Source organism: Xanthomonas sp. LMC-A-07 (genome assembly GCF_030208825.1).
Lineage (GTDB): Bacteria > Pseudomonadota > Gammaproteobacteria > Xanthomonadales > Xanthomonadaceae > Xanthomonas > Xanthomonas campestris.
The window spans coordinates 1-57,671 of sequence record NZ_JARVTF010000011.1; the positions used below are offsets into that span (position 1 = coordinate 1).

The 57,671-nt window shown below is 60.0% G+C and carries 47 protein-coding genes, 3 tRNA genes and 1 pseudogene (1 of these 51 running past the window's edge); 5 read left to right on the plus strand and 46 right to left on the minus strand.

The window, feature by feature from the left end:
- Positions 1 to 1,761 precede the first annotated feature (1,761 nt).
- From QRM89_RS11445 to uvrB, 15 genes are all read right to left on the minus strand, one after another.
- Positions 1,762 to 2,919 carry a type IV secretion system protein gene (locus tag QRM89_RS11445; protein WP_228427435.1) on the minus strand — a complete coding sequence of 386 codons (1,158 nt, stop codon included), beginning with the start codon at positions 2,917 to 2,919 and terminating at the stop codon, positions 1,762 to 1,764.
- 70 nt (positions 2,920 to 2,989) lie between these two features.
- On the minus strand, positions 2,990 to 3,814 hold the full coding sequence (locus QRM89_RS11450; protein WP_228427431.1) for a hypothetical protein: 825 nt from the start codon (positions 3,812 to 3,814) through the stop codon (positions 2,990 to 2,992).
- Positions 3,815 to 3,868: 54 nt separating this feature from the next.
- Positions 3,869 to 6,310, minus strand: a complete 2,442-nt coding sequence (locus tag QRM89_RS11455; protein ID WP_228427430.1) for a VirB4 family type IV secretion/conjugal transfer ATPase — start codon at positions 6,308 to 6,310, stop codon at positions 3,869 to 3,871.
- Between the two features lie 80 nt (positions 6,311 to 6,390).
- On the minus strand, positions 6,391 to 6,699 hold the full coding sequence (locus QRM89_RS11460; protein WP_115005806.1) for a VirB3 family type IV secretion system protein: 309 nt from the start codon (positions 6,697 to 6,699) through the stop codon (positions 6,391 to 6,393).
- Entirely contained in the window at positions 6,692 to 7,081 is a 390-nt protein-coding gene (locus QRM89_RS11465) for a TrbC/VirB2 family protein (protein WP_115005808.1), read from the minus strand. Before QRM89_RS11465 ends, QRM89_RS11460 begins: the two co-directional genes overlap by 8 nt.
- 70 nt (positions 7,082 to 7,151) lie before the next feature.
- Positions 7,152 to 8,066, minus strand: a complete 915-nt coding sequence (locus QRM89_RS11470; protein ID WP_193725630.1) for a lytic transglycosylase domain-containing protein — start codon at positions 8,064 to 8,066, stop codon at positions 7,152 to 7,154.
- Between the two features lie 53 nt (positions 8,067 to 8,119).
- Positions 8,120 to 9,151, minus strand: coding sequence for a P-type DNA transfer ATPase VirB11 (gene virB11, locus QRM89_RS11475; RefSeq protein ID WP_115005812.1), 1,032 nt, complete (start codon positions 9,149 to 9,151; stop codon positions 8,120 to 8,122).
- 12 nt (positions 9,152 to 9,163) lie between these two features.
- Positions 9,164 to 10,426, minus strand: a complete 1,263-nt coding sequence (locus QRM89_RS11480; protein ID WP_115005814.1) for a TrbI/VirB10 family protein — start codon at positions 10,424 to 10,426, stop codon at positions 9,164 to 9,166.
- Positions 10,423 to 11,196 carry a TrbG/VirB9 family P-type conjugative transfer protein gene (locus QRM89_RS11485; protein WP_014508190.1) on the minus strand — a complete coding sequence of 258 codons (774 nt, stop codon included), beginning with the start codon at positions 11,194 to 11,196 and terminating at the stop codon, positions 10,423 to 10,425. Before QRM89_RS11485 ends, QRM89_RS11480 begins: the two co-directional genes overlap by 4 nt.
- Positions 11,193 to 12,116, minus strand: coding sequence for a type IV secretion system protein (locus QRM89_RS11490; protein ID WP_115005816.1), 924 nt, complete (start codon positions 12,114 to 12,116; stop codon positions 11,193 to 11,195). Before QRM89_RS11490 ends, QRM89_RS11485 begins: the two co-directional genes overlap by 4 nt.
- A 65-nt stretch (positions 12,117 to 12,181) precedes the next feature.
- Positions 12,182 to 12,586 (minus strand): hypothetical protein, encoded by a 405-nt coding sequence (locus QRM89_RS11495; protein WP_115005817.1) that lies wholly within the window; start codon positions 12,584 to 12,586, stop codon positions 12,182 to 12,184.
- A gap of 366 nt (positions 12,587 to 12,952) precedes the next feature.
- Positions 12,953 to 14,620 (minus strand): type IV secretory system conjugative DNA transfer family protein, encoded by a 1,668-nt coding sequence (locus QRM89_RS11500; protein ID WP_014508194.1) that lies wholly within the window; start codon positions 14,618 to 14,620, stop codon positions 12,953 to 12,955.
- A 33-nt stretch (positions 14,621 to 14,653) separates the two neighbouring features.
- Positions 14,654 to 14,896, minus strand: coding sequence for a hypothetical protein (locus tag QRM89_RS11505; RefSeq protein ID WP_115005818.1), 243 nt, complete (start codon positions 14,894 to 14,896; stop codon positions 14,654 to 14,656).
- A 406-nt stretch (positions 14,897 to 15,302) separates the two neighbouring features.
- Positions 15,303 to 15,377, minus strand: a tRNA-Val gene (locus QRM89_RS11510).
- Between the two features lie 96 nt (positions 15,378 to 15,473).
- Positions 15,474 to 17,495 (minus strand): excinuclease ABC subunit UvrB, encoded by a 2,022-nt coding sequence (gene uvrB, locus QRM89_RS11515; protein WP_012437987.1) that lies wholly within the window; start codon positions 17,493 to 17,495, stop codon positions 15,474 to 15,476.
- A gap of 139 nt (positions 17,496 to 17,634) precedes the next feature.
- Between uvrB and QRM89_RS11520 the strand changes: the two genes are divergently transcribed.
- The gene (locus QRM89_RS11520) at positions 17,635 to 18,186 is read left to right on the plus strand and encodes a Tfp pilus assembly protein FimT/FimU (RefSeq protein ID WP_115005819.1); all 552 of its coding nucleotides are present in this window, start codon (positions 17,635 to 17,637) and stop codon (positions 18,184 to 18,186) included.
- Between the two features lie 40 nt (positions 18,187 to 18,226).
- Here QRM89_RS11520 and QRM89_RS11525 read toward each other — a convergent pair.
- The 12 genes from QRM89_RS11525 to grxD form a co-directional block, all read right to left on the minus strand.
- Positions 18,227 to 18,303, minus strand: a tRNA-Asn gene (locus QRM89_RS11525).
- Positions 18,304 to 18,364: 61 nt separating this feature from the next.
- The gene (locus QRM89_RS11530) at positions 18,365 to 18,757 is read right to left on the minus strand and encodes a type IV pilin protein (RefSeq protein ID WP_115005820.1); all 393 of its coding nucleotides are present in this window, start codon (positions 18,755 to 18,757) and stop codon (positions 18,365 to 18,367) included.
- A gap of 44 nt (positions 18,758 to 18,801) precedes the next feature.
- On the minus strand, positions 18,802 to 22,551 hold the full coding sequence (locus QRM89_RS11535) for a PilC/PilY family type IV pilus protein (RefSeq protein ID WP_115005821.1): 3,750 nt from the start codon (positions 22,549 to 22,551) through the stop codon (positions 18,802 to 18,804).
- A 10-nt stretch (positions 22,552 to 22,561) separates the two neighbouring features.
- Entirely contained in the window at positions 22,562 to 23,089 is a 528-nt protein-coding gene (locus QRM89_RS11540) for a PilX N-terminal domain-containing pilus assembly protein (protein ID WP_228439580.1), read from the minus strand.
- A gap of 2 nt (positions 23,090 to 23,091) precedes the next feature.
- Complete coding sequence (locus tag QRM89_RS11545; protein ID WP_228439581.1) at positions 23,092 to 24,252, minus strand: PilW family protein; 1,161 nt, start codon at positions 24,250 to 24,252, stop codon at positions 23,092 to 23,094.
- A gap of 4 nt (positions 24,253 to 24,256) precedes the next feature.
- Positions 24,257 to 24,736 carry a type IV pilus modification protein PilV gene (pilV, locus tag QRM89_RS11550; RefSeq protein ID WP_115005824.1) on the minus strand — a complete coding sequence of 160 codons (480 nt, stop codon included), beginning with the start codon at positions 24,734 to 24,736 and terminating at the stop codon, positions 24,257 to 24,259.
- Positions 24,733 to 25,251: a Tfp pilus assembly protein FimT/FimU gene (locus tag QRM89_RS11555; protein WP_115005826.1), complete on the minus strand. Its 519-nt coding sequence runs from the start codon at positions 25,249 to 25,251 to the stop codon at positions 24,733 to 24,735. The genes pilV and QRM89_RS11555 overlap by 4 nt, the downstream gene beginning before the upstream one ends.
- A gap of 125 nt (positions 25,252 to 25,376) precedes the next feature.
- Entirely contained in the window at positions 25,377 to 26,762 is a 1,386-nt protein-coding gene (gene ppnN / locus QRM89_RS11560) for a nucleotide 5'-monophosphate nucleosidase PpnN (RefSeq protein WP_115005828.1), read from the minus strand.
- Positions 26,763 to 26,867: 105 nt separating this feature from the next.
- Positions 26,868 to 30,113 (minus strand): TonB-dependent receptor, encoded by a 3,246-nt coding sequence (locus QRM89_RS11565; protein WP_076054700.1) that lies wholly within the window; start codon positions 30,111 to 30,113, stop codon positions 26,868 to 26,870.
- A 393-nt stretch (positions 30,114 to 30,506) separates the two neighbouring features.
- Entirely contained in the window at positions 30,507 to 31,106 is a 600-nt protein-coding gene (locus tag QRM89_RS11570) for a YhgN family NAAT transporter (RefSeq protein WP_006450537.1), read from the minus strand.
- Positions 31,103 to 31,843 (minus strand): SDR family NAD(P)-dependent oxidoreductase, encoded by a 741-nt coding sequence (locus QRM89_RS11575; protein WP_285448067.1) that lies wholly within the window; start codon positions 31,841 to 31,843, stop codon positions 31,103 to 31,105. The genes QRM89_RS11570 and QRM89_RS11575 overlap by 4 nt, the downstream gene beginning before the upstream one ends.
- Positions 31,840 to 32,160, minus strand: a complete 321-nt coding sequence (gene grxD, locus QRM89_RS11580) for a Grx4 family monothiol glutaredoxin (protein WP_011037633.1) — start codon at positions 32,158 to 32,160, stop codon at positions 31,840 to 31,842. The genes QRM89_RS11575 and grxD overlap by 4 nt, the downstream gene beginning before the upstream one ends.
- 121 nt (positions 32,161 to 32,281) lie before the next feature.
- On the opposite strand from grxD, the gene QRM89_RS11585 reads away from it, so the two are divergent.
- Positions 32,282 to 32,860: a Fe-Mn family superoxide dismutase gene (locus tag QRM89_RS11585; RefSeq protein WP_012437975.1), complete on the plus strand. Its 579-nt coding sequence runs from the start codon at positions 32,282 to 32,284 to the stop codon at positions 32,858 to 32,860.
- A gap of 233 nt (positions 32,861 to 33,093) precedes the next feature.
- On the opposite strand, the gene QRM89_RS11590 is transcribed toward QRM89_RS11585, so the two are convergent.
- Positions 33,094 to 34,236 carry a 5-(carboxyamino)imidazole ribonucleotide synthase gene (locus QRM89_RS11590; protein WP_285448068.1) on the minus strand — a complete coding sequence of 381 codons (1,143 nt, stop codon included), beginning with the start codon at positions 34,234 to 34,236 and terminating at the stop codon, positions 33,094 to 33,096.
- On the minus strand, positions 34,233 to 34,736 hold the full coding sequence (purE, locus tag QRM89_RS11595) for a 5-(carboxyamino)imidazole ribonucleotide mutase (protein WP_285448069.1): 504 nt from the start codon (positions 34,734 to 34,736) through the stop codon (positions 34,233 to 34,235). The genes QRM89_RS11590 and purE overlap by 4 nt, the downstream gene beginning before the upstream one ends.
- Positions 34,737 to 34,794: 58 nt before the next feature.
- Between purE and QRM89_RS11600 the strand changes: the two genes are divergently transcribed.
- The 3 genes and pseudogenes from QRM89_RS11600 to QRM89_RS11610 form a co-directional block, all read left to right on the plus strand.
- A complete protein-coding gene (locus tag QRM89_RS11600) occupies positions 34,795 to 35,064 on the plus strand; it encodes a Trm112 family protein (protein WP_228431802.1) in 270 nt (89 codons plus the stop codon).
- An 8-nt stretch (positions 35,065 to 35,072) separates the two neighbouring features.
- On the plus strand, positions 35,073 to 35,945 hold the full coding sequence (nadC, locus tag QRM89_RS11605; protein WP_116921702.1) for a carboxylating nicotinate-nucleotide diphosphorylase: 873 nt from the start codon (positions 35,073 to 35,075) through the stop codon (positions 35,943 to 35,945).
- A 62-nt stretch (positions 35,946 to 36,007) separates the two neighbouring features.
- Positions 36,008 to 37,060: pseudogene (locus tag QRM89_RS11610) on the plus strand (DUF2272 domain-containing protein); the annotation flags it as partial.
- 726 nt (positions 37,061 to 37,786) lie between these two features.
- On the opposite strand, the gene pnp reads toward QRM89_RS11610, so the two are convergent.
- The 17 genes from pnp to nuoF form a co-directional block, all read right to left on the minus strand.
- On the minus strand, positions 37,787 to 39,901 hold the full coding sequence (gene pnp / locus QRM89_RS11615; RefSeq protein WP_011037640.1) for a polyribonucleotide nucleotidyltransferase: 2,115 nt from the start codon (positions 39,899 to 39,901) through the stop codon (positions 37,787 to 37,789).
- A 173-nt stretch (positions 39,902 to 40,074) separates the two neighbouring features.
- Positions 40,075 to 40,335, minus strand: coding sequence for a 30S ribosomal protein S15 (gene rpsO / locus QRM89_RS11620; RefSeq protein ID WP_011037641.1), 261 nt, complete (start codon positions 40,333 to 40,335; stop codon positions 40,075 to 40,077).
- A 157-nt stretch (positions 40,336 to 40,492) separates the two neighbouring features.
- Positions 40,493 to 41,419, minus strand: a complete 927-nt coding sequence (gene truB / locus QRM89_RS11625; protein WP_285448070.1) for a tRNA pseudouridine(55) synthase TruB — start codon at positions 41,417 to 41,419, stop codon at positions 40,493 to 40,495.
- Between the two features lie 78 nt (positions 41,420 to 41,497).
- On the minus strand, positions 41,498 to 41,890 hold the full coding sequence (gene rbfA / locus QRM89_RS11630; protein ID WP_042598608.1) for a 30S ribosome-binding factor RbfA: 393 nt from the start codon (positions 41,888 to 41,890) through the stop codon (positions 41,498 to 41,500).
- 115 nt (positions 41,891 to 42,005) lie between these two features.
- Entirely contained in the window at positions 42,006 to 44,714 is a 2,709-nt protein-coding gene (gene infB / locus QRM89_RS11635; RefSeq protein WP_019237528.1) for a translation initiation factor IF-2, read from the minus strand.
- Positions 44,715 to 44,809: 95 nt separating this feature from the next.
- Positions 44,810 to 46,321, minus strand: coding sequence for a transcription termination factor NusA (gene nusA, locus QRM89_RS11640; protein WP_011037645.1), 1,512 nt, complete (start codon positions 46,319 to 46,321; stop codon positions 44,810 to 44,812).
- A gap of 4 nt (positions 46,322 to 46,325) precedes the next feature.
- On the minus strand, positions 46,326 to 46,916 hold the full coding sequence (gene rimP / locus QRM89_RS11645; protein WP_011037646.1) for a ribosome maturation factor RimP: 591 nt from the start codon (positions 46,914 to 46,916) through the stop codon (positions 46,326 to 46,328).
- A gap of 198 nt (positions 46,917 to 47,114) precedes the next feature.
- Positions 47,115 to 47,191: transfer RNA gene (locus QRM89_RS11650), tRNA-Met, on the minus strand.
- A gap of 201 nt (positions 47,192 to 47,392) precedes the next feature.
- Positions 47,393 to 48,853 (minus strand): NADH-quinone oxidoreductase subunit NuoN, encoded by a 1,461-nt coding sequence (gene nuoN / locus QRM89_RS11655; RefSeq protein ID WP_285448071.1) that lies wholly within the window; start codon positions 48,851 to 48,853, stop codon positions 47,393 to 47,395.
- Between the two features lie 36 nt (positions 48,854 to 48,889).
- Positions 48,890 to 50,392 (minus strand): NADH-quinone oxidoreductase subunit M, encoded by a 1,503-nt coding sequence (locus tag QRM89_RS11660; protein ID WP_011037648.1) that lies wholly within the window; start codon positions 50,390 to 50,392, stop codon positions 48,890 to 48,892.
- Between the two features lie 20 nt (positions 50,393 to 50,412).
- Positions 50,413 to 52,581, minus strand: a complete 2,169-nt coding sequence (gene nuoL / locus QRM89_RS11665) for an NADH-quinone oxidoreductase subunit L (protein ID WP_115000911.1) — start codon at positions 52,579 to 52,581, stop codon at positions 50,413 to 50,415.
- A gap of 7 nt (positions 52,582 to 52,588) precedes the next feature.
- Complete coding sequence (gene nuoK, locus QRM89_RS11670; protein ID WP_005914274.1) at positions 52,589 to 52,894, minus strand: NADH-quinone oxidoreductase subunit NuoK; 306 nt, start codon at positions 52,892 to 52,894, stop codon at positions 52,589 to 52,591.
- Positions 52,891 to 53,553 carry an NADH-quinone oxidoreductase subunit J gene (locus QRM89_RS11675; protein WP_016944316.1) on the minus strand — a complete coding sequence of 221 codons (663 nt, stop codon included), beginning with the start codon at positions 53,551 to 53,553 and terminating at the stop codon, positions 52,891 to 52,893. The genes nuoK and QRM89_RS11675 overlap by 4 nt, the downstream gene beginning before the upstream one ends.
- Positions 53,554 to 53,557: 4 nt before the next feature.
- Positions 53,558 to 54,046, minus strand: a complete 489-nt coding sequence (gene nuoI, locus QRM89_RS11680; RefSeq protein WP_014508211.1) for an NADH-quinone oxidoreductase subunit NuoI — start codon at positions 54,044 to 54,046, stop codon at positions 53,558 to 53,560.
- A 3-nt stretch (positions 54,047 to 54,049) separates the two neighbouring features.
- A complete protein-coding gene (nuoH, locus tag QRM89_RS11685) occupies positions 54,050 to 55,141 on the minus strand; it encodes an NADH-quinone oxidoreductase subunit NuoH (protein WP_011037652.1) in 1,092 nt (363 codons plus the stop codon).
- Positions 55,138 to 57,372 carry an NADH-quinone oxidoreductase subunit NuoG gene (gene nuoG, locus QRM89_RS11690; RefSeq protein ID WP_274347207.1) on the minus strand — a complete coding sequence of 745 codons (2,235 nt, stop codon included), beginning with the start codon at positions 57,370 to 57,372 and terminating at the stop codon, positions 55,138 to 55,140. Before nuoG ends, nuoH begins: the two co-directional genes overlap by 4 nt.
- A protein-coding gene (gene nuoF, locus QRM89_RS11695; protein WP_115573203.1) for an NADH-quinone oxidoreductase subunit NuoF crosses the window boundary here: on the minus strand, positions 57,369 to 57,671 show its end. The gene runs 1,032 nt beyond the window's last position; 303 of the gene's 1,335 nt are visible here — the last part of the coding sequence; its start codon lies beyond the right edge, outside the window; its stop codon occupies positions 57,369 to 57,371. The genes nuoG and nuoF overlap by 4 nt, the downstream gene beginning before the upstream one ends.

Consider the following 57,671-nt stretch of genomic DNA (forward strand, 5'->3'; position numbering starts at 1 on the left):
ACAACATGGCAGCCGCCGTCAGCGCCGGACCACCGGTGCCGATACCTGTCATCCATGTCGCTGGCTTGCATGGTTCGACAGACAATGCTCCTCATGAAATCCATGTCGAACAACATGTATAAGCGCTAAGAGCCATGGAGCGACTGGATCCACTTTTCAGCATTTGTTATGACTTATACCAAAATCAAAAAAAAGACAAATTACGGCGATAAATTTAGTAGCTCCTAAAGGAAGACATGCTACAAGCGGAATATATTATTTCGCACGTTTTCCCGGACGAGGTTCCGACACAGGCCTTCATTGCAAGGACTTTTGCACCTTCAACGGTAGGCGCACCCGAGTATCCGTAACCTCCAGAGCCCGACCCAATTGCAATTGCTGCGCATTGATTTTTATAAAAGAAAATAGGTTTGCATTTAATCCCACCTACTTTCATACATTCTAACTCCGCCTCTTTACGAGCTTTTTTCTTAGACTCTTGGCCTGAAGATGCTCCCATGAAACCTTTGGCTTCATCGAACGCAAAAGCTCCCCATCTGGTCTCCCATTCCCCGGTAGCAGTGGGCGTCGCATTAGTAGGGGAGCTCACTGGAGCGCAGCCCACAGCGCCTTGTCCGCCAATAGGATAAAATCCTGAAGGACAGTTGCCTTCTGCGAAAACGCTTGAGGAGTAGAAATCTAGCATTAAGAGCAATGCAAATGATATCCAGAGCTTCACTTCAGGCTCCTAAACATTCAAATCACGATGTGCACCACGTGCGCTTTGGCTCGACTCTGTACCAGACGAAGTATTAGCTCCCATTCCTCTAACCGTAGAAGCACCAGTAGCCGAGGTGGAATTCTCAGTGACTCGCTGTGCGGGTGTATAAGACCCAGGCGCCTGCCCCTGCGGTCCAGGCGATCCGCCGGCCGAGGCCGCGCCACCGATCTGCGAGTACGCCCTGAAGCTGCCCAGCGTGCCTTGGAAGAAGAATGCAGCCATCGGGGGCGTCGTCAGGATCAGGAGCGTCAACAAATTACCTCGGCTTGATTTAGCGAACTTAAGAACGTTAAATCATAGAAGGGCAAGTCTTCCGGATGTGTTTATGCGTATTAACTTTTAGAAATCTGAAATGGAACTTGCTCGCTTTGCTGCTGAACCTGGGCAGCCCCAACACCTGCGACATGGGTGTCGGCGCTGCTTACGACATCAGCCTCCCCTCAGGCTTCTCGGGAGATGAACTAGTGAAACACCAATTTATCTGTAGGATCTAAAAACCGGATCGCTACATCCCTTGAACAGCACTTTACAATACTGAGAAGCCTTATTACAACCGCCGACAGCCTGCTCTCCAGCCCCATCCTCAGTGGGTCCAGTACCAATTACTACCGGACCACCCATAGGGGGTTGAGCGAGTGCTACACATTGGTTTTTGTAGTAACCCTCGATTTTGCAACCTTTGGTTGTCAGACGCTCACAACTCTTAAGAGCGTCGTCTTTAGCCTGCGTTTTGGAGACAAAGCCGCTTGAAACGCCAATTGCGCCATCACCCACCTTAGACATAGCGACGGCACCCCAAGTTTTGCGCCACTCACCTGTTGGTGTCGGGCCTGAGTTGCTACTGCCTGAAGGGATAGGTGCACATCCGGAGACTCCTTGCCCACCAACCGGATAGCTGCCGGGCGGACAACTTCCTTCCGCATGCAAACCGCCACTCAGTATGGTTGAGATAGCAAGCAACCAGAAAGCAAAAGATCCATAATCTTTCAAGTGCATACACCTCAGTATCGAATATTAGAATTTGACTGATCTGCTTTAGCCATCAAGCCAGTCGGCTGACTCGCTCCTGTGTTACCAGATGTCATAACTCTTCCGGAATCTTGAGATGACGTAGAAGATTGCGCTGAACCTTCCCCTTGTCGAGCTGGTGCAGGGGGGGTATAAGACCCAGGCGCCTGCCCCTGCGGTCCAGGCGATCCGCCGGCCGAGGTCGCACCGCCAATCTGCGAGTACGCCATGAAGCTCCCCAAGGTGCCTTGGAAGAAGAATGCAGCCATCGGGGGCGTCGTCAGGATCAGGAGCGTCAACAATACGCCCATACCACCCGTCTGCATTGCCTGGCTGGTGATGCCGTTCGTGAAATCCGTATCCAACAACACGCCAAGCCCCTTGACCGCCCAGAGTGATCCGGCAACCTTCACAACCATCTTCATGCAGATCGACACCATGGCCGCCAGCACGCCCATCGAAAACATCGTGCCGATCCCGTAAAGCAGCCACTTCTGGAACAGTTGCTTGGTCTGGTCGAAGAGCAGGCACAGGATGAACAGCGGACCAAAACCGACGAACAGCGCAATGGCCACTTGATACAGCAACAACATGGCAGCCGCCGTCAGCGCCGGACCACCGGTGCCGATACCTGTCATCCACATCGCGGTGGCTTTTTCCTCTTGCAGTCCCTTGTCATCCACCACTTGCAGGGCGTCGATCGTGGTCAGCGCAACCTGCATCCAGGCCAGGCTTTGGTCGATCTGCTGCTCCGCCGTTTCATCTTCCTTGCCGGTGATCAACCCCGTGATTTCCTGGGGAACGTCCACCGCGAGAAACTGGTGCAGGTCTTTGCCAAACATTCCCATCGAGGATGCAACCATCACTATCAGCGCGCCACGCGCCATGCCAGTGACCAATGCCATCATCGAATCACGGCTTCTACCCGTTATGATCAAGTAGCCCTGAAACAATATCCACAGCGTCATCAAGGTCATCGCGATACCACCGACCCAGCCCATCAGGCTGCGCATCGTCTCAAGACCGAAATTGTAAATTTCGATACGGAGATATTTGATGATGGCCTGAAAGAAGAAGAAATCTCCTATCGAGCCACCGTCGGCCACACGTAGGCTTGGCAGCCAACTTGATACTGTACTAGCGATGTCCATAACCATGAGACACGTTCCTTAATTCCAACGATGCCGAAGCGAAAACTTCAGCCGAATTTCCGATAGACCTTTACTTGGTTTGCTCGTTCTTCAACGCAGCACGTAAAGCAAGATTCTTCACAACGGTACCCAGCAGTATCTCTTTTCCCTTAAGCGCCTGCGTCGCCAGCGACTTCTGCTTGTCCTCCATCAAAACGATATAGCTCTGGTACGCTTGATTGCGAGCGGTCCACGTCGACATCTGGATATCCATCGCATTGGAAAGAGCCTTCAACTCGAACATCAATGCCGAAATTTCGCCTGGCTTTTTATTGCCACTCGCGCCGATCACAATACCATCCAGCCGGCGTTGAAAGGCCGGCATTGTTTTTTCAAGAAAATCAATTGACTCATTATATTGCTTGTTCTTCAACATCTGGATATAAGCACAAGTCTTTTTCTGTTGCTCATCGATACCCTCGCTATTCATAGCCTCCTGAACTTTAGATTTGATGATCTCTTTTAGTCCGGAAACACTAAATACACTGGGGGCATCGCCACCACACCGTTCTTTCACCATGTACTCTTCATCAACCTTTTCCAGCTTTACGCCGTCGGGCAGCAACGAACGAAAGGCTTGCAAATTAATAAAGGCCATTGCCGCATCGTATTGCCGCTTCCACCGCTGCGCCTGGTCGATGAAGTACTGCGCTTCTTTCGCATATTGCGAATTATCTTTGGCAAACTGCCATGCGGACTGGACCCGCTGCGTGAAATTTTCAACTAGGTTCGCAGGATCGATGAATGTAACAGCCTGGCCGTTCAGGCATACTGTGCAGCCAGCCACCAGTACCAACGTTCGTAGCTTGGACCGGAAAGCATAGGTTTTTCTAGCGCGTTCAGTCTGTACGTTCATCTTTATTCTCCAGCTTCCCTATTCAATCGATCAAAATGCGCAACTTCCTTGAACTCAGGCAGCAATGACCTGCTGTTTTTTACTGCGCGAGCCTTTACGCTTTTCATAAAACGTGTCGAGCCATTCTTCAGGCGAGAGTTCACTGATATGGACGCCACGCTTGAGCGCTGCGTCCTGAATCACCCGATGCATGATCTCGATATTATCGGTCGATGCGGAAATCACCGATAGTGCATCATCCATGCCGCGCAGATTGAGCTGACATACGCTCGACGCATGCCCCTGTTTTACAAGGAAGCAGCGTGACCGTTCGTCCAAGGCCGTAACGACCTGGAATTCTGCATCAGTCAGCTTCAGGCCTTCGATATAGTCTTCCCTGCTCGCGTTCGGATTGGGCAGCAGGATCAGCGTGGCAGTCTGCTCGATCAGGGCCGCGGCGATGTCGCTCTTCAAAGCGTCTTCAGGGCTTTGCGTGGCGAAGATACCCATACCGTTTTGCTTACGAATGGTCTTCTGCTTGTTCTTGGCAAATTCCTTCAGGCCACCCTCGCCGTCCAGAATCTTCCAGAACTCATCCATTACGTAAATGAGGGGGCGCCCATCGATCAGCGATTCAAGCTTATGCAGCAGATAATTGATGACCGGCACGCGAACTTCAGGGTTATCGATGACGTCGGTGTAATCGAAGCCGATGATGTTCGCGCGACTCAGGTCGATCGTGTCAACCGGATTGTCGAACACCCAACCGAGTGAATTGCCCGACGTCCAGCGCCGCATACGCGCGTACAAGCCGTCGTCCCCCATGTTGGGGAGGCTCTTCTGAAAATTGCTCATGCTGCGCAAGTGCATTGGCGTATCGAGCATGTTCTCGACCGCCCGGTAGATATCCTCTTCCTCGCGCGAGGTGTACTCACGCTTGCCAGCCAGCACCTTGATCAGGTCCGCAAGGAACTGGACATTCTCTTCCGAGCGCTCGCACTGGAACGGATTGAAGCCGGTAGGCTGACCGTTTTCGAGCGCAAGATAGTTTCCACCACAGGCACGCACGAAGATTTCCGCACCTCGGTCCTTGTCGAAGAAGAAGATCGTCGGCGACGGCTCGTACTTCTGCACCTGGCTCAACAGGAAGTTGATCAGCGCAGTCTTACCGGTACCGGACTTGCCGATCACCATCGTATTGGCAATCGCTTTTTCCCCAAGAGAATTCTCTGAAGGATGGGTCGCGTGGAAATTGAAATAATACGGCTGGCCGTTGGTGGTCTGCAGCGTCGTGACGCAGTCTCCCCATGGATTATTGTGCTGCTTGCCGGTTGCGAAATTATGCAGCGGCGACAAGCCGAGGAAATTCAGCGAGCTGATGTTGGCCAGACGCGTCCTGTAGCGCCAGTTTCCAGGCAGCTGAGAATAAAAGGACGAAGCGATCGCGATATCTTCCTTGGCAGAAACGAAACTCGCATTGGAAAGTTCGGCACGTGTTGCCGCAATGTTCTGCGACAGCCGCTCCTGGCTATCGGCATAGATGGCGATCAAGAAGTGATATTCGCCAAGTACAAAATTCCCCGAAGACAGCTGGTCCATCGCTTGGTCCAGCTCGATGATCTGGCTGACGGCCTTGTCGCCGGACGAAATCATCATGCCCTTGGTACGGTCGAGCACCTTCAATGCATCCTGCCGCCCCATCGGGCTGAAGGAATGGGTGATCACGTACTCGAAATCAAGGTATTTGAGGCCATTGAGGATGCCCGGGAAGGTCGCCTCAGCGTATTCCTTGATATTGAGGATGGCCCCGAAGTGATTGCCTCCGTTCGGCGTCGTCACCAGGAAGTCGCCCGTTTTGGGCGAAAATGTGTGCCGACTAACTGGCAGATAATCCTTGATCGGCGCCGATAGCACTGGAACCGGCTCATCGATCCGGTTGATCAGATAACCAAAGAACTCGAGCGCCTCGGAAAAGACGACCCCATTCTTTGCCTCGTACATGCCAAGACGATACGGAGAATAGTCGCGAATCACGGCTTCAACATTACCCGCCATTTCCATCAGCTTGGCAATCGCCTGATTCTGCTCAGCCTGCAACTTCTCGACGTTGGTCGATTTTTCCACGAAACGCTTGCCCGCCACCACGGGGCGGTAAATCATGGTCAGGTACAGCTCGTTCTGCATGATCCGCTGGGCCGAGAGCATTTCGAAATACTCGTCAGACAGATCCTGGTTGAAGCGCTGCCGAAAGGAACTCTTGCTCTTGAGGCGACGCTTGCGGCGCACATCGTGAACCCAGAACGCCACGTTCACGAAATCAGGAGCGCGAAGAGTCTGCAGCAGACGGTTGAAGGTGTTGTGCTTGTGTTCCAGATCCCAGTCTTCACGGCCGACAAATGGCAGCCCTTCCAAATGCCATGTAATCAGGAAATCGCCGCCCGTGGTCTTGATGACCGCAGGTGCAACATGGGATGACAACGTGATGAAGTCACCAATTGGCGCATCTGGACTGAACATGCTTTATTCCATTGAAAACACGTAACCAAGGACCTTCCATGCAGCGAACCGGCAGACCAGCTGCCGGTTCGGTGCCTGCTTCAATCTTTCGGCGCGGGTGTTCGACGATAGGTGTTAGGCGAAAACACCCAGTTCCCCGAGTGATTACCCACATTCCTGACCTTCAACTGAAACTGGACCTTCAGCCCAAGCATCCGGAAAATCATCTCATCACGGCGCGCCATCTGCCGCAGGACAAAGATCTCAAGAGGAATCGCCGCCATGACCCACATCCTGGTGTACAGAGACAGCAGGAATGTCCCGCCCACGATTATGAAGAACGGCAAGTATGGGACACCCATGAACATTGCCGGGCGAGTGCAACCTCTGAAGACGACGTTCTTATGCATTCATGTACTGGCTGAGCTGCGTCACCATTGCGGTGCACTTCTCGCCTTCCTCGCCGATCAGCATCGTCGCAATCTGCCCCGCAGCACCGATGAAAACGCCGCCGATCAGGATGGGAGCAACATCGCCAATACGCTTGTGGGCAAATGCGATCTGGTAACCCGAAAAGATCACGGCGATGGTCACAACTGCAATCGACGCCATGCTGAGCAGGCCATTGATGTCTTCGAAAAAGCCACAGACTCTCTTATCCGTACCGCCGTACGAGGTGCCACCTGTCGCCAGTGCAGCACCCGAAGCAAACAGGGCAACCGACGCGACGGCATAAGCAATGGTCTTGAGCGTACGACGTGCATTTGCGATGTCTTGGTTATTCAACTTCACTGTCAATCTCCTTGATGATGGTCTAGCGACAACTACTGGCTGGCATTGCCAGCCGTTGGGGTTGCAATCGTCAAAAAACGAATGCGGTATCTACACTTGGTGCGGCAGGCAACGCTGGAGGATTTGGCTGGCCGACGGGGCGCGCGGCGCTTGCCTTTTCTCCCCAGGGGCGCAGCATCACCGGGCCCGATGGACCGGCCGCACTACCTGCTGACTCGCGCTGCATTTCGGCCATCAGTTCAGCGGCAGCATCGCCCTGGCTCGGACCGCCACGCTTGGTCAGCGCGCCGGCGACAACATTCGCAAGCGCCGCATCGGCTGTCCTGACCAACGCTCCCCGGGCGTACTCGGAGACGCTCGCAGGCGCGATCACAAGTGCCGAATCGCCGCTACGCTGGGGTACGAATTGTGCCCTTTGTGCCATTCCCTGCACCCTCTCGCCTGTGTCCTGGTCTACGATTCTACGCTCTATTTGCACGTTCTGAAGGGCCGGTGCTTGACGGGGTGCCGGTGACCGCCCCGTGCTCACAACGGGGATGGGTGCGGCGGCTTCAGCCCCCCGTTGGCCTTGAATGGACGCGTAGATTTTTTGCACATAGCCATGTCGATAACCGGTGACGAAGTTCCCCGAGTAGTAACAGCTGAACGATTTACCCCAGTCATTGCCGGACCGTGAATAGCATTCCGCCAGAATTTTCGAGCCTGCCTGGAGGTTCGAGCACTGGTGAAATGCTTTCTCGTAGGACCCGAGACCGTACTTGGCCAAGTTATAGCGATTGACCTGGGCCAGGCCCACGGAAAAGTTGTAGCCCTTGTCCTCCAGCATCTTGACCGTTGCCAGTGCCTCCCCCATTGTCTTCGGCTGACGCACGAGCCTCCCACCCACAACGCCAATCGCGTAGGGGTTGCTGGAAGACTCAACGTTCACCACGTGCTGCATGACCGACATCGGGACTGCCATGTCCGCACACGCAGCCATTTCAATTCCAGGAAGCATGATTCACCTCATCAGCTCAAAGTTACAGCCATCACCTGACATCAACTGAAGGCGCGCTCAGGATTGAAGTCGATGCCCGTGATGTAACGCCGGCCAGCATGTGCCTTGATGTGCACCACCACGTCAATCGTCATCATCAGCAAGCGCTTGATGATCGCAAACTCCAGACCTGAGCCTTCGTTGGAAGCCTTGACCATCAGCGCCAACTGGTCCCACGTCTGTTCCGGGCTGCCGGCATGGCAACTCGTGATCGAACCAGGGTGACCAGATGCGCAATTTCGGATGAAGTAAAACGCCTCATCGCCGCGCAACTCGGCCAGAATGATCCGGTCCGGCTTCATGCGCAGACACGCCTCCATACAGCTCTTGGCCGACACGTTGCTTGCACTTTGCCCACCCTTCGAATAGAGGAGATGGACGGTGTTTTGCTGCGTCAGGAACAGTTCCCTGGCGTCTTCGATCGTGACGAGGCGCTCGTTCTCGGGAATATGATGCACCAGCGACTTCATGAACGTGGTCTTGCCGCTACCGGTTGCACCCGAGACGACAATATTCTTCTTGTAAAGGACGGCGCGCCTGAAGAATTCAGCGTAATTGCGGGTATGTCGCAGCTCCAGCAGCTCGCGATCCTGCTCAGTCAGGCTATGACCGGTCTCAAGGATCTGATCAAAGAACCCATCCTCCTGATACTGGGCGAGCGTCTTCATGTGCTTGGACGGAAGGCGGATGGTGATCGACACCTTGCCCGCATCGCATGCCGGCGGAATCACAAATTGAGCGCGCTGACCTGTGGGAAACGTCAATGAAACAACGGGGTCAGCATCGGTGATTCGCTGCCCCGTGTTGCTTTCATTGACCACGGCAGTACAGAACTGCCGAGCGCGTTCGAAGGTCAGGCTCGGCACCTCAACTCGCTGCCAGCCAGACGCCGTTTCAAGATAGAGCTCTCCCGGACGGTTAATACAGATTTCCGTCACTTCCTTGGAGGTCATGTACTCATGAATTCCCAGCACCTCGTACTGATAGCGCAGGAACTCACTCGATACGTCAGCAATCTTGGACTCGGCGTCCATCACATCTATCCGTCAGCGGCGCCGCGCAAGCACGGCAGTAAAATCAACATCCTTTGCAACGTACACGTTCACCACGACACCCTGATTGATCGTGACCGTGGGCGGCCGACGCATGTTTTCATTGAGCGCTTCACCTGCCAGACGCTCCATGGTTCGTGCAGTGGAACTTTCGTAGGGCTGCTGAATCGCCAAACCATTGCCCGTAATCGTCGTTGTCTCGGGGCCGTTCTCGGCCGCCGCATACTTGAAGATATCAGCAAGCATACTGATCATCAGCGCGGACGTGATGCGACTGCCCCAGTGCGCACTGTACTGCCCGGGATGTCCTGCACCGCCCAACTGGTCGACACCAGGGCTGGACATCGCAACATCGATTCCATTCGGCGTGGTGATGCGATCCCAGATGACAGACACGCGCTTACCAGTCGGACCGCCACCATAGCTGCCGTAAATCTTGGAACCCTTCGGCAGCAGAAGACTGCGTCCGTTGATGGAATAGACGGGCTCGGTCAATAGGCAGGACGTAAATCCAGGTACATCCGTGATGATCCGCGTCTCAAGCACGCAGCGCAGGTACGTACCCCTGACCAGCAGAGCGTCTGGGTGATTGATGAAACTAGCGCTGGAAACATCATCCACGTCCGGACCCCGCCTGGACTGGCTGCTTTCAGGCTGCGGTTCGCCGCCCGACGCACGTGACATCAACTGGCGGTACATTTCATCGGAAGGTTGCGGTGGCTGATCAGCCACGCCGTCACCGCCAGTATTCTGACCACCCGAACCCATACCAGTTGACGCCATCCGGCGTTCAAGCAGCGTAGGCCCACGGTCGCGCTCTGGCGCCTCCGGCATCGGCTGATAATTGACCTGCTGGGGCGCAGAACTGGGGAGCGCAGGCAGCAAATCGATCGCATCCGGCTCGCGGGTCTGCTGCACCGGCTCCGGGTCACTCTGCAGACTAGGAATCGTCGGAGTGGCGGTACGCGCCACCTGCGTTTCCTTCTTGGGAGGCTGCTCGTCGTCGCGAGACTTCCGAAGCACCAAAAATCCCATCAAGATAAGCAAAGCCACGATGCCCGCCAAGAACACCAACGCCTTCCTGTTCAGGCGCTGGTCTTCAGCGCTTCGTAACGTCGGCGCGGCGGCATCCAGATTGGGCGCATCGCCCTGCGCACGATTGTAGTAGGGATTAGAACCCAGTGCTTCCTCGTGAGTACCGGAGGCCGGATCGACCTGCTCACGACCTTGGTCATTGTTAGAAGTATTTGGACTCATTTCTTCGCATTCCTTCGCAGCCCGACCACGTTATCACCGTGACGGATGACCAGATAAGGGTAGGTCCCATGCACGACCAACGTATTCCCTTCGACGGTAGTGTTCACCACGAAGTCTTCACCGTGCTCCTGCTCACGGCCGAACACCGCCGGAAAGCTACCAGTCTGGAACTCAGGAGACGGATTCAACTTCAAGTAGGTGAAGCGACCATCATCGTATGCACTAACTGGTATCAACCAGGCTTTTTTCTTGTTTCGCGTTGAGTAGGAGTAGTCGAAGTAATACTGACGATCCTTTGCGAGCTCGCTACTCAACAGCGGCTTGACATCCTCTTCCACCGCCTTCTGCGCGACTGCGAACTGCGTATCACCAGGATAGGTGAATGCAATTTTATACTGCACGCCTTCTCGACGCGCCTGCTCAAGCTGGCGCCAGTCGGTCGCAACAACTTTCAACTCGAAGATATAGGAATTCATCTCCGTGCGAATCATCAGATTCGTATCCACGTCGACATTCTTCGGCTTCAAATAGAAGACATTACCCCGGCGGGTCAATTCCCAGCCACTGCTGAATCCAGTGCTGTAGTCAAGAATCTTTTCGTTCGGACTTAATTCAATCTGCGTCGTAATACCCAAACCGGTCCGGACCTGATAGATCTGATCTGGTTTGTAGTCGTAATAATCGACCGCCTGCGCCTGCACGGCGACCGGCGACGCGGCAAATGCAACAAGGAGGGCCACTGCAAGCCCATATTTACGTCCACTACTCATCGGTTGCTTGCTCCCTCAGCAGTTCCAATGGAAATCGGCTCGGCCATCTCTGGCTGCACTGTTTGAGTTGCACCAGATCCGATCACAGGCATTTGCTCTGCCGCGTCGGCCGGAAGCTCAGCAGGGTCCATTGGCGCTGCCTGGTCTGCCGGCGCTCCAAGTGCTTGGGCGTCATCTGTCGGCACAGGCACACCCTTCGAATAATCGGTATCAGCCCGATAATCAGACACCTGGAAGCCCAACGGATTCAACACCCTGTCCTGCTCGGAGAACGCCACATCATTGCGATAGGTGAAACGCATGGTGATGATCCGGCTGTCCAGGTACTTGCTGATACCGGTCCGCTTGTCGAACAAATTTCGTTGAATACGAACCGACGCACCATTGAAGCCACCATCTGAGCGTGCTTCAAGTGGCGTCAAGCTGAGAATCTTGACCCGAATGGCTTTCTCCCGGCCGTACATGACGAACGGATTGGCAGGATTGCTCCTGGCATAAAGCTGTCGGTAGGAGGCAGCGACGGGATCTGAAGACATCAAAAAGACAAGGTCCCAGTCTCTCAACCCCATCAACTGCGAATCGTAAGACTCACGCGCCAGCACATATTGAGCAACATTGCTGCGGTTGACTGCCTCATTCGTGGTGATTGTTTCACCCTGAAAGGTCCCAGTCAGACGAGCGACGGTTGCAGTACCGGTATATGCGTCGGCCATCACCAAGAAAGGAATTTTTTCCTTCAAGGGAAGAATATAAAAATACCCGCCCGCCAGCACAATTGATAGCGCCACCGAGCAACCCGCGACCATCCACGCACGTCGCTCACTCTTGCGAGCCATGTCGGCCACAGTGATCTCATAACTGACGGCCTTGGCGACGGATTGCTCCACCTTGGCCCCCGCAGTTTCCTTCTTACGAAACATGGGTTATCCGTTGATTACCAAATGCTATCGTCAGGCCAGCCCCTAACAGAGGCGACGGAATAAATTTATTGATTCAATGCAGGTCCGGACGCAGAGGAGGCAGCCGGCTGTACGACAATCTTGTTGCCCGCAACCGACACGGAAACTCCTTGCGCTGCATACACCGTGCTCAGACTAGACGCAGCCTCGCTCACGTTTGTACTGGCGATCTCGGATACAGCGCCGTATAGGGTGTAGTCCGAAAGGATCTTGTAATCCAGCTCCATGCTTGAGTCCTTGGCCCACCGTTCAAGCATTGCCTTCAATGTTCCATCCATCGGCGTTGCTTGATAGACGTAGGACTTGTAGAGCGGGATCTCCATAGTTGTCTTGGCAAACCGATTGACCGGCTTCCAACGACCACCGAAATCGGGAGCAGCCTTGGTCGCGCAGGCGCTGAGCAAGATGACTGCACCCGACATCACACACATTTTTAGGAATTGCGCTTGCCTCACGCTACATCTCCATGGCGGGAGTGAAGGCTTTCGCCAAAAGGATTCACATCTGCCATTGGCTCGACATGAACCCAGAACTGCCTTCCGCAGCCCCAACAGTGATGGTTCGACACACGCAGTCGAAGCCTCCGAAAGACCGTGGCGACGGAAGATACTGGTTTCATTGAAAAAATCATCGGAAACGTTCCATGTTGCAACCCCTACCGCGCCGATCCCGGCATCGTCCAGACCGTACGCTACGCGGACCCTGCAAATCTGCACTGACAACGAAGCCACGTCAAGCATTAGTTAAAATTTCAGCAAAATGTGCTCAACACAGCATGAACTAGCATGATCGTCACATCAAAACTGAATCGGCTTCACTAAAACTTTCTCTAGCAAACGCGACGTGAAATATTTGTCTTCGTAATATTTGATCTTGTCGCATTTGACAGGGTGTGGAATTCCCTCATAGAGGAACACTTCCTGAGCCATCCCCATTGCCTTCAATTCCTGCGGCAACATCAGCGCCCGGCGCTCCTCGGAAACGCTATGGGTCGTCTCACGCCCTCTGGTGACGTTCTTCTTCTTGATGGTGGTGTACCCCAGCATCTCGGAGTAGTCATTCGCGTCCTGCTGCTCGCGCGGGGCATAGAGGATCTGCAGGGCGTGGTTGGTGATGATGGTGCGCGAGAGGTCCTTGCCGTAGGTGGCGTCCAGCTGCGCCATGCTCTGGATGATGGGCAACAGACGGATGTTGTAGCCGGCCATGTAGGCCACGGCGGTGGAGATGATGTCCACCTTGCCGATCGAGGTGAACTCGTCCATCAGCAACAGGCACTGGTACTTGAGCTCAGGGTTGGACTTGGGCAGTTCGCGGGTGTTGAGGTTGATGATCTGGCTGAAAAGCAGATTGATGATCAGGCGGCTCTCGGCCAGCTTGTTGGGCTGGATGCCGATGTAGATGGTCATCTTCTTCTTGCGCAGATCCGTCAGCAGGAAATCGTCGGCGCTGGTAGCAGCGTCCAGGACGGGATTGATCCAGGCGTTGAGCGGCTCTTTCAGGGTGCCCATGATGGAGGCGAAGGTCTCATCCGCCTGTGACAGCATGTTGGCAAACGCCGACTTGGCGTTGCTGCTGAGGAACCTGCGTTCGGACAGCGACTTCAGATATTTCTTGAGGTCGGTACCGTCGCCCGACGAAAGACGGTAGATTCCGCCCAACGTAGGCGCCCCTGCCCCGCCCGGGAAGCCCAGTGACAGCTCCTCGTCCCAGTTTTCGAACAGATAAAGAGAGAACGCCATGAACGCGTTGCGCGCCTGGCTGACCCAGAATTTCTGATCGTCGGAACCGTCCGGGTACAGCATCGCGGCGATGCTCATCAGATCCGAGACGCGGAAGGCCGGATCAGCCGACACGTAGGTGAGCGGGTTCCAGCGGTGCGTGCGGCGATCTTCGGCAAACGGATTGAAGAGAAAAACCTCGTGCCCCTGGCTGGCACGCCAGCCGCTGGTCAGATCGAAGTTTTCCTGCTTGATGTCCAGAACCACCACCGATTCCTGGTACTCGAGCAGATTGGGAATGACCACGCCCACGCCCTTACCGGAGCGCGTCGGCGCGGCGAGGATGACGAACTGCTGGCCACTGAGCCGGACCAACTTGCCATTGAACTTGCCGACTACGATGCCATTCGGGCTTGGCTTGAACAGCCCATGCTTGGAGAGGTCGGCAGCGCCCGCAAAGCGCGCGTCGCCATGCAGCGCTTTCTGCTTGGGCTTGACCAATAGCACCATGCCGATTGCCCAGACGATCCCCGGCAGGCCAAAACCGAACGCCCCAGCCAACTTGATCTTGGTCACGTAAGGCGCGACTTCCGGAAGACCCATGGCGCTGACGTAGCGATAGTAGGTGTCCCACGCGTACAGCTTGGTATCCAGCCGCAATAGCAGCAACGTCAGGTATCCCGACAGGCAATACCCGATGAGCATCGTCACCACGGTGGCGATTGCGGCAATTTTGAGCTTGGACACGCGCCCTTCTCCCTGGCTTGCTTCTGTCAGCGTTTAGCGACGAATAGTTGACTTGTGATCCAGAGCGTCGGACCTGCGCCCACCGCCTTCGCTTTCGACCAGTGAGTCGATCCAGACTTTGGCCTGATCCAGCGAGAGGTCGGGCGTCAAGCGCGTGCCCGCGTCCGTGACCACCGCATAAGCCACGACGCTGTCAGCGGCATAAACCTCTTCACGCGTGATGGCCACAACGCGATAGCCCCCTCTGGTCAGCACGGTGTGCTGGTACTCGTCCATCGCCAGTCTTCCTTTCCGTCAGCGCGGTAGGCGATGCTAAAGCAAGACGTGCGTCTGAGAAAGCGATTTCAGCGCTGCCCATGTCCGGCCCGGCTCGCCATGACACAGCGGGTGCGAGGCGTTCACGGCCGCAATACCAGCAAGTAAGCTTTTTCCCGCATTTTTAGCCGCCTGAGGCAGGCCCTAGCCCATTCTTGACCGCTTAGCGCGAAGCGTTGCGAGTTGGATGAGACACATCCTTTCGCAGTGGGTTGGGCCCGAAGCCAGAGAGGACGGCTTGTCACCGGAATATAAGCACCCGCAGAGATGCAGAACTTTACTCGTTCCAGGGGCCACTCTGGGGTCAGTGGCAGCCATCGCTGCCGGTGTTGAACCACTCAAGTCGCTGTGCCGTCTGGACTTTGAGTGGTGGGCGGTACAGGGTTCGAACCTGTGACCCCTACCATGTCAAGGTAGTGCTCTACCGCTGAGCTAACCGCCCGTTTCCTGCGTCAGCATTGCGCTGTGCAGGGCGCGCATTCTAGCGCAGGGATTTGGCTGCCACAAGCCCTCCCTGCGCGATCGCGACGCAGGCATCTCACGCGAGGCTGGCCGCCTTGAGCTTCTGGATCTGGTCGCGGATCTGCGCCGCCGCTTCGAATTCCAGATCCTTGGCGTGCTGGTACATCTTCTGCTCGAGTGCCTTGAGCTTGCCGGCAATTTCGGCAGGCCCCATCGCGCGATAGTCGGCGGGCTCCTCGGCCACCTGGCGCGACTTCGAGCGCCCCTTGCCCGCCTTCTTCTCGGCCGCGTCTTCGCGCGCGCCTTCCATGATGTCGGAGATCGGCCGCGCGACCGACTTCGGGGTGATGCCGTGCTCAAGGTTGTACTCAACCTGCTTCTCGCGCCGGCGGTCGGTCTCGTCGATGGCCGCCTGCATCGAACGCGTCATCTTGTCAGCATAGAGGATCGCCTTGCCGCGCAGGTTGCGCGCCGCGCGCCCGATGGTCTGGATCAACGAGCCCGTCGAGCGCAGAAAGCCCTCCTTGTCTGCGTCCAGGATCGCAACCAGCGACACCTCCGGCATGTCCAGGCCTTCGCGCAATAGATTGATGCCGACCAGCACGTCGAATTTGCCCAGGCGCAGGTCGCGGATGATCTCTACGCGCTCCACGGTGTCGATGTCCGAGTGCAGATAGCGCACGCGTATGCCGTGCTCACCGAGGTATTCGGTGAGGTTTTCGGCCATGCGCTTGGTCAAGGTGGTGACCAAGACGCGATCGCCCAGCTTGATGCGCTCGTGCACCTCGGACATCAGATCGTCGACCTGTGTGCCTACCGGGCGGATCTCGACCACCGGGTCGATCAAGCCGGTGGGCCGCACCACCAGCTCGGTGATCTCGCCGGCAGATTCACGCAGCTCGTACGGGCCCGGCGTTGCCGACACATAGATGCTGCGTGGCGAACGCGCCTCCCATTCTTCAAAGCGCAATGGGCGATTGTCCAGCGCCGACGGTAGACGGAAGCCGAATTCCACCAGCGTTTCCTTGCGCGAGCGGTCGCCCTTGTACATCGCGCCGATCTGCGGAATGGTCACGTGCGACTCGTCGATCACCAGCAGCGCATCCGGCGGCAAGTAGTCGAACAAGGTCGGCGGCGGCTCGCCAGGCGCCTTGCCGGTCAAGTGCCGCGAGTAGTTCTCGATGCCGTTGCAGAAGCCCACCTCGGCCATCATCTCCAGATCGAACTGGGTGCGTTGCGCCAGGCGCTGCGCCTCCACCAGCTTGTTCTGCGAATACAACTGCTCCAACCGCTCCTTCAACTCTTCCTTGATGGTGTCGACCGCGCTCAAGGTGCGCTCGCGCGTGGTGGCGTAATGGGTCTTGGGGTACACGGTGTAGCGCTGCAGCTTGCGCAGCGTCTCACCAGTCAGCGGATCGAACAGCGTCAGTTGCTCGATATCGCCATCGAACAGTTCGATGCGCAACGCCTCGGTGTCCGACTCGGCGGGAAACACGTCGAGCACCTCGCCGCGCACACGGAACGCGCCGCGCGTGAGTTCGAATTCATTGCGCGTGTACTGCAGATCGGTGAGATGGCGGATCAGCTGGCGCTGATCGATGTGCTCGCCGATCGAGAGAATCAGGCGCAGCGACAGATAGTCTTCTGGCGCGCCGAGGCCGTAGATCGCCGAAACCGTGGCCACCACCAGCGAGTCGCGCCGCGACAGCAGCGTCTTGGTCGCCGACAGACGCATCTGCTCGATGTGCTCGTTGATCGAGCTGTCCTTCTCGATGAAGGTGTCCGACGACGGCACATACGCTTCAGGCTGGTAGTAATCGTAATAGCTGACGAAGTACTCCACCGCGTTGTTCGGGAAAAACGACTTGAACTCGCCGTACAACTGCGCCGCCAACGTCTTGTTCGGCGCCATCACCAGCGTCGGCTTCTGCACTTGTTGCACGACGTTGGCGATGGTGTAGGTCTTGCCCGAACCCGTCACTCCCAGCAGCGTCTGCTTGGCCAGCCCCGCCTCGAAGTTGGCCACCAACTTGTCGATGGCCGCAGGCTGGTCGCCAGCTGGGGAATACGGGGATACGAGCTCAAAGCGGTCGGTCATGGAACAACTCTCGGGGGAGGACAGTACGAAACAACGGAGGTCCTTGAAGGTAGAAACCTGACAGCACGCCAGGCCAAAGCCCCCTGCTGCACCACGCAGTCACCGCAGAGACTGCTACTCCAGCCAACGGAGAGGCGCGATGCAGACAGGACCTCAGTCACCCGCAAAAGGGTACACGGCAACCGAGCTACTCATCGTGATGGCAGTGCTCGGCCTGCTTGCCGCAATTGCACTGCCGAGCTTCAGCGGCCTGATCGAGCGGCAGCGGTTGCAGACCCGCGTCCACCTACTCACGGCACATCTGGCATTGGCCAGAAGTATGGCGATCATGCGCCGGACTGCGGTCAGCGTTTGCCCCTCCGCAGATGGAACCATGTGCCGAACAGACAGCAACTGGTCCGCAGGGTGGATCCTTTTTGCGGATCCCGCCAACGCAGGCCAACCAAGCAGCGCACTGTCCGTCTTGAGAGTTGAACAACACGCGACGACGCAGAGGTTGAGTGTCAGGAGCACTGCTGGGAGACCGCTGATCCGCTTCATGCCTGATGGTCGCAGCGGCGGCAGCAACGCCACGATCAGCCTCTGCATCCAGTCAGAGCGAGTGGCCGACATCGTGATCAACAACTCTGGCAGAGCCCGATCCGTTCGCTACGTAGCAGCACGTAGCTGCCCAACGCCGACGGAAACATAAACAAGAAGGCCGCGACTAATCGCGGCCTTCTTGAACATCTTGGCGCCCGAAGTTGGACTCGAACCAACGACCCCCTGATTAACAGTCAAGTGCTCTAACCGGCTGAGCTATTCGGGCGGGGTCGGCATTGTAACAAGATCCAAACCCAATGCAACACCCCTAGAACGATTTCCCGGCCCTACCAGCAGTCTGACTTGCTGCCCGTCGAATTAGCCTTACGAGCAGCCTGATCAATGCTCAACGTGCCGCACCTATCGGAAGACTGGGTTCTACTAGGAGTTGCTGTGATGACGTAGCCAGACTGAGTCTGCTGAGATAGAGCAAGCGTGTACGCCGCTGTGCCCCCTTCCCGAGGGGAAACCGCGGATGGCAGGCTGAAGCCCACGTATGTGTTCTGCACTGTGTGGAACCGCTCTGCCAACTGGCCGTACTCAACCAGATCAATCTTTGCCTGCGCGCGTCTAGATTTCCTTACATGCTCTGTGTAACTGGGGTAAGCGATGGCCGAAAGAATCGCGACCACGGCAACAACGATCATTAGCTCGATGAGGGTAAAGCCACGCGCTGGCATTGCGGCAAAAGCCACTCTTTGCGCGTTAGAACGCTTGATCAAGGTCACTGGATTTGCCTCCACGACTGCCTACCACATGGATAAGGAACATACATCGGCTGTGCGCCCGCAACGTTGATGACCATCCAGCATGAGCTGCCTCCGGGAGGCAGAGTTCCTCCCGTGTCGGCCGGGGTCAAGCGCGGAATCGCTGAGATACCAACGTCCTTCACAGGGGCCGTGCCTTGGGTAGTCAAAGAAGTCGCCGCAGTCCCTGATGCAAACGCGGCACCAGCGGGGGAACCATTTCTGGCGACGTCCAGAGCGGCACCACCCGTTCGGGTATCCAGTCCAAAAAGCCAATTGCTACCCTGGGCAGCACAGCCAACACTGTTGGGATTAGGGACGTAAGTAGGTATAAAAACGATACCGGACGCAACGCCAGGATTACCGACCATGCGCTCCCCGGCCGGCAATTCCACATACCACCCTAGCCCGCCGGTCACACTAGCGCCCATCACCAGGCTACGGGAGGTCCCGGAGGTTGCAACCGAGTTGGCCTGCAAGTTGGAGCGCGTGATCGTAACGGTGGCAAGCCCAGCACTCAGATCATTGATGCCGTACAGCGACTGGACAGCTGTGTCAAACGGGTCGTTCTGAAAAGAGAAACTGCCCGTGCCGAAGAACAGCGTTACACCGCCATTTTCGCCTGTGGTTGCCACCAAGCCACCGGTGATTGGCTGTCGATAGGTCGCACCATTCTCTACGGAAGTGCGGCTAGTAAATAGCGGAACAGTGAGCGCTGTTGCGGTGCTGCGCAGATCGAACTTCCAGATCGCACCTTTCTGATCTGCCGCATACACAGTGTCTGCATAACCATCACGCACCCTGTCCAACTGGCCAGCACCGCCCCATCTATCGACGACCGCAATATTCCCCAAGCCATTGCTGCCGGAAACATTACCGCCAATTTCCGCAGCCTCAATCATAGTAATCGCCGGTGCGCCCGCCTTGATATCGACCAGGAATAGGACCGCTTTCCCGCTAGCGCTGTTATAACCGTTACCGAAGACTGCTTTCCAAGTTACAACCCCGGCCGAACTCAAAATCGGAACAATAACAGGCTTACCAAGAACGAATCCGATGTTATTGCGCACTGCGGCAGCCAATGAATTATCGAGATCACTGATCTCCCAAAGACGACTGGCCGCAGTAACGCTCGTAGGCGTCGTTATATCAACCGCAAACACACTTCGCCCACCTGCGCCTGAAGTCCCCACAAGGCTGGTCTTCCATGCGCCGCCATAATAAGCATCCGAAACAGCTAATGGCCCATCAACATAATAACGATGGCTGAATTTCTGGTCATTTTGATTAGCCGGATCGTACGGGAATAGCAGGTTACCCATATGCCCAAGTGCTGTCGAGGGAATATAAGCAAAACGCTCAACTCCACCATTGGAGCTCATAACCCCCTCGCCATTCATGCCGCCATCAATGCCGTGGAGCATGCCATCATTGGCTCCGACGTACACCATATAGTTCCGGCCTGCCTTCTTTGCATTTAGATAGGCCTGGTAAGTTGTCCCTGGAGCACCGGGCAGACTACGATAGCCATAATCGTCCAGAGGGGAACTAATAACCGGAGCAGAATTGACAATATCCCCTAGAACCGTAGTTCGATCACGCAAGCGCCCCCGGTTACGCACCTCGCCTGAAGCATCACCGCGTAAATAAGCAGTCGCTGTCGCAGCTGTAGCGCCAAGGCTGGTAAGATCTGCACTTGTGCAAAGAGACATGCCAGGATAAAGCGCTGGCGACTTGGTACAGAGCTCGGCCAGCGACACGTTAGTATCATTGAATGGAGAGACCACGCCAGCCTTACTTACCAACACGTTACGAGCCGACGCCGAAGGAATGCGTGCACTGGCCTCCCAAACAGCAGTACTGACTGCCTCACGCGTTTCCGGATTGACCGCGACCGTGTATCCAGTCAGTCGACCGAACCAATCCGTCCCCTCATTAGCAATCTCGTAGTTAGGAGCGACCGAGAAAGATCCAGCGCCGATGCGGGCCCCGCTTTGAGCCAACGTTCCGGAAGGCGACGATCCAGCTGTCACGGTGGAAAGCACGCGCCTCATGGCCTGCGTAATTTCGGCGGGAGTCTTGGCATTGATGTACTGACCACGGGTGTTGGTCGCCGCATGCCAGATGTCATCCACCGTGCTTCGCTCGTCATTCTCACGAGCTGGCCAGTTCTGATAAACCGCAGGGGTCGTATAGGCATCCTGGACTACATTCGGGTTGAATAGATTCCCGCGCGCGCCAAGCGTGATGCCGTAGAAATTCACATGCAAATTCTTTTGGCAATCTAGTCTGACATTTGTATTCGCCGCGTTGCAGGAACTCGGCACTGGCACAAGTCCTGCTGGAAGGTCCGCCCGAATAGGTGATCCACCATTGATGTTGTTGTAATACTTAGCTGCAATATCGCCCATAGTATTGTCGTATCCGTCAACAAACGGAACTCCCATACCACCATCGCCACTAGCATTGCTTACTGATGGGCCATCTTGATTGCTGTAGCCATCTGTAAACAGCATCACTGCATTTTTTTGACAAGCCAACTGAACAGGAGCGGCGCTGTCGGTTCTCTGAAATTGAGTGCCTGCTGAATTAACTGCTTGACGGTTGGGCGTACCACCACTGGCAGGTAATGCAAGAATTGAATTATACAGCGCTGTTTTTTCGCTTGGCGTGCCCATATTTCGCATCGGCAATCTTTCAGTGACTGCATCGTAACTGGCATGCTGATTGATCCGAAAGAAGCCCACCCGCATGTTGTTGACGTTTGCTAATGAACGCGTCATGCCGGCAATGATTGCGCGATTCCGATTCCCATAGAATGAAAACCAATTTGCAAAATTCTGTAGAGCATCGGTATTGCTTGCACGAATAGTGTACTTCCAAAGATCGCATCCGGTGCCACATGCATTACGCACGCGGTCACGCCGCACAGCATCATAGGCGCCTGGGTAACCCGGCAACACTGGTCGCGCATCGTCAGCTCCGCTATAAGGCACGAAGAAGGTCGCTGGCCAAAACCTGATTAGCAGCGTCTGTGAACCACCATTCCACGTAACATCAGACGTCGTCACCTGCTCCGCACCAAAAAAAATGTTTCCATCCCTGTCTTGAAAACGCTGTTTATAGCCGGTGCCATTGGGAAGCACCATTCCATTTTGAATTCTAAAGCTACTATTGAAATCGTCACCCATATAATCAGAAGCAAGCGACACTGTTGCCGCCGACTGAAGTGGATTGATACGGGTTCTAACCGGATCAGCCTCGGGGAAAGGAGTTCCGTCATTATTTATCCATGGATCATACTTAACTGTTGGATCATAATACGTTGGGTTATAAGCAGCAGAGCGCGCGAACCCGAGACCATCTAAAGGAGGTATGCCGCGACGATTTTCATCGATGCGAGGCCCAGGAAGCACATGATTATAGCCACACCCCACACTGGGCGAATCTTCTGTATTCAACACCCCTACCGCGGAAAAAAAAGTCTGGTTAGCGGTACTCCAACATCCTTGACCGTCCTGCCCAGGAAACTGGGTCTGAAATGTCATAGAGCCAGAATCATCCACCGCCATGATAAAAGCCGGAGGTGTTTGGACCTGGTTGTTCATGGGAGCCTGGGCCAGCACTCCTTGGCCTTGCGCCGCAACTAAGGCGTAGATAAAGGAGCCCAATCCCACGGCAACCGCTACCGTCGAAGCAAGAATGACTTTCGTTTTGTTAGAGGTCATGTGAGTTTCTTCAAAGTTTGAAGACGGTGTCTATTGCCGCTTCCGAGCTAGGATTGCCCGGGTCGTCGGCGGCAACACCGGTAATCTGAAATACCGGGGATGCAGGATCCACGGGTTGCCCCATGCCGATGTTGGCCTCGCCTTGAATGCACTGATCTATCTGGCGAACATTGACGGCTCGGTTAGACGCCTGCGCCTGTGCCCATTGCATCGGATCAAAACCATCGTCGCACACGCGCTTGATATCACCAGATCCGACTAAACTCGTCGTGTCATTTGATGACGCGGTCCGGTTTGAGATCTTTTCCACGGAATTTTCGGCATTTCGCACGGTACCCTCGGCCTCCTCAAAAGCGCGATTCACCGCGCGATAATTAGATGCCATCTTTTCCTGCATGCCAGACACCTGGATGCCCGCAATGCCGATCAGGGCCAAAAGCACCAGGATAATGAGCGCCACGTAGAGCACGGCGCCACCCTGACGCCGCACCCTATCAAAAGGCCGGCTGCGATCTTTACGAAGAGCTGTCTTTGGCATAATCAGTTTCCGAATAACCGGTTACGGAGCGCGATAGAAAGCTCGTAACTGGCGCGATATCGTCCATCATTGGTAACCGGTGGGACCACCGTGACTCCCAGCACGCCTAAGCGACTCGTTTCTAAAGGCTGAGCCGCAGCTGACGAGGTAGGACTGCGGGCCAGAATTCCAACCTGAACCTGGCCGACTCGGCGCCATTGATTGGCTGCCGCAGCGTCGGTCGTCGACGTTACGCTGCTTGCAACACGCTGAGCTGTGATATTCCCAACCGGCGGGGTCAGTGTGGAGATGGTTTCAGTACTATCCAATCCGTAAAGTAATTGCAGACTTTCAACCCCTTCCACCAATTCCTCACTGGTGTATTGGCCATTGCCTCCCGCCCTAGCACGCCGTAATGCCGGCTCGCCCGTGTCCGGATTGTTAGCGACGTAATACACTAGGGACTCGGCGCGGTACACCATTGTCTGCCCCGTGGGCTGCACGACATAACGACCAGACAGATTGACACCCGACGCAACGACGGTTCCAGGAGTGGTTGTACCGGCAAAGACATCTGCGTGCGCACAATCAGCGATCCCGAACAGCGACGGCGCCGCAACGCCGTCATCCGTCAGTCGCGCCCAGCGATTCGCATCCATCGTCAGCGTCGTGTTGGAGCCATTGGCCGCAATGCCAGTCGCCGGCACCCCCTCTGCGGAGAGAAAGCGCAAAACGATGATGTCGCTGCCAGCCCGCGGAGCGGGGCTAAGATTCTGAATAGTCGCCGGTAATCCGCTGATAGCGCCCGCATTGGTACCAATCGTCAGAGCGTCACCAGGTGCGGTTCCTGGAGCCTCATACCCCTGGATTGATACAGAAAAATCCAGAGGATTGCCGCTTCCACTCGCCGCAGAAAGATTGACCCTCGGATCTCCCTGCCCCTTTACAAACTGGGCCTGATCATTGACGCAACCGAAATGTCCGGCCATGCGAATATCCCGCGCCAGGTAGTCCAGTGCAAACCGTCCATTTTCCTGTACTCGCGATGCGCCTTCGGAAAGCTGGGCTGCAGTACGCGAAGCAGAAAAGATCTGGATGATGCCTAGCAACAGCACCAGCCCTATGACCATGGCGATCATTAATTCAATCAGAGAGAGACCGGCTTCGCGTCGATACAGACTCATCTGATCAGATCTCCGTCCGCAGTGCAAAGCTGGTTAAGGTATCGGGGTTGTCCTTATCCCAACGCTGGTCACCCCAACTGATCGATACGGTCGCAACTCCGTTTGCATACGTAACTGTGGCAGCGGCCTTGTCACCCAGCGCCTTTGTAACCTGGCACTTCCAACGAGCAATGTTTTGCGCGACAGCAACCGTCTGTCCGGTCGGATAGCCACAGGCCCCGCTGGTGGTCACAGAGCCTGCAGCAAATGTAGCGGCGGTGTACTGAGTCACCAGATATCGGTTCGATCGCATCTGGTCTATGAGGTCATACGCCAGGTTTGTCGCTTGCGTACGATAATTTGCACTTTGCACGAAGCGAACATTCATGGTCTGTAACAGCGCAAATCCGAGCAGACCAAACGCAAGCACCAAAATGGCAATCAACACTTCGATAAGGGTGAACCCCCTTTGCGAGCGCGCGCCCGAATATCCACTGCATCTCATGTACAGGCCTCCTTTTTAGTGCGAATCTGACCAGATGCATTGACGCTCAACGCTCTTCGGAGCGCCTGACCTCCACATTGATCAGGCTGAAGCCCGAGTTGCTGATCAGTTGCCGCCCGACGACGACCACGCGCATCGAAGGCAATCACGTTCCCACTGGCTGGACCTTGGACAACGAGCCGGGGGTTGCCAGTGGAATAGCGCAGCACAGCCTCTCCTGAATCGAGGGCACCATTGGCATTAGTATCGCCCCAGGCCAGGACACCGCCGCTCCAAACGCCGTCACACACAATTCCGCCTGAGCTACCACATACCCCCCCGCCCTGGCCATTGCGAATGGCTTCGCTCCGAGCCAGATTAAGCAGGGCCATCAATTCATTATTTGCTGCAGCGACGCGATTGGACCGTAGCACCCCCTGAAAACTCGGGTACGCAATAGCAGCCATGATCGCGAGCACAGCCACGGTCACCATGAGTTCAATCAAAGTGAACCCACGCGAACGAACAACGGACATTTACACGCTCCCCTGCGTTGACCTCGACATCATCGTCAAGCGGGCTACCGGACGCAATGAGCCGCAGATGAGCGGCGGAACTGGCCCGACGAACGTCTCAGCCAGCTCCTGAATCGTTAGCCGGCTTAGGTCACTACCCGATAACAAGGCCGGTAATCCCCCGAGATCTTCATCCGGCGCTGTTCGACGAAGCCGCGTAGCAGTTCGTCCAGGGCCTGCATGATTTGCGGGTCGCCATGGATCTCGAACGGGCCGAACTCCTCGATACGGCGCATGCCGTCCTCCTTGACGTTGCCGGCGACGATGCCGGAGAAGGCGCGGCGCAGGTCGGCCGCAAGCTCTGGCGCCGGGCGGCCGTGGTGCAGGTCCAGCGCAGCCATGGCTTCATGGCTGGGCACGAACGGCTGCTGGTACTCAAGCGGGATGTGCACCGACCAATTGAAGTAGTACGAGTCTTTCTGGTCCTTGCGGTGCGCGCGCACCTCGTGAATGCCTTCGGCCATGCGGCGCGCCACCGCGACCGGGTCGCCGACGATGATCTCGTAGCGCGATGCGACAGATTCACCGAGGGTCAGGCGGATAAACCGGTCGATCTGGGCGAAGTACGGCGCGGCGATGGTTGGCCCGGTCAGGATTAGCGGGAACGGCAGGTCGGCGTTCTCCTCCCGCAGCAGGATGCCGAGCAGGTACAGGATCTCCTCGGCGGTACCGACGCCACCCGGGAAGACCAGGATGCCGTGACCAATGCGGACGAACGCCTCCAAGCGCTTTTCGATGTCCGGCATGATCACCAAGTGATTCACGATCGGGTTCGGTGACTCGGCGGCGATGATGCCCGGCTCGGTGACGCCGATATAGCGCGTGTGGTGCTTGCGCTGTTTGGCGTGCGCAATGGTGGCGCCCTTCATCGGGCCCTTCATCGCCCCCGGGCCGCAGCCGGTGCAGATGTCCAGGCCACGCAGGCCGAGCTCGTAGCCCACCTGTTTGGTGTAGAGGTATTCGTCGCGCGAGATGGAATGGCCACCCCAGCACACGACCAGATTCGGGTCGGACGGCTGCAGGATGCGGGCGTTGCGCAGCTGGCCGAACACGGCATTGGTGATGCCTTCGCTGGTATCCAGGTCCGCACGCTGCGCTTCGAGCTCGATGGCCATGTAGGCCAAATCGCGCACCACGGCGAACAACAGCTCGGCCACGCCGCGGATGATCTCGCCATCCACGAAGGCCATGGCCGGCGCGTTGATCAAATCGATACGTATACCGCGATCCTGCTGATTCACCTGGATGTCGAAATCCGGGTACAGGTCACGCGCGGCACGCGGGTCGTCGGATGCACTACCACTGGTCAACACCGCCAGCGCACACCGGCGCAACAGCTCATGCATGCCACCACTGGATGCATCACGCAACCGCGCCACTTCTGCCTTGGACAGCACATCCAGGCCACCACGCGGATAGATCCGCGCATCCACTACCGGCAGCGCCCGTGCTGCCGTACTGCTGAGTTCCATAGCTTGCTCCTGTCGTCTGCGCAGGACTTTAGCGTACTCACCCGCCCAAAAGAAAACGGCCGGGAGAACCCGGCCGTTTTTGCAACATGCAACACGCTGGCCAGATTAGAACTGGTAGCGGAAGCCCAGCTGCAGGGCCCAGCGGGAGATGCCGCGATCGTCATACACCGTGGCCTGATCCGGCGTGTTGAATCGATACACGTACTTGCCACTGGCTGCATCAATGCCGCCGTATTCCACGACACCACGCATACCCGGGAAGCCATACTCCTCGACCTGGCCCCATTTCTTGTTGAGCAGGTTGCCGACATTCATGACGTCGAGCCACACAGAAGCCTTGTTGCCCTTGAAGAAGCCGGGAATCTCCTGCTCGATATGCAGATCGAACTGGTTGATCCAGGAATTACGTGCGCCATTACGTTCGGCAACCTGGCCACGACGGGCAGCCAGATACTCATTGCCTTCAATGTAGTTCCAGAATGCCTGCTCTTCTCCAGCAGAACCAAACAACACATCGCCGCGACCTGCCGGGATGTACAGCAAGTCGTTCAGGCGACCATCGCCATTGGCGTCGTTATCGAAGGCGTAGCTGTACGGACGACCATTGCGGCCCTGGTAAATCAGGCCAAGCTTGGTCTCGTAGTCGCCAAAGAACGCATGCTTCCAGTTCAAGGTACCCAGGATGCTGTTCTTGATTTCATACGCTGCGGTCGAAGCAACGTTTTCGTTAGCCTGGAAAACCGCGTTGTTGCCCAACTGCGAGCCCGAGGTCGAGCTGGTCAGACCACTGACTTCATCGGCATCGGTATAGGTGTAATACAGACCCCAGGACCAGTCACCGCCATTGAAGGGCTTGTTCAGACCGACGGTGAAGCTCTCGCTACCACCCTTGTCAGTTGGACGCGCGATGATGGCGTCGTTGTAGTTCGGATTGCGCGAGCCGCGCGCATCGACCAAGGAGCCGGTGCCACGCACACACGCAGCTGGAGCGCCCGTACCTGTCGGGTTACGACCATCGGCCATCCAGCAAGCGGGATTCAGACCCTGGGTATTCCAGTAAAGATTACGACCATCCTGGCCCACTCGGGTGGTGTTACCCAGATTTAGCTGCTGGTAGTAGATCGCCTCGTTGACCTGAGTCACCACTGCTTCCGCAGACGCCACGATGCCGTACCAGGGCAGCTCGGTGTCAAACGCCAGGTTGGCCTTCCATACCGACGGCTGACCCAGCTTGCTGTCGACGAAATCGACAGACTGCGTTGCACCATTCACCGACCCGTTTCCGATTGGCTGGTTATTGATGTCAGGGGTGAAGCGAATACCGTTGGAATTCACCAACGCTTGGCTGGAGAAGTTGTAATCCGTGTATGCCAAGCCAGTGTTCGAGTACGGGTTCGAGAGCCATACCGTTGCGGCAGCACCCTGGAAGAGGCCGACGCCACCACGCAGCTGGGTGGGACGATCGCTGTCGAACGTGTAGTTGAAGCCGAAGCGCGGCTCGAACAGACCATTACCGTCGATGGTCTGGTCATTACGGAAGCCGAAGATTGTTGAAGCCGCCGCATTGTAGGCAGGGCTGTTCTTGACCATCGGCTCGTCGTAACGCACACCAAACGTCAGGGTCAGATTGTTATTGACGGCCCATGTGTCCTGCAGGAACACACCGACGTTCCGCATGCCCCAGTCCGCAGCGACATCGTCGATGTTTCCGGTATTGGACCGCGAGTAGCGATAGTTCAGCGGGCGATTCGCCGCGTAGTCGGCAATGGAGTTGAAGGTGTACGAACCGAAGACGCGCTGTCCGAACAGGTTGAAAAGATCGTTATCTTCGTAGTCGAAGCCAAACTTGACGGTGTGGTCATTCAAGAACAACGTGCCCGCGAAGAAGGCATTCCACGTTTCGGTACGCAGCTCGTTGGCCTGGGTGCTCTGCTCGGTGCCCAGGTTGACCGTGTTGTTACCGATACGCACAGCGACGGCCGGCAACTGCGAAGCGGCCGTACGCACCGCCGAGTAATCACGGTACGAGACCTTGGCTTCCGTCGAGAAGGTGTCGGTCCAATCACTGAACAACTGCGCGGTATAGGTTTTGAGGCTGAAATCGCGCACGTAGTGAAACGAATTCAACGACAGCGCCTGGTTGCCAAACCCGTTGAGGTTGGCAGTGCTCTGCTCGCTCTCGCCATAACGGAAAGAGGCACGGTGCTTGTCGGAGATATTCCAGTCGAGCTTGAAGCCCTTTTCTTCCGACTCGGAATCCAGCGCAGGCAGCGCGAGCGTGCCGGGGTCAAAGCCGTAGACATTGCGCGAAATGTCGATGATACGGTCGATATCCGACTGCGGGATTTGAACGATATTGCTCTCGCCAGAACCGATCGGACCGTAGCCAGAGGCTCCGGTAAATACGCCCTTGCCCTTGTACTTTTCGTAGTTGGCGAAGAAGAACAATTTGTCCTTGATGACCGGTCCGCCCAGGGTAAGGCCATAGGTGGTCTCGTCATCGAACAGCTGAGGGCGGATATCGTTCTGGTTCTTGCCCGACCAATCGTTGTCGCGATAGGTGCCATACACCGAACCGTGAAATTCATTGGTACCGGACTTGGTGACCGCATTGATCACACCGCCGGTTGCGCCGGTAATGGTCACGTCGTAATTGGCGACATCGACCGAAATTTCGTCGATGACGTCCATCGAGAACGGCTGACGTGGTGTGGGCAAACCATTGGATTCGAGGCCGAACGCATCGTTGGTGCTGATGCCGTCGACGCGGATCAGGTTGAAGCGTGGGTTCTGGCCGCCCACCGAAATCTCGTTGCGCGCCTTGTCGGTCTGCGCCACGCGGGGATCCAGGCGCACGTAGTCCTGCAAGTTGCGGTTAATCGACGGCAGCGATTCGATCTGCTCGCGGGTCACGTTGGTGCCGGTACCCATTTTATTGGCGCTGAACAGCGCCGAGCCGTAGTCGCCGCCAATGGCCTGCACTGCACCGAGCGTGGTCACGTCGCCACCCAGAGCCGCATCCACGCTGTTGACCTGATTCAAGTTCAGGAAAACGCCTTCTTCGGTCTTGGTGCCCTCACCCGACTTGGTGATGGTGATGGTGTACGGGCCGCCCACACGCAGGCCGCGCGCGTTGTAGCGTCCGCTGGCATCGGTGGTGGCGCGGCTGACGGTGCCCGATTCGACGTGGGTGATCGTGACTTCGGCATTCGGCACCGGCTGACCGCCGCTGCTGGTGACCAGGCCAGCGACGCCGGCGGAGGTGCTCTGTGCGAACACGGGGGCGGCGGCGAGTGCAGCAACGAGACCAAGCGTGAGCTTGGACATGCGGAGACAACGGGGGTGGGTCATTTCGGTAGCCTCGATACAGGTTGGGCAGTGACAAAAAGGCGCAGTCAGCCCAACCGTTCCCGGGGGTGGGCTGCCGATGATCTGGGGTCCCTTGCCGCGCGGCTGGTTGCTGCCGCAACGGTTAACAACAGATTAACACGCTAAGGCCTGATTGTGACGGCGGCGTGACAAACTTCGCGCACTGCAACATGAACTTCGCATGTGAAGGCGGAAACGCCAAGGTGCGCAAAGTCCCACGGCATGTGGGATGGACGTCTCGGACTCGGCAATGGCATCGAACGTCATGCCACCAAGTCATCGCTTGGGGCCACCCCTCCCCTTGCGCAGCTGCGCCAGGGTCAAGCCAGCTAGGCCACCGGAAGCCAGATCAACACCAGCAGCGGCGGCGAAACATCAGATCGATACCGGCAGCTTGAAATACGTGCCCAGGCCATCCAGGAACATCTGTACCGAAATGGCCACCAGCAACATGCCCATCAGGCGCTCGATTGCGGTCAATGCGCGATGACCGAGCAGTTTGTACAGCAGCGGGGCCGAGGCCAGGATCGTGGAGGCGCCGATCCAGGCGATCATTAACGCCAGGCTCCAATCCCATAACCGGGTGGGTTCGTTGCTGCCCATCAGCATCACTGCGGCCATGCCGGACGGGCCGGCCACCAGCGGGATCGCCAGCGGCACGATGAAGGGCTCGCCGTCGGGAATCTCGCCCATCAGGCCTTCGGGGCGCGGGAAGATCATGCGGATGCCGATCAGGAACAGCACGATGCCGCCGGCGATCGCCACCGATTCCTGCCGCAGATGCATCAACTCCAGCGCGTACTTGCCGCCCCATAGAAACGCCATCAGCACGAACAGGGCGATCAGCAACTCGCGCGCGAGCACGAAGCGCTGGCGCTTCGGCGGCAGCGGCTTGAGCACGCTGAGAAACACCGGGATGTTGCCGAGCGGGTCGAGGATCAGGAACAGCAGCAGCGCTGCCGACAGAATGGTCATGCGGGGGGGCTCCAGATCGCACCGCGGTGCGAGGCGCCCGCCATGGACAACAAGGTGACGCAGGCAGCCGCGTAGCGCGCGGGATCCAGCGCGTCGCTGTCTTCCTGATGCGTGAATGCACGTGCGCGCAAGGCGGTGCGCATCGGCCCTGGCTGCAACCCGCTGACGCGGACCGGACCGGCGGCCGTTTCATGGTGCAGGCTGGCAATCAAGCCACGTTGCGCATGCTGTGCAGCGCCGTATGCGCCCCAGTAGGCCTGGCCGACACGCGCGGGATCATCCACGACGAACACCAGCGCCGCATCCTCTTGCTGGCGCAGCAGCGGCAGGCAGGCCTGGGTGAGCCAGGCACGTGCGGTCAGGTTGACATGGATGCTGCGTGCAAACTCCGCGGGCGATGCCAGCTCAGCCGGCGTGAGCCCGGCAAAATCGGCGGCGCAATGCAGCACGCCACTCAGCCCACCCAACTCGGACTGCAGCCGCTGTGCGAGCGCGGCATAGTCGTCCGGCGTCGCGCCGGCCAGATCCAGCGGGTACAGCAATGGCGCTGCGCCCTGCCCGGTCAGCGCGTCATAGACCCGCTCGAGCGGGCGCAGCTTGCGGCCCAGCAACACCACCGTGGCACCCGCCTGTACGCAGGCCTGCGCGGCCGCGGCGCCCAACCCGCCGGCGGCGCCGGTGATCAGTACGACCCGCCCGGCCAGCGCCGCTGCAGCGGCTGCCTGCGTGGTGCTCACGGCTGGTAGGCCTCACTGACGATGCGCTTGAGCTCGCCTGCTTCGAACAGCTCCATGGTGATGTCGCAGCCACCGATCAGCTCACCGTGGATGAAGAGCTGCGGGAAGGTCGGCCAGTTCGAATACCGTGGCAGATTGGCGCGAATTTCAGGTTCTTCGAGCACGTTGACGGTGCGCAACTGGTCGGCGCCCGCAGCCACCAGGGCCTGCACGGCGCGGCTGGAAAAACCGCACATCGGGAATTGCGGGGTGCCTTTCATGAACAGCACGATCGGGTGCTGCTCGACTTCGGCCTGGATCCGTTCCATCACCGGCATTGAACTCTCCTGACTGGGAGCGGCAGGCCCGACCGCCGGGTCGGATAGACTTCCGCAAAGGCGCGCATTGTAAGCCTTCAACGCGCCCTCTCGCCGGACTCCCTTCGCTGCCCCGAACACCATGCCGATCGAACACCTTGCTCTGCCCTACTCCCGCGCCGCCCTGGAGCCACATCTGTCGGCTGCGACAGTGGACGCCCACCATGGCGTATGTCACCGCAGCGAGGTCGAACGGCTCAATGCGCGCATCGAAGGCAGCGAGTTCGCCGAGCTGATGCTGGAAGAGATCATCGCGCAGGCGCAGGGCACGTTGTTCCAGCTTGCCGCGCAAGTGTGGAACCATAATTTCTACTGGCAGTGCCTGCGCCCGCGCGGCGGCGGCGAACCCCTGGGCCGGCTGGCCGACAGCATCGCGGCATCGTTCGGCGACTTCGTGCACTTCAAGCAGGAATTCAACCGCATCGCGCTCGGCACGGTGGGGTCGGGCTGGGTGTGGCTAGTGCAGCGCCCGGATGGCAGATTGGCCGTGGTGGCTACTCCGAATGCCTCCACGCCGCTGACCGGCCCGGACACCGCACTGCTCGCCTGCGATCTGTGGGAACACGCCTACTATCTGGATCACCAGCAGGACCGCGCGCAGTACCTGGATGCCTTCTGGAAACTGATCAATTGGGACTTTGTGGCCAGCCGTCTGCGCTGATGCGCTTTGGCGCATGCTGAGAAGTGCAGCGTCGGAGTGGCGTGTCTTGCGCCGCGTGCTGCTCGCTCAACCAGCCCTGGGGCACCAACGCGCCAGGCGATGCCACCGCGTTAGCGCTGACGCAACATGCAGCGCGCCCTTGAAGTTGCATTCACTCTTCAAGGACGCAGCATGCAGTTGAAACCCCAATCAAGACTTAGCGGCGCTGCACCGCTTGCAGCGCCACGCGCACGCTAAGGCGCCAACCGCGCCACAACCGGCGCCGTCTGCGCATCGCGCTGCAAAGCCTGACCAACGTCGCCCAGCAGTTGGGCCAATAGCGCCGGCGTATCGGCGCGCACCGTGGCGTGCCCCACCTTGCGCCCGTCACGCGCCTGCTTGCCGTAATCGTGCCAATGCCCACCAGGCACTGCCAGGAAGGCCACCGCATCGGGCATGGCGCCCAGCCAGTTCAGCATGCAGGCATGGCCACGCATGGCAGTGCTTCCGAGCGGCAAGCCCAGCACGGCACGCACGTGGTTTTCGAACTGCGAAGTCTCTGCGCCTTCGATGGTCCAGTGCCCGGAGTTGTGCACGCGCGGCGCCATTTCGTTGGCCAGCAGGGTGCCGTCGCGCACGAACAACTCCAATGCAAACACGCCGACATAATCCAGGCGTTCGGCAAGCGCACGCGCATGCGCTTCAGCCGCCTCTTGCAACCCGGCGTCTACGCTGGCAGGCGCCAGGCTGGCCGAGAGCACACCATCCACATGCCAGTTTTCGGTCAATGGCCAGGCACGAAACTCGCCATCGCGGCCACGCACAGCGACCACGCTGACTTCGCGCTCGAACGGCACGAAGGCTTCCACGATCAGGCCAACCGTGGCCGCCTGCGCACCCAACGCATCCCACGCAGCATCGGCGTCGGCAAGCGTCTTGATCCGGAACTGCCCCTTGCCGTCGTAGCCGAAGCGTCGCGTCTTGAGCACGCACGGCGCCCCGATGCGCGCCAATGCGGCATCCAGGCCGGCACGGTCATCGATGGCGGCAAATTCGGGTACTGGAATACCCAATTCGCGGAATAAGGTTTTTTCGCTGAGCCGGTCTTGCGCGATGGCCAGTGCGGCCGGGTTGGGGAACACCGGCACTTGCGTCGCCAACTGCTGCGCGCTGGCGGCCGGTACGTTCTCGAAATCGAAGGTGAGCACGTCCACCTGCGCGGCGAAGGCAGCCAGTGCGGCTGCGTCGTCGAATGCGCCCACCTGCAACGGCCCTACCTGCCCTGCGCAGGCGTCGGCTGCCGGATCGAACGCGGCAAACCGCAGCCCCAGCGGCGCACCGGCCAACACCAGCATGCGCGCCAATTGGCCGCCGCCCAGGATGCCGACCGTGGTCATTGGCGCGGGTCGTCGCTGGCCATCACATCGTCGGTCTGCTTGGCGCGGAACTGCGCCAATGCCTGACCGATCTGCGGCTGCTCCGGCGCCAGCATCGCGGCTGCAAACAACGCCGCATTGGCGGCGCCGGCATTGCCGATCGCAAACGTGGCCACCGGGATACCGGCCGGCATCTGCACCATCGACAGCAATGAATCCATGCCATTGAGCGCCTTGGACTGCACCGGCACGCCCAGCACCGGCACTGCGGTCTTGGCCGCCAGCATGCCGGGCAGATGCGCCGCACCGCCAGCGCCGGCGATGATCGCGCGCAGGCCGCGCTCGCCTGCCTGTTCGGCGTAGGTGAACAGTACATCCGGCGTGCGGTGTGCCGAGACCACCTTGACCTCGTACGGCACGCCCAGTGCATCGAGCTTCTGAGCTGCGTGTTGCATGGTGTCCCAGTCCGAACGGGAACCCATCACGATGCCGACCAGCGGCGCGGAGTGGTTGGAGGTCATGGCCCTGCCCTGCGGTAAAGACGTATTCTAGCCATCTTCCGCGCAAGACAAGACTTCGATGGATCGCAAACTACTCGACCTGCTGTGCTCCCCAGACACCCGCCAGCCGCTCTCGCTGCTCGATGGCAAGGGCCTGGAAGCACTCAACCGCGCCATCGCCGCCGGCACCTTGCAACGCGTCGACGGCGCCGTGCAGGACCAACCGCTGCGCGAGGCCCTGATCACCCGCGACCGCAAACAGATCTTCCGCGTCGACGATGGCATCCCGGTGCTGCTGGCCGAAGAAGCCATCAACCCGGGCCAGATCGCCGACTTCCCCGAGAAGTGAGTTCGGCCATGACCACCACCGCACCTGTCGCGCCAGCCGATGCGCTGGTGCAGGCAGACGTGGCGCGCGCGCTGGCCGAAGACATCGGCAGCGGCGATGTCACCGCCGCACTGCTGCCCGACGCGCCGGATACCGCCTATCTGCTGTGCAAGCAGGACGCGGTGATCGCCGGGCGGCCTTGGTTCGACGCCACGCACCGCGCGCTGGATCCGCAGGTGCAGATCGCATGGCGTATCCAGGAAGGCGACCGCGTCGGCGCTGGCACCGTGCTGGCCACCCTGCACGGCCGCAGCCGCAGCCTGGTCAGCGCCGAACGCACATCGCTCAACTTCCTGCAGACACTTTCTGCCACGGCCACCACCACCGCGGCCTACGTCGCAGCGGTGGCCGGCACCGGTGCACGCATCCTGGACACCCGCAAGACCCTGCCCGGCCTGCGCGCCGCACAGAAATACGCGGTGCGCTGCGGCGGCGGCGACAACCACCGCATCGGCCTGTTCGACACCGTGATGCTGAAGGAAAACCACATCCGTGCGGCGGGCTCGCTGAGCGCCGCCGTGCACGCCGCACGTGCGCAGCAACCACAGTTGCCGCTGGTGGTGGAGGTGGAAACGCTGGAGCAGCTGCACGAGGCACTGCAGGTGGGGTGCACACGCATTCTCATCGATGATTTCGACCCGGCAATGCGGCGCGCCGCCGTGCAGATCGTGGCCGCCTTGCCGCCAGCACAACGTATCCCGCTGGAAGTCTCCGGCAGTGTGGATCTGGCCGGCATTCGCGCCATTGCGCAGGACGGCGTGGATTGCATTTCCATTGGCGGCCTGACCAAGCATGTGCAGGCGGTGGATCTGTCGCTCAAACTGGGGCCGGCGCCTTACTGATTTCACGCCTGTCCGCAGGCAGCTCTGTCAGCCTGCGCGCAGTGTTCTATGCGGAATCGGTAATGACTGCAAAACCTTGGCCATGGATCTGCCTGCTGCTGGCAGGCTGGGGCGGCACTGCCGCCGCAGCGGAAGTGTGTGATATCCCTCCGCGCTTCGGCACCAGCCCGGCCGCCATCGCCATCGTGCGCAGCGCCTGCAACGAGCACCGACTGTGGCAGCGCCCTTTTATCGACAGCAAAGGCAAGCTCGCCAGCCTGGGCGTGACCGAGGCAGAGTCCGCCTCGCTCGCCGACGACGGCATGATCGCCTGGCAACGTGTGGCCGGCTACTGGCGCGATAGCGGCACGCTCGCCTCGATGGGGGGCAGCGCGGGCGCGTCCAGCTGTGCCGCCCTCGACGGAAGCCGCTACACCGCCAGTGATTGCCGCGCGTTCCTAGTCGACAACCCTTGGTCGGCCGCCTTCATTTCGTGGGTGATGACGCAAGCCGGCGTCAGTGGCTTTCGCCGCTCCGCGCGTCACCTGGACTACATCCGCAGCGCCTATCACGACGGGGCCACCGGCCCATATCAATTCACTGACCCGGCCGTGGAAAAACCCGCACCTGGCGACATGCTGTGCCTGCTGCGCGGGCGCGATGTTTCGCTCGGCTATGCCGGCTTGCGGGCCGCACTGGGCGGCAGCGCGCCGATGCCGTGGAAGTCGCATTGCGACGTGGTGGTGGCGGCCAATGTCGGGGGCGATCGCACGCTCTACCTGATCGGCGGCAACGTCTTCAACACCGTGATGATGCGCAAGATGCCGCTGGATCGCGCCGGCCGCGTGGTACTGCCCACGCCGCAGACCGACGCCAGCCAGGGCGAGAGCGAAAACGAGGACAGCCTGGGCGCGGCGCGCGAGTGCACACCGGCACACGAGGAGTTGTGCGACTTCAACCGCCGCGACTGGGCCGCGCTGTTGAAGCTGCGCCCCGACGCAGCAGTGACCGCACCGCCGCCGACCGAACCATTACCCGCGCCTACCGTGCCACCGGCAACCCAGCCAATGCCGCCAGGCTTCCCGCGCGTGGTGCCGCCGCGTCCGGAAGGGCAGCCTGCTCCTGCACAGCCGCAGACGCAGACGCAGACGCAGACGCAGAGTGAGGTAAGGCCGAGGAGTCTGCGTTGTGCCGTGCTTTCTAACATAGACAGGCGGCACTTCGGCTTGTCGCGTTAGCGATACAGATCCGACTCTGGATTCGATTCGGCACCGAACTAAAAAGTTGAGCCACCTCTCCCCCTCAAGCGCGTGGGTACGAGCAAAGCCCCGTACAGGAAGCACTGCCTGCCAAGTGTCAGCTGTGCTGCACTGACCTTTACGCAGCTGCTGGCTATCGCTTCCTTTGGGGCGGCGCCCTGCCTACGTGATTCCCGTGCGCCCTCACGTACGTGCGGAGCACCGGCTCCCAACTAGATTCAGACGCAGCTTTTTCGCGGATGGAACCACCGGTTCGCTGATCGAACTGATGCGAGGCGCAATCCTCTGCCACCAGTGAGTGATCGAGGTTGAAGCGAGAAGCGCAGCGATCCTGCTGCCTTCCACGCACCGCAATCCGTCCCATTGGGCACGTCTTCCAACGGGAGAAGCCGCGGCATGAGTCAGCCGGGTTTTGGAGAAACGATTCCGCCCATTCGAACAGATTCAACCAAAGCGATGCGCTGGGCTTTGCCGCGTGCGCACATGTACGCACTCCCTTATGCGTGCACAACAACACCCCAAACAAACGCTGTACTGCGCCGTGCTTCACCCAACAAAAAAGCGGGCCGAAGCCCGCTTTTTCTAACGCACATGCAGCGGCGATTACTCAGCCGATGCAGGCACGCCCTCGCCTTCTTCCACTGCCTTGATCGACAGACGGATGCGGCCCTGCTTGTCCACTTCCAGCACCTTGACGCGGACCAGATCGCCTTCCTTCAACTTGTCGCCGACCTTCTCCACGCGCTCGCTGGAAATCTGCGACACGTGCACCAGGCCGTCCTTGCCCGGCAGGATGGTCACGAACGCACCGAAGTCCATGATCTTGGCGACCTTGCCTTCGTAGATGCGGCCCGGCTCCACGTCCGAGGTGATCTGCTCGATGCGCGACTTCGCAGCTTGCGCGGCAATCGCGTTGACCGAAGCAATGATGATCGTGCCGTCGTCCTGGATATCGATCTGCGTACCGGTTTCCTTGGTGATCGCCTGGATGGTCGAGCCACCCTTGCCGATCACTTCGCGGATCTTGTCCGGGTGGATCTTGATGGTCAGCAGACGCGGCGCGTAGTCGCTCAGCTCCTGACGCGGGGTGGTCAGCGCCTTGGACATCTCGCCCAGGATGTGCAGACGGCCGGCCTTGGCCTGCTGCAGTGCCTGCTTCATGATCTCTTCGGTAATGCCTTCGATCTTGATGTCCATCTGCAGCGCGGACACGCCTTCAGCAGTACCGGCCACCTTGAAGTCCATGTCGCCCAGGTGATCTTCGTCACCCAGGATGTCGGACAGCACCACGAAGCGGTCGTCTTCCTTCACCAGGCCCATGGCGATACCCGCCACTGGCGCCTTGACCGGCACGCCGGCGTCCATCAGTGCGAGCGAGGAGCCGCACACCGAAGCCATCGACGAGGAACCGTTGGACTCGGTGATTTCCGAGACAACGCGGATGGTGTACGGGAATTCTTCCAGGCTCGGCATCACGGCCAACACGCCGCGCTTGGCCAGACGGCCGTGGCCGATCTCGCGACGCTTCGGCGCGCCAAAGCGGCCGCACTCGCCCACCGAATACGGAGGGAAGTTGTAATGGAACAGGAAGTTTTCCTTGTACTCGCCAGCGACCGCGTCGATGACCTGGCCATCGCGGGCGGTGCCCAGCGTGGTGACCACGATCGCCTGCGTCTCGCCGCGGGTGAACAGCGCCGAGCCATGGGTCCGCGGCAGCACGCCGGCCTGCACCGAGATCGGGCGCACGGTGTCCAGTGCACGGCCGTCGATACGCACCTTGGTCTCCAGCACCGAGTCACGCATAGTGTGATATTCCAGCTCGCCGAATTCCTTCGACAGCTCGGCCGAGCTCCAGCCTTCGGAAGCCACGCGGCCTGCCAGCGACTCGAGCACGTCCTTCTTGATCGCCGAAATGGCGTCGCGACGCTGCAGCTTGTCGCGCACCTGGAAGGCGCCCGCCAGCTGGGTACCAACCGCTTCCTTCAACGCGCTGATCAGCGCGGTGTTCTTGGCCGGGGCCACCCAGGTGCTGGGCTTGGTGCCGGCTTCGACGGTCAGTTCGTTGATGATGTTGATGACCTTCTGCATCTCGCGATGACCAAAGGTGACCGCGCCCAGCATCACTTCTTCCGACAGCAGCGCCGCTTCCGACTCCACCATCAGCACGGCGTTCGCCGTACCGGCCACAACCAGCTCAAGCTGCGAATCCTTCAGCTCGGTGATGGTCGGGTTGAGAATATATTCGCCGTTCTTGTAGCCCACCTTGGCGGCGCCGATCGGGCCGTTGAAGGGGGTACCGGCCAACGACAGCGCAGCCGACGCACCGATCAGCGCGGCGATATCGCCGTCGATGTCCGGGTTCATCGACATCACCGTGGCGATGATCTGCACTTCGTTCTTGTAGTCCTCCGGGAACAGCGGACGGATCGGACGATCGATCAGGCGCGAGATCAACGTTTCCTTCTCGGTCGCACGTCCTTCGCGCTTGAAGAAGCCGCCCGGGATGCGGCCGCCGGCATAGAACTTCTCCTGATAGTCAACCGTCAGGGGGAAGAAGTCCTGCCCTTCGCGCGCGGTCTTGGCGGCGACGGCGGTGACCAGCAGTACGGTGTCGTCCATCTTGACGATGACGGCACCGCTCGCCTGGCGAGCGACTTCGCCCGTCTCCAGGGTGACGGTGTGCTTGCCGTACTGGAAGGTTTTGGTGATTTTTGCCACGGAGGTTTTTTCCTTAGGTGTAACTGTCTTCGTTGGACCGTCGTCGACCCATGCCGAGAACGGGCGGCCGGGAGGCTCCGGCCCATGACGCGTGTGACGCTTTACGGATTACAAATTGCGAACGACCAAAACGAAACCGCGGCGCATCGCTGCGCCGCGGCGGTAGGACTCGATTAGCGGCGCAGGCCGAGCTTCTCGATCAGCGACTTGTAGCGCTCGCCGTCCTTCTTCTTCAGGTAGTCGAGCAGGCTGCGGCGACGGTTGACCATCTGCAGCAGACCGCGACGGCTGTGGTGATCCTTCTTGTGGGTCTTGAAGTGACCGGTCAGCAGCTCAATGCGCGCGGTCAGCAGAGCGACCTGCACTTCCGGCGAACCGGTGTCCTGGGCGCTGCGCTTGTTGTCTTCAATAACTTTCTGGGTGTCGACGGACATGATGTGTTCTCGATAGATGCGTGGTCGACAGGAACGTGCATGACGCACCGTCGGACTCGCCGTTTGCTAGGAATGTGCGCGCTTGGCGCTGAGGGTGCCCCGATCGGGGCCGCAAAATTGTAACGTCGCGCGGCCCCGGGAACAAGTTGACTAAACCTTAACAAGCTGCAGCGGCGTTCAGACCGTTGAATAGGCGCTGCGGCGACAGTCGGCCGTCGGCGTCGACAAGGCCCAGCCCGGCTGGGCTACCGTCCGCATCGAACACCGCAACCTGCCCTTCCGGGAAGGCAGGATCGCGCAACCGCTGCCCCATGCGAAAGCGCGCCACCAAGGTGGCGTCGAGCGTGATCTGCGCAAAATCGCTTAGCCCAGCGGCCACCGGCAGCAGCAACTGCGCCGCATCGGCGCCGGACTCGACCAGCGCGGTGAGCGCTTCCAGGGTGATCATCTCTGGCGTGCGGAACGGCTCCACCCACACGCGGCGCAGCGCAGCGATGTGCGCGCCACAGCCCAGCACCTCGCCAAGGTCGCGCGCCAGGCTACGGATATAGGTGCCGGAGCCGCAGCTCACGCGCAGCCGCAACCGCGGCGACGCATAGCTGGTCAACGTGATGGCATGCACCTCGACCTCGCGCACCGGCGCCTCGATGATCTCGCCACGGCGCGCCTTGGCGTACAGCGGCTCGCCGCCCTGCTTGAGCGCCGAATAGATCGGCGCCTGCTGCTGGATGCGGCCGGTGAACGGCGCCAGCGCCACCTGCAACGCAGCCTCGCTGAGCGCAGGTACCGGGCGCTCACGCAGTGGCTGCCCATCGGCATCGTCGGTATCGGTAGTAACGCCCAGCACGATGTCGGCGTCGTAGGCCTTGGCCGAACCCAGCAACAGGCCGGCAATCTTGGTGGCCTCGCCAAAGCACAACGGCAGCAGGCCGGTGGCCAGCGGATCCAGGCTGCCGGTGTGGCCGCCCTTCTCGGCACGCAGCAACCGGCGGGCGGCCTGCAGGGCGTTGTTCGAACTGAGTCCGGCCGGCTTGTCGAGCAGCAAAATGCCGTGCAGCGGACGGAAGGTGATGCGGGGTCTCACGGGATCAACGCTCGCTCGGGCGCGATGCGGCCCGCATGGTCAAGGCCGCGCGGAGCGGCGGCCGTGTGCTGCCGGCGCTCAGCGCGGCTCGGCATCCTGCGCATCGGACGCGGCCTCGGGGCCGATATCGTCCAGATCGCGCAACAGGTTATCGATGCGCTCGCCGCGGTCCACCGAATCGTCGTAGTGGAAGTGCAACTCGGGCACGTGGCGCAACTTCATCGCGCGTGCCAGCTGCGTGCGCAACTGCCCGGCGATTTCCTTGAGCCCCTTCACCGCCTCGGCGGAACGCTCCTGCTGCAGCGCGGTGACGAACACCTTGGCGTGCGCCAGATCGCGGCTGATTTCGACATCGGACACGCTGACCGACGGCAAGCCGTGATCGCGCACCGCGGCGTGCACGATGGTGCCGAGGTCGCGGCGTACCTGCGCCGAAACGCGGTCGGTACGGTGGAATGATTTGGTTGGCATGGTCATGGACCTGGTTGATGCATCGGGCCGAACGGCACCGGAGCCAAAAAAAGACGTGGGCGGCCAGGCCGCCCGCGTCATGCAGCGTCGGGGCCGCGCGGCCCCGGCGATGGTGTTACAGCGTACGCGCCACTTCGATGCGCTCGAAGCACTCGATCTGGTCGCCCGCCTTGACGTCGTTGTAGGCCTTCACACCGATACCGCACTCGGTACCGTTGCGCACTTCGTCGACGTTTTCCTTGAAGCGACGCAGCGATTCCAGCTCGCCTTCGAACACCACGACGCTGTCGCGGAGCACGCGGATCGGCTTGCTGCGCTTCACCACACCTTCGATGATCATGCAGCCTGCAACCGCACCAAACTTCGAGCTGCGGAACACATCGCGGACCTGCGCGATACCGATGATCTCTTCGCGGATTTCCACGCCGAGCAGACCGGACGCCACCTGCTTCACCTGGTCGATCACGTCATAGATGATCGAGAAGTACCGCAGATCGATACCGTTGGACTCGACGATCTTGCGTGCCGATGCATCCGCACGCACGTTGAAGCCGATGATCGTGGCCTTGGAGGCCGCTGCCGAATTCGCATCGGACTCGGTGATGCCGCCCACGCCGGAGTGGATTACGTTGATGCGGATGTCGTCATTGGACAACGCCACCAGCGACTGCTTGAGCGCTTCCACCGAACCTTGCACGTCGGCCTTGATCACCAGGTTCAACACCTGCTGGCCTTCGCCCTTGCCCATCTGGGCCAGGATGTCTTCCATGCGGTTGGTGGCCGAGGCGACCAGACGTGATTCGCGGCGCTTGGTTTCGCGCTGCTGCGCCACGTCCTTGGCCAGACGCTCGTCGTCGACGACCACGAAGTCGTCGCCGGCTTCCGGCACGCCGGACAAGCCGAGCACCTGCACCGGAATCGACGGGCCCGCCGAGGCCGGCTGGTGGCCGGTTTCGTCGAACAACGCACGCACGCGGCCGTATTGAATGCCGCACACCAGGTAGTCGCCACGCTTCAGCGCACCCTGCTGCACCAGCACCGTCGCGACCGGGCCGCGGCCCTTGTCCAACGACGATTCGATCACGGTACCGCTGGCGCGGCCATCGGCCACTGCCTTGAGTTCCAGCACTTCGGCCTGCAGCGAAATTGCATCCAGCAGCGTGTCCACACCGGTACCGACCTTGGCCGACACTTCGATGAATTGGGTATCGCCACCGAAGTCTTCGGCCACCACGTTTTCAGCCAGCAACTCGTTCTTGACCCGCAGCGGATCCGCGCCGGCCTTGTCGATCTTGTTGACTGCCACGATCAACGGAACGCCTGCCGCCTTGGCATGCGCCACCGCTTCCTTGGTCTGCGGCATCACGCCATCATCGGCTGCAACGACCAGCACCACGATGTCGGTGATCTTGGCGCCGCGCGCACGCATCGAGGTAAACGCGGCATGGCCGGGCGTATCCAGGAAGCTGATGACGCCACGGCCGGTTTCGACGTGGTACGCACCGATGTGCTGGGTGATGCCGCCGGCTTCGCCAGAGGCGATCTTGGTCCGACGGATGTAATCCAGCAGCGAGGTCTTGCCGTGATCGACGTGACCCATGATGGTGACCACCGGCGGACGCGAGGTGGTTTCGCCCTGCGCGTCTTCGGCATGCGCCAGCAGCGCATCTTCGAAGTCGGCATTGTCCGCACGTACCGCCTTGTGGCCGAGTTCTTCGGTCACCAGCGCCGCGGTGTCGTGATCGATGCTCTGGGTGATCGTCGCCATAACGCCCATCTTGAACAGCGCCTTGACCACGTCGCCGCCCTTGAGCGCGAGCTTCTGCGCCAGATCGGCCACGGTGATGGTCTCGCCGATCGCCACTTCACGCACCACCGGTGCGGTCGGACGCTCGAACCCGTGCGGGCCACTGTTGCTCTGATTGCTACCGCGACCACCATCGTTGCGACGCGACGACGACGAACCCGGACGGCCGGTCGGCTTGCCACGCACGTTGGAACGGCGCGCACGATCGGCCGCAGACAGATGCAGCTGACCGGCAAAGCGCTTGGTCGCATCGTCGTCTTCGACGCCAGCGACCATGACGTGCGAACCGCGCGTCTTGTGCTTGGCGGCGTTGTTGCGATCGTCCGGACGGGCCGGCGTCGCCGGACGCGAGGCAGGCGAGGCGCCAGCCGGACGGGCCGGACGCGGTGCCGACGACGGCGAAGACGGCGCACGCGCGGCAGGCGCCGACGACGGCGCAGGTGCAGCAGCAACCGGGGCCGGCGCACTGGCAGCCGCAGCGGCTTCCTCGGCAGCCTTGCGCTCGGCTTCTACACGGTCTTTTGCTGCCTGCTCTTCGTCGCGCTTGCGCTGAATGGCTTCATCGCGGGCACGATCGCTCTCGGCCAGACGCTGCTGCTCGTCCAGGTTGCGCTGACGCGAGGCGGCGAGCTTGGCCAGGATATCGGCGCGCTCTTCGTCCGGCGTCATCGGCGCGGCGCGGCCGCTGCCTTCGTTCTCGGACTTCACGTACGTCCGCTTCTGCCGCACTTCCACGTTGACCGTGGTCTTGGTGCGGCCGGCGTTGACCGTGACTTCCTGCAGCTTGCGCCGATTGAGCGTGATCTTCTTGGCTGCTTCGCTCGCCGCTTCGGCGGGCGTGTCGGCCTTGCCATGCGTGCGACGCAGGAAGCCAAGCAGTTTCATCTTCTCGGTGCTGGTCACGACCTGGTCGGGACCGCTGAACTTCATTCCGGCCTCGGCCAGTTGAACCAGCAGTTTATCGACCGGCGTATTGACCAGTTCGGCAAGCTTGCGGATGGTGGTTTGCTGCGACATTCGGATCCTATGATCTGGTTGGCGCCCCCTCGCCCAGAGCAAGGGAAACGCTGATTCTAAGCCCTGATGGGGTCAGGGCGCGGTTCATTGCCGGCTCATTCGCCGCGCTCCAAACGGGCGATCTCCTCGGCGCGGGCCGCCAGGATCAGCGCCGCGGCGCGCTCCTGGGTCATGCCCTCGATGCCGAAGTCGACGATCTCGTCCGCTGCCAGGTCGGACAAGTCCTCGCTGGTACGCACGCCGTGCTCGGCCAGAGCAAAGGCCGTTTCCTCGTCCATCCCCTCCAACGCCAGCAGGTCCTCGGTGGGCTGAGTCCCTTCCAGTCCTTCTTCCTCGGCCAGCGCGGCATTGAGCAGCGCGTCGCGGGCACGGGCGCGCAGTTCTTCGACGATGTCTTCGTCGAAACCCTCCACCGCCAGCAGCTCGCCAACCGGCACGTAGGCAATTTCTTCGACCGTGTTGAAGCCTTCGGACACCAGGATCGCGGAGATTTCCTCGTCCACTTCCAGGCGATCCATGAACAGCTGGCGCGCCGATGCCTGTTCAGCCTCGGACTTGGCGGCCACCTGGTCGGCAGTCATCACGTTGAGCTGCCAACCGGTCAGGCGGCTGGCCAGACGCACGTTCTGGCCGCCCTTGCCGATCGCCTGTGCCAGGCGGTCTTCTGCCACAGCCAGGTCCATCGAATGCTTGTCTTCATCGACGATGATCGACTGCACTTCGGCAGGCGCCATCGCGTTGATCACGAAGTTGGCCGGGTTCTCGTTCCACAACACGATATCCACGCGCTCGCCATTGAGCTCGTTGGACACCGCCTGCACACGCGAACCGCGCATGCCGATGCAGGCACCGATCGGATCGGTGCGGGTGTCGTGCGCAATCACCGCGATCTTGGCGCGGTCACCCGGGTCACGTGCGCAGGCCTTGATCTCGACCAGGCCCTGGCCCACTTCCGGCACCTCCAGCTTGAACAGCTCGATCATGAATTCCGGTGCGGCGCGGCTGATGAACAGCTGCGGGCCACGCGGCTCGGAGCGCACTTCGGCCAGATAACCGCGCACACGGTCGCCCGGGCGCAGCACATCACGCGGAATGCCCTTGTCCTTCGGAATGAAGGCTTCGGCATTACCGCCCAGGTCCACAAAGATATTGCCGCGCTCGGCACGCTTGACTACGCCGGTGATCAACTCACCCACGCGATCCTTCCACGCATCGACGACCTGCTGCCGCTCGGCTTCGCGCACACGCTGCACGATGACCTGCTTGGCGGCCTGCGCGGCGATACGGCCGAAGTCCGGGTTTTCGATCTGCTCTTCGACGTAGTCACCCACATCGACGCCGTCGGCTTCCTCGATGGCATCCATCAGGCGCACCTGGCGGTCGGGCGACTCCATCACCACATCGTCGGCCACCACTTCCCAACGGCGGAAGGTTTCGTAATTGCCATCCTTGTGGTCGATGGTCACGCGCGTCAGCACGTCCTGGTCGGGATAGCGCTTCTTCGCCGCGGAAGCCAAAGCGGCCTCGATCGCGTCGAAGATCACCTCACGCGGCACGCCTTTTTCGTTGGCGACCGCATCCACTACCAGCAAAAGTTCCTTGCTCATTTAGTCACTCCGCGCGCGGCTTGCCAGCCGCCGGCTCGTTGGATGGTTTCTTCTTGTCGTGCCCGGGTTTTTTCGGGCCGGGCTTATTCGGTTTCTGCGGCGCCAGGCCCAGTGCGACCCAGTCCGGCAGGATGCGCGCCTTGTCGATATTGTCGAAGCCGATCTGCACGTCCTTGCCATCGACCGAGAACACGACTGCAGCAGCCTCAGTGTCGATGCGCACGATCTGGCCCTGAAAGCGGCGCCGACCATCCTGCGCCAGCTTCAACACGATCTTGGCGGACTCGCCGACATGGCGGGCGAACTGATCCAGCGTGAACAAGGGACGATCCACACCTGGCGATGAGACTTCCAGCGTGTAGTTGCCGCTGATCGGATCTTCGACGTCCAACTGGGCAGACACTTCGCGGCTCACGCGCTCGCAATCATCGACGTTGATGATGCGGTCGGGCTGCTCGGCGAGCGGCACATCGATATACAGGCGCAACGTTGCGCCACCCGGGGCCGGAAGATATTCGACACCCAGCAGTTCCAGACCCAAGGACTCAACCGTTGGACCCAGCAGATTGGCGATTTCGGTCGCTTTTTCGCTCACAGACTGCCCTGATCAGATGATTGCCAGTAGAACCCCCGGCAACCGGCAGCAAACTTTCCGGTTCCGGAAAAAACAAGGGGCCCGATGGGCCCCTTGCGTGAAAAAAGCCCGACCTCTCAGGGCCGGCGCAAGGACGGGAACATGCGTCCTTACGATCCAAGAAGCTGATGAGTTGCCCGAAGGCAACACATCAAAACTTGGTAGCGGGGGCAGGATTTGAACCTGCGACCTTCGGGTTATGAGCCCGACGAGCTGCCAGACTGCTCCACCCCGCAGCAGAAGCGGAATTATGAAGAACTTGGGAGAAAATTGCAAGCCCTAGTTTTTCATCTGTTGAAGACCTTGGAGGCTCTCAACGTCGCGGCTCATGATAACCGCGATGACACAAAAACGAAACAGCGATCACGACTTTATTTCAGTGCCCTGCCAGTTTAGTCAGGACACGTGCCTGCACACAGCGGGCACTAGCTACGCGATCAGGCCAGGCCCGCAAACGCGCGCTGGCACCACACCATGATCGGGTTCCAGGCCAGGCCCAGTGCGAGCAACGCGAGCGCGTTGACACCCAGCACCGTCCCCAGCACGCGATCCTTGTTGGCCGGCAGCGGCTCGCCAACCGGTTCGTCGAAGTACATGACCTTGATGACGCGCAGGTAGTAATACGCACCAATCACCGCGCACAGCACGCCGACCATCGCCAGCCACAACATGTCGCCCTTCACCGCCGCGCCGAGCACTGCCAGCTTGGTCCAGAAACCGAGGAACGGCGGAATACCGGCCAGCGACGCCATGATGCAGAGCACCAGGCCAGCCATCCACGGGTTGCGTGCGTTCAGGCCCTTGAAGTCGTCGATGTGCTCAGCTTCGAAGCCGCTGCGCGACAGCGCAATGATCGCGCCGAACGACGCCGTGGACATGATGGTGTAGCTCACCGCGTAGAACATCGCTGCGGCATAGCCCTCTTCGCCGCCACCGGCCACGCCCATCAGCAGGAAGCCGATATGCGAGACAGTTGAGTACGCCAGCATGCGCTTGAGGTTGCTCTGCGCGATGGCCATCAGGTTACCGATCACCAGCGAGAGCGCAGACAGGCCACCTATCAGCAGATGCCACTGCGGCGACAGCGGGCCCATGCCCATTTCGAGCAGGCGATACGCCATGCCGAAGGCGGCCAGCTTGGGCGCGGAGCTGATGAACAGCGCGATCGGCGCGGGCGCACCCTGATATACGTCGGGCAGCCACATGTGGAACGGCGCGGCACCCAGTTTGAAGGCCACGCCGGCGATCATGAAGATCGTGCCGGTCAGCAACAGCGTGCGCTCGCCCGAGCCTTCGATTGCATCGTGGATGCCAGCCAGGCTCAGCGTCCCCGTGGCGCCATACACCAGCGACATGCCGTACAGCAGCAGACCGGAGGCCAGCGAACCCAGCACGAAGTACTTCATCGCCGCTTCGGTCGCCAGGCCGTTGTCCCGGTTGGACGCCACCAGCGCATACGAGCACAGCGCCAGCAACTCCAGGCCGAGGTAGACCATCAGCAGGCTGCCGGCCGAGGTGAGCAGCATCATGCCGGCAGTCGCAAACAGCACCAGCACCGGAATCTCGCCCTGGTACAGATTGCGCTCGCGCAGGTAGCTCCAGCCGTAAACCAGGCTCAGGCCACTGACCAGCACGATCACCGTCTTCAGGACATCGGCGGCGGTGTCGCGCACGAACATGCCGTGGAAGGCTTCGCCCTGCCCGCCCATGCCGGTTGCCAGCATCACCAGCACCACGGCCAGGACTGCGACAGAGAACAGGTGGGTCCAGACCTTGTGCCGCTGGCTCACGAACAGATCGATCATCAACAGTGCGAAGGCACCGCCGATCAGCACCAGCTCCGGTGCGAGCGGAGCCAGGTCAGCGGTGGTCAACGGCGCGAGCGTTGGCGTGGTCATCATCAAATCCTGAAAATCAATACGGACGGCAAGCGGTTAGAGCTTGGTCGTTGCAATCTGGGTCGCCAGCTTGGCGATCGACGGTTCCATCAGGTCGGTCAGCGGCTTCGGATACAGGCCAAGCGCCAGTACACCGGCAGCAAACACGCCCAACACGAAGGCCTCGCGACCGTTGATGTCCTTCAGCTCCGCCACATGCGCATTGGCCACTTCGCCGAAGAACACGCGCTTGTAGAGCCACAGCGTGTAGGCCGCAGTGATCACCAGCGTGGTTGCCGCAGCAAAAGCCACCAACGGATGCTTCTGGAAGCTGGCCAGGATGACCATGAATTCACCAACGAAACCGCTCGTGCCCGGCAGGCCAGCGTTTGCCATGAAGAACAACATGGCAAAGGTGGCAAACCACGGCATGACGTTCACCACACCGCCGTAATCGGCAATGCGGCGGGTATGCATGCGGTCATACAACACGCCGATGCAGGAGAACATCGCGCCGGACACGAAGCCGTGCGAAATCATCTGCACCATCGCGCCCTGCAGGCCAAGACGGGCCGCATCGGTGCTGCCGTACTCGCGCACCAGGGTGAACGCGATGAAGGTACCGAGAGTAACGAAGCCCATGTGTGCGATGGACGAATACGCCACCAGCTTCTTCATGTCGTCCTGCACCAGCGCCACCAGACCGACGTAGATCACCGCGATCAGCGACAGCGCGATCACCAGCCAGGCCCACTGGTTGCTGGCGTCAGGCAGGATCGGCAGGTTGAAGCGCAGGAAGCCGTAGCCGCCGATCTTCAGCGCGATCGCCGCCAGGATCACCGAGCCGGCGGTCGGCGCCTCAACGTGCGCATCCGGCAGCCAGGTGTGCACCGGGAACATCGGCACCTTGACCGCGAAAGCGATCATGAATGCGAAGAAGATCCAGGTCTGTTCCTTGGCGGTCAGCTGCAGCGCGTACAGGTCGGCCAGCTGGAAGCTGCCGCCTTTCAGGTACAGGTAGATCAGGCCCACCAGCATCAGCACCGAGCCGAGGAAGGTGTACAGGAAGAACTTCATGGCCGCGTAGATGCGACGCGGGCCGCCCCAGACACCGATGATCAGGAACATCGGGATCAGCATGGCTTCGAAGAACACGTAGAACAGCATCGCGTCGGTGGCCGCGAAGATGCCGACCGTGACGCCTTCCAGGATCAGGAAGGCCGCAACGTACTGGTTGACGCGTTTATCGATCGAGCGCCAGGCGCCGATCAACGCAAGCACGGTCACCAGCGTGGTCAACACGATCAACGCGACCGCAATGCCGTCCACGCCCAGGTTGTAGCCGATGTTGTAGGCCGGGATCCAGGCATGTTGCTCGATGAACTGCATGGCATCGTTCGCCGTGTCATACCCGAGCAGCGGCAGACTCAGCACGAAGGTCGCCACAGCCACCGCAAGAGACGCCCAGCGGGCGGTCTCGGCGTTGCGCAATGCGAGGATCAGGGCGCCACCGATAATCGGCAGCCAGATCAGGAGAGACAGTAAAGGCCAGTTCGACACGTTTTCTTATTCCGTACAGGTCAACGCCAGAAATGCATCAGTACCGCCAACAAGGCGATCAAACCGATGATCATTGCGAAGGCGTAGTGATAGAGGAAACCGGATTGCGTGCGACGCAGCAGATGTGCAGCCAGGTCGATCAGTCGGGCAGAACCATTGACCGCCACGCCATCCACCACGTGGGTGTCGATTGCGCGGGAAGCCTTTCCAAGGACAACGCCACCACCGGCGAAGCCATTGATCCACAGCTTGTCAAAGCCGTACTTGTTTTCCAGCAGCCACACGATCGGCGCAAACGCCTTGCGTGACTTGGTGGCCAGCTCTGGCTTCCAGAGATAGAACAGCGCGGCCAGCAGCAGGCCGGCGACCGTCAGGAAGAACGGTGCCGCCATCATGCCGTGCAGCGCGAACGCCACCGGACCATGGAACTCTTCGGCCAATGCGCCGACGGTGTCGCGCGCAGGGTCGTAAAAGTCGACGATGCCGGTGAAGAACGACACGGCCTGCCCCTTCATCGCATGCGCCGCGTGGTGGCCTTGCCAGTCGGTACCGAACAGCATCGGGCCAATGGTGAAGAAGCCGATCGCCACCGACGGAATCGCCAGCAAGATGAGCGGCAGCGTGACCACCCACTTGGACTCATGCGGCTCGTGGGCACCATGGTGGCCATGACCATGATCGTCGTGCCCATGCGCATCGTGTGCATCATGACCGTGGCTGTCGTGCGCATGCACCTGCGCCTCGGCATCGGTATGGGCGCTGTCGTGATGGGCGTGCACGTCATGTGCATGCGCATCGCGGAAGCGTTCCTTGCCGTGGAAGGTCAGGAACAGCAGGCGGAAGCTGTAGAAGCTGGTGACGAGCACACCGCCGAGCACTGCCCAGTAGCCGTAGGTGGCGATCCAGCTGTGCGACTCATGCGCGTGGTGCGCGGCCGCTTCGATGATGGTGTCCTTCGAGTAGAAACCCGAGAAGAACGGCGTACCGACCAGCGCCAGCGTACCGATCACGCTGGTCCAGTAGGTCACCTTCATGTACTTGCGCAGCCCGCCCATCTTGCGCATGTCCTGCTCGTGGTGCATGCCGATGATGACCGAGCCGGCCGCAAGGAACAGCAGCGCCTTGAAGAAGGCATGCGTCATCAGGTGGAACACGGCGGCCGAATAGGCAGAGACGCCCAGCGCGACGGTCATGTAGCCCAGCTGCGACAGCGTGGAATACGCCACCACGCGCTTGATGTCGTTCTGCACGATACCGATCAGGCCGGTGAAGAAGGCCGTGGTCGCACCGATGAACAGGATGAAGTTCAGCGCGGTTTCGGACAGCTCGAACAGCGGCGACATGCGCGCCACCATGAAGATGCCCGCGGTCACCATCGTCGCGGCATGGATCAGTGCCGAAATCGGGGTCGGGCCTTCCATCGAGTCCGGCAGCCACACATGCAGCGGCACCTGCGCCGACTTGCCCATCGCACCAATGAACAGACAGATGCAGATCAGCGTCATCACGCTCCACTCGTGGCCGGCGAACAGCTGCACCTTGGCACCAGCCATGGTGGTCGCGTTGGCAAACACGGTGGAGTAGTCGAGCGAGCCGAACCACAGCAGCACCCCGGCAATGCCCAGGATGAAACCGAAGTCGCCCACGCGGTTGACCAGGAACGCCTTCATGTTGGCGAACACTGCGGTCGGGCGCTTGAACCAGAAGCCGATCAACAGGTAGGACACCAGGCCCACCGCTTCCCAGCCGAAGAACAGCTGCAGGAAGTTGTTGCTCATCACCAGCGTCAGCATGGAGAAGGTGAACAACGAGATGTAGCTGAAGAAGCGCTGGTAACCCGGGTCTTCTTCCATGTAGCCGATGGTGTAGATGTGCACCAGCAGTGACACGAAGGTCACCACCACCATCATCATCGCGGTCAGGCGGTCGACCATGAAGCCGACATGCGCCGAGTAGTTACCGACGTCGAAGAAGGTGTACAGATTCTGGTTGAACGGGCTGGCGCCCTGCTCCACCAATTGGTACAGCGTCAGGCAGGACAACACGCAGCTGACCGCCACACCGAGGATGGTGACGTACTGCGCGCCCTTGCGCCCTACCTGGCGACCGAACAGGCCGGCGATGATGCTGCCGACCAGCGGTGCAAGCACCACTGCGATCAGCAGACTCTTGGAGAGAGTGATTTCCATCTACAGGTCAGCCCTTCAACGTATCGACTTCGGCCACATTGATCGTGCGGCGCGTACGGAACAGTGTCACCAGGATCGCAAGGCCGATGGCGGCCTCCGCGGCGGCAACGGTCAGGATGAAGAACACGAACAACTGACCTGCGGTATCGCCGAGCTCGCGCGAGAAAGCGATGAAGTTGACGTTGACCGACAACAGCATCAGCTCGATCGACATCAACAGCACGATGACGTTCTTGCGATTGAGGAAGATGCCGGCCAACGAGATGCAGAACAGCACCGCGCCCAAGCCCAGCAGGTGGCCCAAGGTAATCAAGACTTCGCCTCCTGTCCGTCGGTCGCATCCAGGGTCGGCGCAACCTGTACCGGCTTTTCAACCGCCATTTTGACCATGCGCAGACGGTCGGTGGACCGCACCCGCGACTGCTCGCTTGCGTTCTGCATCTTGATGCCGGTGCGCTTGCGCAAGGTCAGCATCACCGCCGCCACCACGGCAACGGTCAGGATCACCGCGGCGAACTCGAACGGCAGCAGGAACTCGGTGTACAGGCTCTTTGCCAGCCAGGTCAGGTTGGACGTATCGGCGGCCTGCGCGGCAGCGTTGTCGACCGGGAACGGAGTGGCCAGGCGTCCCTTGACCCCGATCAGCGTGACCATCTGGGCCAGCATGGCGACCGCCACGATGACGCCGACCGGCATGTACTTGACCCAGCCTTCGCGCAATCGGCTGGTGTCGATGTCCAGCATCATCACCACGAACAGGAACAGCACCATCACCGCGCCGACGTAGACCAGCACCAGGGTTACGCCCAGGAACTCGGCGCCCACCAGCAGCCAGATGCAGGCCATCGAGAAGAAGGTGAGGATCAGGCACAACACGGCGTACACCGGGTTGCGCACGCTGATCACCGCACCGGCGGAGACGACCGCGACGGCGGAGAAGGCGTAGAAAGCAATAGTGACCCAGTCCATCATGACCTCAACGGAAGGCGGCATCGGCAGCGCGACGCTCGGCGATCTCGGCTTCAAGCCGGTCTCCGATCGCCAGCAGCTGCGGCTTGTTGACAATATTCTCGCCACGCTTCTCGAAGTGGTACTCGAGGATGTGCGTTTCGACGATCGAATCCACCGGGCAGCTTTCTTCGCAGAAACCGCAGAAGATGCACTTGAACAGGTCGATGTCGTAGCGAGTGGTGCGACGGGTGCCGTCCTCGCGCTTGGCCGAGTCGATGGTGATCGCCAGTGCCGGGCAGACCGCTTCGCACAGCTTGCAGGCAATGCAGCGCTCTTCGCCATTGGGGTAGCGACGCAGCGCGTGCAAACCACGGAAGCGCGGCGACTGCGGGAACTTCTCCATCGGATACAGCACGGTGTACTTGGGCTTGAACGTGTATTTCAACGTCAGCCACAGCCCTCCGAGCAGTTCGAGCAGCAGCAGGCTCTTGAAGTAATGGGTGATCTTGTTCATCAATTACACGCCCTTCTGGATCACGCCGTAGAACACCATCAATGCCGTCACCGCGATCCACACGATCGTGAGCGGAATGAACACCTTCCAGCCCAGACGCATGATCTGGTCGTAGCGGTAACGCGGGAAGCTTGCGCGGAACCAGATGTAGGCACTCGCAAAGAAGAACACCTTCATCAGCAGCCACGGCCAGCCACCGGTCCACAGCCAATTCACCCACGGCGAGATATCCGCCGTGACCCAGCCCTGGATCGGGCTCAGCCAGCCACCGAGGAAGAAGATCGAGATCAGGAAGCTGACCAGGATCATGTTGGCGTATTCGGCCAGGAAGAACAGCGCGAACGCGCCGCCCGAGTACTCCACCATGTGGCCGGCGACGATTTCAGATTCGCCTTCCACCACGTCGAACGGCGCGCGGTTGGTTTCGGCGACGCCGGAGACCCAGTACACGATGAACAACGGGAACAGCGGAATCAGGAACCAGTCGAAGAAGCCGGAGCTACCCGCCTGCGCAAACACGATCTGGCTGAGGTTGACGCTGCCCGAGGCGATCATCACGCCGACCAGTGCAAAGCCCATCGCAATTTCGTAGCTGACCACCTGCGCGGCTGAGCGCATCGCACCCAGGAACGCGTACTTGGAGTTGGACGCCCAGCCGGCCAGGATGATGCCGTAGACGCCCAGCGAGGTCATCGCCAGCAGGTACAGCAGACCCACGTTGGCATTGGACAACACCAACTTCGCATCGAACGGCACCACCGACCAGGCCGCAAACGCCGGCGCCAGGGTGAGCAATGGCGCGATGATGAACATCGCCTTGTGCGAGCTGCTGGGCTGCAGGATTTCCTTGAACAGCAATTTGAAGACGTCGGCGAAGGCCTGGAAGATGCCCATGCCCACGTACATTGGCCCGTGGCGCACATGCATCCAGCCGATCAGCTTGCGCTCCCAGACCACGTAGAAGGCCACCGTCACGATCACCGGCACGGCGATCAGCAGGATCTTCAGCACGGTCCACAGCAACACGCCGCCATCGCCCAGTCCGAGGAACCACTGGTGCAGGGGGTCGACCACGTTCAACAGCAACTCGTTCATGCAGCCACCACCGTTACCCGACCGGCACCCAACGGCGCGGTTGCGCCATGGCCGGATTCGATCCACACCGTGCCCGGTGCGACGCGCTTGTCCAGCACCACCGGCAAGGTTGCCCTGCCCGCGTCGGTGCCGACCTTGACCACTTGCCCGGCAGCGACCTGCAGCTGCGCGGCCTGCTCCGGATGCATCGCCACACACGGGGCGATGTTGAGCGGGTGCGACTGCAGTGCGGCGGCGCGGCGTACCACCGCATCGGTGCGGTAGATCGCAGCGGTTGCGGCAACTTCCAGACCTTCGCTCGCAGCAGCCGGCTGCGCGGACGTCGCTGCAGTCACGCTGCGCTGCTGCATGCCGGCGCGCAGACCGACCAGGTCGATGAACTCGAACCCAGCCAGACCCAGCTCACCACCCAGTGCGCGCAGCACGCGCCAGCCCTCACGCGCCTCGACCGGCAACCGACCCGCAGCACGTGCGGTCTGCACGCGGCCATCGAGATTGGTCAGCGACGCATCGATTTCCGGCAGTGCGCCGATCGGCAAAATCACATCGGCCACGTCGCGTGTGGATGCACAGGCGAACTGGCTGAAAGCCACGACTTTTGCGCCGGCCAGCGCGCTGCGCGCAGCGGCCGCATCGGCAAAATCCAGACCGGGTTCGATGCCGTACACCACATACGCCTGACGCGGCTCGGCAAACATGCCGGCGACTGTCCGTGCAGTTGGCAACACGCCCTGCGAGACCAGGCCGAGCGCGTTGGCGCCCTGCGGGATCCGGCACAGCGACGCACCGGTTGCCGAAGCAAAGGCACGTGCCGCTGCACGCAGCGTGGCCGCCTGCGGATGATTTTCTGCCAGTGCGCCGACCACGATCACGGCGCGGCTTGCGCCCTTGACCGCATCACGCAATGTGGCATCGTCCAGCGCGCCAGCCAGCTGCGATGGCGAGACCACGGTACGGCTGGCCTGGGTGAAGGCGAAATCGAAATCGACCGGGTTGACCGAATGGATCTGGGTGCGGTTTTGGATGCTCGCCTTGCGCAGGCGGGCATGCAGTAGCGGCAGCTCATGGCGCACGTTGGTGCCGAACAGCACCACGACATCAGCCTGTTCGATCTCGGCCAGCGGCGTGGCAAAGGCTTCGGCAACAGCGGCGTCGGAGAAATCGCGGTTGAGCAGGCGGTGATCCAGGTTGCCGCTGCCCAGGCCCTCGGCCAGACGCGCCAGCAAGGCGCCTTCTTCGTTCGAGGTGGCCGGGTGCACCAGCACGCCGAGCTGATCACCGGCGTTGTCGCGCAGGATCTGCGTCGCAGCGGCCAGGCCTTCGGCCCAGCTCACTTCGGTCCATTCACCATTGACCTTCTTCAGCGGCTTCACCGCACGGTCTTCGGCGTACAGGCCCTGATGCGAATAACGATCGCGATCGGACAGCCAGCACTCGTTGACGGCTTCGTTCTCGCGCGGCACGGTGCGCAGCACTTCGCCGCGACGCACGTGCAGGAACAGGTTGGAGCCCATCGCATCGTGGTACCCGAGCGATTCACGTGCCATCAGTTCCCACGGACGCGCACGGAACTGGAACACCTTGTTGGTCAGCGCGCCCACCGGGCAAACGTCGATGACGTTGCCGGAGATTTCAGTGGTCAGCGGCTTGCCGTCGTAGGTGCCGATCTGCAGGTTCTCACCGCGATACATGCCACCCAGCTCGTAGGTTCCGGCGATATCGGCGGTGAAGCGCACGCAGCGCGTGCACTGGATGCAGCGGGTCATCTCGGTCGCCACCAGCGGGCCGATGTCTTCGTCCGGCACCACCCGCTTGCGCTCGTTGAAGCGGCTCACCGAACGGCCGTAGCCAAGCGAGACGTCCTGCAATTCGCACTCGCCGCCCTGATCGCAGATCGGGCAGTCCAGCGGGTGATTGATCAGCAGGAATTCCATCACGCTGCGCTGGTACTTCAGCGCTTTTTCGCTGCGAGTGGTGACCTTCATGCCGTCCATCACTGGCGTGGCACAGGCAGGCGACGGCTTGGGCGACTTTTCAACGTCGACCAGGCACATGCGGCAGTTGGCCGCGATCGGCAGCTTCTCGTGGTAACAGAAGCGCGGGATCGGGATGCCAGCCTTGTCGGCGGCCTGGATGATCATCGAGCCCTTCGGCACCACCAGCGACTGCCCGTCGATCTCGACGGTGACATGGTCCGGTGGCACGTTCGGGTTCACTGGTTGGGCGCTCATGCGGCCACTCCGACATGCGTGTCAACGATCGAACGACCGTTGACGATGTAGTACTCGAACTCGTCCCAGAACTGGCGCAGGAAGCCTTGAATCGGCCATGCCGCCGCTTCACCGAACGCGCAGATGGTGTGCCCTTCGATCTGGCCGGCCACGGTGCGCAGCTGGTGCAGGTCTTCCATCGTGGCCTTGCCGGCGACGATGCGCTCCAGCACACGATGCATCCAGCCGGTGCCTTCGCGGCACGGGGTGCACTGGCCGCAGGATTCCTTGTGGAAGAACTGCGAGATGCGGCAGGCAAA

What these genes read in the sequence shown, in the direction of transcription:
- infB (WP_019237528.1), bottom strand. Translation starts at nt 44,714, where the DNA reads ATGTCGCAGCAAACCACCATCCGCAAGCTTGCCGAACTGGTCAATACG.
- purE (WP_285448069.1), bottom strand. Translation starts at nt 34,736, where the DNA reads ATGACCTCCAACCACTCCGCGCCGCTGGTCGGCATCGTGATGGGTTCC.
- virB11 (WP_115005812.1), bottom strand. Translation starts at nt 9,151, where the DNA reads ATGGACGCCGAGTCCAAGATTGCTGACGTATCGAGTGAGTTCCTGCGC.
- QRM89_RS11460 (WP_115005806.1), bottom strand. Translation starts at nt 6,699, where the DNA reads ATGCATAAGAACGTCGTCTTCAGAGGTTGCACTCGCCCGGCAATGTTC.
- nuoH (WP_011037652.1), bottom strand. Translation starts at nt 55,141, where the DNA reads ATGAACGAGTTGCTGTTGAACGTGGTCGACCCCCTGCACCAGTGGTTC.
- QRM89_RS11675 (WP_016944316.1), bottom strand. Translation starts at nt 53,553, where the DNA reads ATGATGGACTGGGTCACTATTGCTTTCTACGCCTTCTCCGCCGTCGCG.
- QRM89_RS11450 (WP_228427431.1), bottom strand. Translation starts at nt 3,814, where the DNA reads ATGAACGTACAGACTGAACGCGCTAGAAAAACCTATGCTTTCCGGTCC.
- QRM89_RS11565 (WP_076054700.1), bottom strand. Translation starts at nt 30,113, where the DNA reads ATGACCCACCCCCGTTGTCTCCGCATGTCCAAGCTCACGCTTGGTCTC.
- QRM89_RS11600 (WP_228431802.1), top strand. Translation starts at nt 34,795, where the DNA reads ATGGATCGCAAACTACTCGACCTGCTGTGCTCCCCAGACACCCGCCAG.
- nuoG (WP_274347207.1), bottom strand. Translation starts at nt 57,372, where the DNA reads ATGAGCGCCCAACCAGTGAACCCGAACGTGCCACCGGACCATGTCACC.
- QRM89_RS11590 (WP_285448068.1), bottom strand. Translation starts at nt 34,236, where the DNA reads ATGACCACGGTCGGCATCCTGGGCGGCGGCCAATTGGCGCGCATGCTG.
- nusA (WP_011037645.1), bottom strand. Translation starts at nt 46,321, where the DNA reads ATGAGCAAGGAACTTTTGCTGGTAGTGGATGCGGTCGCCAACGAAAAA.
- QRM89_RS11535 (WP_115005821.1), bottom strand. Translation starts at nt 22,551, where the DNA reads ATGACCTCTAACAAAACGAAAGTCATTCTTGCTTCGACGGTAGCGGTT.
- QRM89_RS11545 (WP_228439581.1), bottom strand. Translation starts at nt 24,252, where the DNA reads ATGAGTCTGTATCGACGCGAAGCCGGTCTCTCTCTGATTGAATTAATG.
- nuoN (WP_285448071.1), bottom strand. Translation starts at nt 48,853, where the DNA reads ATGACCACGCCAACGCTCGCGCCGTTGACCACCGCTGACCTGGCTCCG.
- QRM89_RS11585 (WP_012437975.1), top strand. Translation starts at nt 32,282, where the DNA reads ATGCCGATCGAACACCTTGCTCTGCCCTACTCCCGCGCCGCCCTGGAG.
- grxD (WP_011037633.1), bottom strand. Translation starts at nt 32,160, where the DNA reads ATGCCGGTGATGGAACGGATCCAGGCCGAAGTCGAGCAGCACCCGATC.
- QRM89_RS11490 (WP_115005816.1), bottom strand. Translation starts at nt 12,116, where the DNA reads ATGTTTCGTAAGAAGGAAACTGCGGGGGCCAAGGTGGAGCAATCCGTC.
- QRM89_RS11480 (WP_115005814.1), bottom strand. Translation starts at nt 10,426, where the DNA reads ATGAGTCCAAATACTTCTAACAATGACCAAGGTCGTGAGCAGGTCGAT.
- QRM89_RS11485 (WP_014508190.1), bottom strand. Translation starts at nt 11,196, where the DNA reads ATGAGTAGTGGACGTAAATATGGGCTTGCAGTGGCCCTCCTTGTTGCA.
- nuoL (WP_115000911.1), bottom strand. Translation starts at nt 52,581, where the DNA reads ATGGAAATCACTCTCTCCAAGAGTCTGCTGATCGCAGTGGTGCTTGCA.
- uvrB (WP_012437987.1), bottom strand. Translation starts at nt 17,495, where the DNA reads ATGACCGACCGCTTTGAGCTCGTATCCCCGTATTCCCCAGCTGGCGAC.
- QRM89_RS11530 (WP_115005820.1), bottom strand. Translation starts at nt 18,757, where the DNA reads ATGCCAGCGCGTGGCTTTACCCTCATCGAGCTAATGATCGTTGTTGCC.
- QRM89_RS11455 (WP_228427430.1), bottom strand. Translation starts at nt 6,310, where the DNA reads ATGTTCAGTCCAGATGCGCCAATTGGTGACTTCATCACGTTGTCATCC.
- nuoI (WP_014508211.1), bottom strand. Translation starts at nt 54,046, where the DNA reads ATGAACAAGATCACCCATTACTTCAAGAGCCTGCTGCTGCTCGAACTG.
- rbfA (WP_042598608.1), bottom strand. Translation starts at nt 41,890, where the DNA reads ATGCCAACCAAATCATTCCACCGTACCGACCGCGTTTCGGCGCAGGTA.
- pilV (WP_115005824.1), bottom strand. Translation starts at nt 24,736, where the DNA reads ATGAGATGCAGTGGATATTCGGGCGCGCGCTCGCAAAGGGGGTTCACC.
- QRM89_RS11505 (WP_115005818.1), bottom strand. Translation starts at nt 14,896, where the DNA reads ATGGACGAGTACCAGCACACCGTGCTGACCAGAGGGGGCTATCGCGTT.
- QRM89_RS11495 (WP_115005817.1), bottom strand. Translation starts at nt 12,586, where the DNA reads ATGTGTGTGATGTCGGGTGCAGTCATCTTGCTCAGCGCCTGCGCGACC.
- ppnN (WP_115005828.1), bottom strand. Translation starts at nt 26,762, where the DNA reads ATGGAACTCAGCAGTACGGCAGCACGGGCGCTGCCGGTAGTGGATGCG.
- QRM89_RS11555 (WP_115005826.1), bottom strand. Translation starts at nt 25,251, where the DNA reads ATGTCCGTTGTTCGTTCGCGTGGGTTCACTTTGATTGAACTCATGGTG.
- QRM89_RS11520 (WP_115005819.1), top strand. Translation starts at nt 17,635, where the DNA reads ATGCAGACAGGACCTCAGTCACCCGCAAAAGGGTACACGGCAACCGAG.
- QRM89_RS11540 (WP_228439580.1), bottom strand. Translation starts at nt 23,089, where the DNA reads ATGCCAAAGACAGCTCTTCGTAAAGATCGCAGCCGGCCTTTTGATAGG.
- QRM89_RS11570 (WP_006450537.1), bottom strand. Translation starts at nt 31,106, where the DNA reads ATGACCATTCTGTCGGCAGCGCTGCTGCTGTTCCTGATCCTCGACCCG.
- QRM89_RS11445 (WP_228427435.1), bottom strand. Translation starts at nt 2,919, where the DNA reads ATGGACATCGCTAGTACAGTATCAAGTTGGCTGCCAAGCCTACGTGTG.
- rpsO (WP_011037641.1), bottom strand. Translation starts at nt 40,335, where the DNA reads ATGTCCGTCGACACCCAGAAAGTTATTGAAGACAACAAGCGCAGCGCC.
- nadC (WP_116921702.1), top strand. Translation starts at nt 35,073, where the DNA reads ATGACCACCACCGCACCTGTCGCGCCAGCCGATGCGCTGGTGCAGGCA.